The sequence below is a fragment of the Luteimonas sp. RIT-PG2_3 genome (assembly GCF_054902115.1).
Genome location: NZ_JBUBPF010000013.1, coordinates 1 through 57671, shown reverse-complemented (window position 1 = coordinate 57671; position 57671 = coordinate 1). Strand labels below are relative to the sequence as shown.

The 57671-nt window shown below is 68.4% G+C and carries 39 protein-coding genes (1 of these 39 running past the window's edge); 28 read left to right on the top strand and 11 right to left on the bottom strand.

The features are described 5' to 3' along the window. A protein-coding gene (locus tag ACYX7E_RS16595) for a PilZ domain-containing protein (protein ID WP_462081712.1) crosses the window boundary here: on the top strand, positions 1-309 show its 3' portion. The gene continues 51 nt to the left of window position 1, outside the view; the window shows 309 of its 360 coding nt (coding positions 52-360); its start codon lies off the left edge, out of view; its stop codon occupies positions 307-309. Positions 310-1297: 988 nt separating this feature from the next. On the opposite strand, the gene ACYX7E_RS16590 is transcribed toward ACYX7E_RS16595, so the two are convergent. Together ACYX7E_RS16590 and ACYX7E_RS16585 are read right to left on the bottom strand one after the other, a co-directional pair. Then, a complete protein-coding gene (locus ACYX7E_RS16590) occupies positions 1298-3322 on the bottom strand; it encodes an LTA synthase family protein (RefSeq protein ID WP_462081711.1) in 2025 nt (674 codons plus the stop codon). 191 nt (positions 3323-3513) lie between these two features. Next, a complete protein-coding gene (locus tag ACYX7E_RS16585; protein ID WP_462081710.1) occupies positions 3514-4878 on the bottom strand; it encodes a PQQ-dependent sugar dehydrogenase in 1365 nt (454 codons plus the stop codon). Between the two features lie 472 nt (positions 4879-5350). On the opposite strand from ACYX7E_RS16585, the gene ACYX7E_RS16580 reads away from it, so the two are divergent. Beyond that, the gene (locus ACYX7E_RS16580) at positions 5351-7048 is read left to right on the top strand and encodes a hypothetical protein (RefSeq protein WP_462081709.1); all 1698 of its coding nucleotides are present in this window, start codon (positions 5351-5353) and stop codon (positions 7046-7048) included. 27 nt (positions 7049-7075) lie between these two features. Here ACYX7E_RS16580 and ACYX7E_RS16575 read toward each other — a convergent pair whose 3' ends face one another. Next, the gene (locus tag ACYX7E_RS16575; RefSeq protein WP_462081708.1) at positions 7076-9154 is read right to left on the bottom strand and encodes a 3-hydroxyacyl-CoA dehydrogenase NAD-binding domain-containing protein; all 2079 of its coding nucleotides are present in this window, start codon (positions 9152-9154) and stop codon (positions 7076-7078) included. Between the two features lie 499 nt (positions 9155-9653). On the opposite strand from ACYX7E_RS16575, the gene rpoE reads away from it, so the two are divergent. The 9 genes from rpoE (at position 9654) to recO (ending at position 19063) form a co-directional block, all read left to right on the top strand. Next, positions 9654-10268, top strand: a complete 615-nt coding sequence (rpoE, locus tag ACYX7E_RS16570; RefSeq protein ID WP_462081707.1) for an RNA polymerase sigma factor RpoE — start codon at positions 9654-9656, stop codon at positions 10266-10268. Beyond that, a complete protein-coding gene (locus ACYX7E_RS16565) occupies positions 10265-11299 on the top strand; it encodes a sigma-E factor negative regulatory protein (protein WP_462081706.1) in 1035 nt (344 codons plus the stop codon). Before rpoE ends, ACYX7E_RS16565 begins: the two co-directional genes overlap by 4 nt. Positions 11300-11482: 183 nt before the next feature. Further along, positions 11483-13024 (top strand): Do family serine endopeptidase, encoded by a 1542-nt coding sequence (locus ACYX7E_RS16560; protein WP_462081705.1) that lies wholly within the window; start codon positions 11483-11485, stop codon positions 13022-13024. A 159-nt stretch (positions 13025-13183) separates the two neighbouring features. Further along, positions 13184-14977, top strand: a complete 1794-nt coding sequence (lepA, locus tag ACYX7E_RS16555) for a translation elongation factor 4 (protein ID WP_462081755.1) — start codon at positions 13184-13186, stop codon at positions 14975-14977. Between the two features lie 111 nt (positions 14978-15088). Then, complete coding sequence (gene lepB, locus ACYX7E_RS16550) at positions 15089-15883, top strand: signal peptidase I (RefSeq protein ID WP_462081704.1); 795 nt, start codon at positions 15089-15091, stop codon at positions 15881-15883. A gap of 90 nt (positions 15884-15973) precedes the next feature. Further along, positions 15974-16390, top strand: a complete 417-nt coding sequence (locus ACYX7E_RS16545) for a DUF4845 domain-containing protein (RefSeq protein WP_462081703.1) — start codon at positions 15974-15976, stop codon at positions 16388-16390. Then, on the top strand, positions 16374-17066 hold the full coding sequence (gene rnc / locus ACYX7E_RS16540; protein WP_462081702.1) for a ribonuclease III: 693 nt from the start codon (positions 16374-16376) through the stop codon (positions 17064-17066). The genes ACYX7E_RS16545 and rnc overlap by 17 nt, the downstream gene beginning before the upstream one ends. Before the next feature lie 180 nt (positions 17067-17246). Further along, positions 17247-18173, top strand: coding sequence for a GTPase Era (era, locus tag ACYX7E_RS16535; protein ID WP_462081701.1), 927 nt, complete (start codon positions 17247-17249; stop codon positions 18171-18173). A gap of 2 nt (positions 18174-18175) precedes the next feature. Continuing rightward, positions 18176-19063 (top strand): DNA repair protein RecO, encoded by an 888-nt coding sequence (recO, locus tag ACYX7E_RS16530; RefSeq protein ID WP_462081700.1) that lies wholly within the window; start codon positions 18176-18178, stop codon positions 19061-19063. Here recO and ACYX7E_RS16525 read toward each other — a convergent pair. Further along, entirely contained in the window at positions 19039-19809 is a 771-nt protein-coding gene (locus tag ACYX7E_RS16525) for a response regulator transcription factor (protein ID WP_462081699.1), read from the bottom strand. The genes recO and ACYX7E_RS16525 overlap by 25 nt on opposite strands. Before the next feature lie 71 nt (positions 19810-19880). Here ACYX7E_RS16525 and ACYX7E_RS16520 point away from each other — a divergent pair, with 71 nt between their 5' ends. The 10 genes from ACYX7E_RS16520 to ACYX7E_RS16475 all read left to right on the top strand — a co-directional run bounded on the left by ACYX7E_RS16520 (position 19881) and on the right by ACYX7E_RS16475 (position 30052). Further along, positions 19881-22085: a translocation/assembly module TamB domain-containing protein gene (locus ACYX7E_RS16520; RefSeq protein WP_462081698.1), complete on the top strand. Its 2205-nt coding sequence runs from the start codon at positions 19881-19883 to the stop codon at positions 22083-22085. A 133-nt stretch (positions 22086-22218) separates the two neighbouring features. Next, positions 22219-22902, top strand: a complete 684-nt coding sequence (locus ACYX7E_RS16515; RefSeq protein WP_462081697.1) for a YdbL family probable chaperone protein — start codon at positions 22219-22221, stop codon at positions 22900-22902. 191 nt (positions 22903-23093) lie between these two features. Further along, entirely contained in the window at positions 23094-24437 is a 1344-nt protein-coding gene (gene rlmD / locus ACYX7E_RS16510; RefSeq protein WP_462081696.1) for a 23S rRNA (uracil(1939)-C(5))-methyltransferase RlmD, read from the top strand. 132 nt (positions 24438-24569) lie between these two features. Further along, positions 24570-25073, top strand: coding sequence for a CYTH domain-containing protein (locus ACYX7E_RS16505; protein ID WP_462081695.1), 504 nt, complete (start codon positions 24570-24572; stop codon positions 25071-25073). A 37-nt stretch (positions 25074-25110) separates the two neighbouring features. Continuing rightward, positions 25111-25806: a DsbA family oxidoreductase gene (locus ACYX7E_RS16500; protein ID WP_462081694.1), complete on the top strand. Its 696-nt coding sequence runs from the start codon at positions 25111-25113 to the stop codon at positions 25804-25806. 192 nt (positions 25807-25998) lie between these two features. After that, complete coding sequence (nagZ, locus tag ACYX7E_RS16495; protein WP_462081693.1) at positions 25999-27006, top strand: beta-N-acetylhexosaminidase; 1008 nt, start codon at positions 25999-26001, stop codon at positions 27004-27006. Next, positions 27003-27563 (top strand): hypoxanthine-guanine phosphoribosyltransferase, encoded by a 561-nt coding sequence (locus ACYX7E_RS16490; RefSeq protein ID WP_462081692.1) that lies wholly within the window; start codon positions 27003-27005, stop codon positions 27561-27563. Before nagZ ends, ACYX7E_RS16490 begins: the two co-directional genes overlap by 4 nt. Positions 27564-27681: 118 nt before the next feature. Further along, complete coding sequence (locus ACYX7E_RS16485) at positions 27682-28443, top strand: S-methyl-5'-thioinosine phosphorylase (RefSeq protein WP_462081691.1); 762 nt, start codon at positions 27682-27684, stop codon at positions 28441-28443. Between the two features lie 107 nt (positions 28444-28550). Then, a complete protein-coding gene (locus ACYX7E_RS16480; RefSeq protein WP_462081690.1) occupies positions 28551-28757 on the top strand; it encodes a cold-shock protein in 207 nt (68 codons plus the stop codon). 77 nt (positions 28758-28834) lie between these two features. After that, positions 28835-30052 carry an FAD-dependent oxidoreductase gene (locus tag ACYX7E_RS16475; protein ID WP_462081689.1) on the top strand — a complete coding sequence of 406 codons (1218 nt, stop codon included), beginning with the start codon at positions 28835-28837 and terminating at the stop codon, positions 30050-30052. A gap of 67 nt (positions 30053-30119) precedes the next feature. Here ACYX7E_RS16475 and pdeM read toward each other — a convergent pair whose 3' ends face one another. The 4 genes from pdeM to ACYX7E_RS16455 all read right to left on the bottom strand — a co-directional run bounded on the left by pdeM (position 30120) and on the right by ACYX7E_RS16455 (position 36060). Further along, complete coding sequence (gene pdeM / locus ACYX7E_RS16470) at positions 30120-30776, bottom strand: ligase-associated DNA damage response endonuclease PdeM (RefSeq protein ID WP_462081688.1); 657 nt, start codon at positions 30774-30776, stop codon at positions 30120-30122. 25 nt (positions 30777-30801) lie between these two features. Then, the gene (locus ACYX7E_RS16465; RefSeq protein WP_462081754.1) at positions 30802-33252 is read right to left on the bottom strand and encodes a ligase-associated DNA damage response DEXH box helicase; all 2451 of its coding nucleotides are present in this window, start codon (positions 33250-33252) and stop codon (positions 30802-30804) included. Positions 33253-33314: 62 nt separating this feature from the next. Beyond that, positions 33315-34988 (bottom strand): ATP-dependent DNA ligase, encoded by a 1674-nt coding sequence (locus tag ACYX7E_RS16460; protein ID WP_462081687.1) that lies wholly within the window; start codon positions 34986-34988, stop codon positions 33315-33317. Between the two features lie 61 nt (positions 34989-35049). Next, positions 35050-36060 carry a ligase-associated DNA damage response exonuclease gene (locus ACYX7E_RS16455; protein ID WP_462081686.1) on the bottom strand — a complete coding sequence of 337 codons (1011 nt, stop codon included), beginning with the start codon at positions 36058-36060 and terminating at the stop codon, positions 35050-35052. A gap of 144 nt (positions 36061-36204) precedes the next feature. Here ACYX7E_RS16455 and ACYX7E_RS16450 point away from each other — a divergent pair, with 144 nt between their 5' ends. Together ACYX7E_RS16450 and ACYX7E_RS16445 are read left to right on the top strand one after the other, a co-directional pair. Further along, positions 36205-37842 carry an acyl-CoA dehydrogenase family protein gene (locus ACYX7E_RS16450; RefSeq protein ID WP_462081685.1) on the top strand — a complete coding sequence of 546 codons (1638 nt, stop codon included), beginning with the start codon at positions 36205-36207 and terminating at the stop codon, positions 37840-37842. Between the two features lie 242 nt (positions 37843-38084). Continuing rightward, positions 38085-40241 (top strand): catalase, encoded by a 2157-nt coding sequence (locus ACYX7E_RS16445; RefSeq protein WP_462081684.1) that lies wholly within the window; start codon positions 38085-38087, stop codon positions 40239-40241. A gap of 150 nt (positions 40242-40391) precedes the next feature. Here the strand turns inward: ACYX7E_RS16445 and ACYX7E_RS16440 are convergent, their stop codons facing one another. Beyond that, positions 40392-40736 carry a hypothetical protein gene (locus tag ACYX7E_RS16440; RefSeq protein ID WP_462081683.1) on the bottom strand — a complete coding sequence of 115 codons (345 nt, stop codon included), beginning with the start codon at positions 40734-40736 and terminating at the stop codon, positions 40392-40394. Next, positions 40733-49630, bottom strand: coding sequence for a GH36-type glycosyl hydrolase domain-containing protein (locus ACYX7E_RS16435; RefSeq protein WP_462081682.1), 8898 nt, complete (start codon positions 49628-49630; stop codon positions 40733-40735). The genes ACYX7E_RS16440 and ACYX7E_RS16435 overlap by 4 nt, the downstream gene beginning before the upstream one ends. 198 nt (positions 49631-49828) lie before the next feature. Between ACYX7E_RS16435 and lexA the strand changes: the two genes are divergently transcribed. Genes lexA through ACYX7E_RS16410 form a run of 5 tightly spaced genes read left to right on the top strand, consistent with a single transcriptional unit; the run spans position 49829 to position 56532 of the window. After that, entirely contained in the window at positions 49829-50449 is a 621-nt protein-coding gene (lexA, locus tag ACYX7E_RS16430) for a transcriptional repressor LexA (protein ID WP_462081681.1), read from the top strand. A gap of 1 nt (position 50450) precedes the next feature. After that, positions 50451-51077 (top strand): translesion DNA synthesis-associated protein ImuA, encoded by a 627-nt coding sequence (gene imuA / locus ACYX7E_RS16425; RefSeq protein ID WP_462081680.1) that lies wholly within the window; start codon positions 50451-50453, stop codon positions 51075-51077. Between the two features lie 9 nt (positions 51078-51086). After that, positions 51087-52505 (top strand): Y-family DNA polymerase, encoded by a 1419-nt coding sequence (locus ACYX7E_RS16420; protein WP_462081679.1) that lies wholly within the window; start codon positions 51087-51089, stop codon positions 52503-52505. Continuing rightward, complete coding sequence (locus ACYX7E_RS16415; protein WP_462081678.1) at positions 52502-55903, top strand: error-prone DNA polymerase; 3402 nt, start codon at positions 52502-52504, stop codon at positions 55901-55903. Before ACYX7E_RS16420 ends, ACYX7E_RS16415 begins: the two co-directional genes overlap by 4 nt. Before the next feature lie 17 nt (positions 55904-55920). Further along, on the top strand, positions 55921-56532 hold the full coding sequence (locus ACYX7E_RS16410; protein WP_462081677.1) for an alpha-ketoglutarate-dependent dioxygenase AlkB: 612 nt from the start codon (positions 55921-55923) through the stop codon (positions 56530-56532). Here ACYX7E_RS16410 and ACYX7E_RS16405 read toward each other — a convergent pair. Beyond that, on the bottom strand, positions 56522-57671 hold a 1150-nt coding region (locus tag ACYX7E_RS16405; RefSeq protein ID WP_462081676.1), incomplete at its 5' end, for an autotransporter family protein. The genes ACYX7E_RS16410 and ACYX7E_RS16405 overlap by 11 nt on opposite strands.

The window sequence follows — 57671 nt, the reverse complement described above, 5'->3', positions numbered from 1 at the left end:
AAGGACAAGGCCGCGTTGTATAGCGGTTACATGCCGTACCTGAAGAACGGCGGCATCTTCGTGCCGACGCCTAAGCGTTACTTCCTCGGCGACGAGGTCTTCCTGTTGCTGACGCTGCCAGAGTCCAGCGATCGCCTGCCGGTTGCAGGCAAGGTGGTCTGGGCAACGCCGACCGGTGCGCAGGGCAATCGGCCCGCGGGTGTCGGTGTGCAATTCGGCGACACGCCTGAAGGCGATGCGGTCAAGGGCCGGATTGAAACCCTGCTGGCAGGCATGCTGTCGGCGGAGAAGCAGACGCACACGATGTAGTGCGGTGTCGCGGTGTCGCGGTGTTGCGGCGACATGTCGCGTGGCCGCGGTCCCGGGGTTTTTGATTCTTCGCCGGATGGTCGGCATCGCAAGTCTGCCGGAGTGCTGATGTGCATTTGCTGGCTCCGGATTCGCAGTGGCGTGCCGGGCTGCGGTTGCTTTTCCCTCGGTCAGGGCATCCTGCCCTGACTCGGGCGCACGCCATCCATGGCGTGCTCGGCGCAACCTCCGCCCGACCCTCCACTGCCGCGCGCGGCACGATTGCGGTGTCGACAGGTCTAATGCGTCTTCGCCGTCGAAGACATCGGCCCATCCAACATCAGAGCGTCGCCTCGGCCGGGGATTGCGGAGAGCGGGCCATGGATGGCCCGCGGCGGCGAGTCAGCCAAGGATGGCTGACCGAGCCGAGCAGCAAGCCCTGGACGGGGCGATGCGGCATCCGAAGCCGACGAAGCCAAGCCCTTGCTCTTATCTCTTAGAAGAACAGAGCTCAAAAGCAGATTCGTTGCACCCGGATTTGCAGCGGCGTGCCGGGCTGCGGCTGCTCTTCCCTCGGTCAGGGCATCCTGCCCTGACTCGGGCGCACGCCATCTATGGCGTGCTCGACGCAGCCTCCGCTCGACACTGCACCGCCGCGAGCGTCAGGATCTCGGTGTCGCTGGGTTTCTAGCACTTGCCTTCGCCGTCGAAGACATCGGCCCATCCAACATCAGAGCGTCGCCTCGGCCGGGATTGCGGAGAGCGGGCCATGGATGGTCCGCGGCGGCGAGTCAGCCAAGGATGGCTGACCGAGCCGAGCAGCAAACCCTGGACGGGGCGATGCGGCTTCCGAAGCCTAAAGCCTGTCTGCTTTTATGGACGCGCGAGTAAAGGCCTCAAAGCTGTATCACTGATCGCAGCCCGACACACCACCGCCGCGCGCGTCAATATCGCGGCGTTGGGCAAGTTTCCGACGTAGGCCCCTTCGAAGACGTCGACCCATCAGGCATCAGGGCGTTGCCTCGGCCGCGCGTTCGGCAGCCTTGCCGTCGGCGGGGCTGCCCGCTGCCACTGCGGGCAAGGGAGGTAAACGGTACAACCCGTTCTCGTAGGCGTGTGTCGCCCACAGCGATTGCGCCAACGCGCGCCGCGCGAGCTTCGGATCCAGTGTCGCCGGTACCAGGTCCTGCGTCTTTGGTTGGTAGATGAACTGCTGCGCCGACTTCGACGGCTGCAGGATCACCACCTCATTGCCCTGCATCCATGCAAAGTTGGTGTCGTACTGCATCATCGCGCGACCCGGCACCAGCCGCGTCGGATCGGTCAGGTCCTGGCCGGTCATCGGCGTCGGGTCCTGGATGCCGATCAGCGACAGCAGCGTCGGCCCCAGGTCGATCTGGCTGACGATGCGTGGATCACGGCGTGGCGTGACGCCCGGGCCGATGATCAGGCCGGGGATATGGAAGTTGCCGATCGGCACCAGCTCCTGCCCCAGCACGCGCGAGTCGTGGTCGGCCACGACCAGGAACACCGTGTCGTTCCAGTAGCTCGCGCGTTGCGCCTTGTCGAAAAACGTGCCGATCGCATGGTCGGCATATTTCGCGGCATTGTTGCGCGTCTGCTTGGGCTGCTCGTACAACGCGATGCGGCCGTCCGGGAACTCGAACGGATCGTGGTTGCTGGAACTGAAGACCAGCCCGAAGAATGGCTTGCCTTCTGCGTGGAGCTTGTCGAACTCCTCGTCCGCGCGTGCGAACAAGTCTTCATCTGATACCCCCCAGGAACCGGTGAAGACCGGATGGCGATAGTCCTTCTGCTCGATGATGTGCTGGAAGCCGTTGTTGAGGAAGAAGCCACGCATGTTGTCGAAGTGGCTTTCACCGCCGTAGTGGAACGTCGTCGCATAGCCGTGGCGGGCGAGCAGTTGCGCAAGGGTGAAGAAGTCATGCTGGCTCTTGGGCTGCTTGACCACTGCCTGCGCGGGCGTCGGCGTGAAGCCGGTCAGGACCGCCTCGATGCCGCGCACCGAACGCGTACCGGTGGCGTACAGCCGATCGAATGCCCAGCCCTGTTGACTCAGGCGGTCGAAGTGGGGCGACAGCGGGCGGCCGCCTAGGCTGCCGATGAACTGCGCGCCCAGGCTTTCTTCCAGCACGATCACCAGATTCAGCGGCTTGCCCTGATGCAGCACGGGACGCTGCGCGAGCGTTGGCAGTGCCGCATCGACGTACGCGGTGGCGGGCAGGCCGGTTTCGCAGCGGACCTCGGCCACGATGTCGGCCAACGGCATCTCGCCGTAGATTTCCGCCCCGGGCTCGTCCTTCAGCAGGTCGCGCGCGGCGAAGAACACCGTATAGGTCGAATTGAGCGGCAGCGTGTTGACGGTCGCGTCGTCGCTGAAGGCCAGCATCGCCGGGTTCATCGGCCGATGTCCCAGCGACGAGCGCACGCCCATCGCCGACAGCAGCACCAGCGCGATGGCGCCGAACACCTGCAGCACCGGGCCGGGGCGCGCCTCGGCGCCGCGCACGATGTGCGAGCGCAGCCAGCGCCAGGCCAGCAGCGCGGTCACCAGCGTCAGCAGCAACGTGATCGCCGCGCTCAGCGCATGGCCTCCCATCAGGGTGCGGGCCACTTCGCGTGGGTAGATCAGGTACTCGACGAACAGCCGGTTCGGGCGCAGGCCGTACTCGGCCATGAAGTCGCGCGTGGATGCCTCCAGGAATACCAGCAGCGCCAATACCGCCACCAGCCACGCCGTCGCCAGCCAGCGGAACACGGCATGGCGGGCCAGGCGGGAGGGCAGCAGCAGCCACAAGGCCGCGCCCGGCCCCAGCAATCCGCATAGCGTGGCCACGTCGACGCGCAGGCCGCCGAGGAAGACTTCGGCCGCGCCGTCGACCAGGTCGACCTGGTCGAAGGTCCACAACGACAACAGCAGGCGGGACGTGCCCAGGACCAGAAGTCCCACCACGAAGACGATCAGTACGGGACGAAGCCTTGCCAGAAGGCTGTCGATATTGCGTCGGGACATGCAATGCGCCGGAAGGAACGCGGCAACCGGACCCCCCAGTTGCACCGCTTTGTCATTGTGCAGGTAGCCATGTCATAAAAAAGTTGGCTCGGAGGGGCCTGCAACTGCGATTGGCTCGCCGGGATCCATTCCCGTGTGGCAGGACCTGCGCCCGAACGCGCCGCCTGCCAGTGCGGTGGCGCGACTCCTGGCTACGGACTGGGCTTGGCCGTAGCGGCAGGAGCGAGCCGCCAGACGGCATTGCCCACATCGTCCGCCACCAGCACGCCGCCGCGGGCATCGACGGCGATGCCCACCGGGCGCCCCTGTGCATCGCCGTCGTTGTTGACGAAGCCGCCGAGCACGGTCTCGATCGGACCCGAAGGCGCGCCATTGGCGAATGGCACGAACACGACCGAATAGCCGACCTTCGGCTGACGGTTCCAGGACCCGTGCAGGCCGATGAAGGCGCCGTTCGCATAGCGCGCCGGCAAGGCCTTGCCGGAGTGGAACGCCAGGCCCAGCGGCGCCACATGCGAGCCCAGGCCGTAGTCGGGTGCGATCGCCTTCGCGACCAGGGCCGCGTCCTGCGGCTGCACGCGGGTATCCACGTGCTGGCCGTAGTAGCTGTAGGGCCAGCCATAGAAGGCGCCTTCGCGGACCGAGGTCAGATAGTCGGGCACCAGGTCGTTGCCGATCTCGTCGCGTTCGTTGACGACCGCCCACAACGCGCCGCCCTGCGGCTGCAGCGCCAGCGCGGTCGGATTGCGCAGGCCGGAGGCGTAGTTGCGCACGCTGCCGCTGGCCGCATCGATCTCGAGGACGGCGGCGCGATTGGTTTCTTCCTGCATGCCATGTTCGGCGATATTGCTGTTGGAGCCGACGCCGACGTACAGCTTGCTGCCATCCTGGCTGGCGACCAGTGCCTTGGTCCAGTGATGGTTGCGGCCGGCCGGCAGGTCGGCGACTTTTTCCGGCGTCGCGGTGATCGATGTCGCGCCGGCCGCGTAGGGCACCTTGACCAGGGCATCGGCATTGGCGACATACAGGGTGTCGCCGACCAGGGCCATGCCAAACGGAGACGACAGCCCGCTCATGAAGACGTGGCGTTGCTCGGCGATACCGTCGCCATCGCCATCACGCAGCAGGGTGATGCGGTCGGCACTGGGCACGCCGGCACCCGCGCGCTTCTGCACGGCATTCATCGCGATCTGTTTCGGCCCGGGCGTGCCCTTGCTTGCCGGCTTGTTGGCCTCGGCGACGAGCACATCGCCGTTGGGAAGCACGATCACGGTCCGGGGATGGTCCAGTCCCTGGGCGAAGGCGGTGACCGCAAAGCCTTCCGCCGGCACCGGTTGCGCGCCCTCGGGCCAACCGATCGCGGGCGCGATCTCGACGACGGGGATCGCGGAAGAATCGGGCGCAGGCAGTTGCGGGGAAGGTCCCGTGCCGACCGGATAGGCGACGGCTGCCGCAGCAGGATCGTCCGGGTGCTTGGAAGGCGTCGTGCGCGTGCTGTCGTCGACCGGCGGCTCGCTGCCGCTCATGCACGCTGTCAGCATCAAGGTGCAGGTCATGCCGATGCTCAGCAGAGCCGGGTGCATATGCGACGCAGGACGAGGCGGGGTCATGGTGTTCACCGGGTTGGCGAGGGATGACCATTGCAGCAGCGTTGCCGTGACGGGAAAGTCAGTGCTGCGTGAGCTTCAGCGCAATACACCGCCGCAGAGTGGATCTGTTTTCGGTATCGATGGGCGTACTGGACATCCCTCCCTTCGAGCCTGGGGGAAATCGCCGATCACGACCGTAACGGAGGGCCCCTTCGAAGCGCAGGGCGCCGCATCCGGGCGGTTCGTTCGGCCGTCGCAACGCGCGCATCGCGTCGACCCGGATCCCCCTCGGTGACCGCGGGCCGACGTCGGCGACGAATGGCAATGCCTGCGACAGGACGAATGACCGTTTGTCGGATTGCGGAGCTGGAGCAGAAGCGGAGGCGGCCGTTTTGCCTGGTCAGCCGCGTTCGATGTTGGTGTGTGTTCGGAGGCGGCCATGATCACGTTGCGCACTGCTTTCTTTTTGCCCTGCTGGCTCGCCCTGCTGCTCTTCACCGGGTGCCGGCGGTCGCCACCAGCCGATACTGCCGCCGTCCCGTCGCCACCTGAACTGGCGATGGTCGGTGCCAATCTGCTCGAGGGACTGGGCAAGCATCATTTCCCGGTCACCAGCCGCCACGCTGAGGTGCAGCGCTGGTTCGATCAGGGCCTGATGCTGACGTTCGGCTTCAATCACGATGCCGCCGAGCGATCCTTTTTGAAAGCCGCCGCACTGGATCCCGACTGTGCGATGTGCTGGTGGGGAGCGGCGCTGGTGCTGGGGCCGCATGTCAACGCCGCGATGGATCCGGCCGACAATGCCAATGCCTGGCAGCGGCTGCAGCGTGCGCGTCGCCTCGCACCCGGGGCCAGTGCGCGCGAGCAGGCGTTCATCGATGCACTGTCTGCACGCTATGCCGAGGTTCCCCCGGCCGACAGGCGCGTCCTCGACGAAGCCTATGCAGCTGCCATGCGCGAACTCGTGCGAAAACGAACCGACGACCTCGATGCCGCCGTGTTTCTGGCCGAATCACTGATGGACCTGCAACCCTGGGATTACTACGACGCGCAGTTGCAGCCCAAGGGGCATACCGCAGAGGTGGTGGCGACGCTGGAGTCGGTGATGGCGCGCGCTCCAGACCATGCCGGCGCGCTGCACCTGTACGTACATGCTGTCGAGGCCTCTGCCGATCCCCGGCGCGGCGCGGTCGCCGCGGACCGCTTGCGCGAACTGGTACCGGGTTCGGGCCACCTGGTACACATGCCGTCGCACATCTATGCGCGGGTCGGGCGCTGGCACGATGCGGTGATTGCCAACCAGCGTGCGATCGAAGCCGATGACGCCTACCTTGCACTGTGTCGTGGAAATACCGGTGGCGTCTATCCACTCGGGTACGTGCCGCATAACCATCATTTCCTGTGGTTTGCCGCCAGCATGGAGGGGAATGGCGCGGTGGCGCGGGCCGCCGCGCTGAAAACTGCCGAACACACGGCCCTGGCCGAGTTGATGCGCGAACCTGGCTATGCCGGTCTGCAGCACTACTGGATGACCCCATGGTTCGACCGGGTCCGCTTCGGACGTTGGGACGAAATCGTCGGAGTGGCCAATCCCGCCCCTGATCTGCCTTATGTCACCGTGATATGGCACTACGCGCAGGCGTTGGCGGCAATCCGCCAGCAACGGCTCGGAGAAGCCGACGGACATCTGGCTGCATTGCGGCCGCTTGCTGCTGATCCGGCGATGGATGCATTGCTGGTATGGGATCGCTATCCACTGACGCATGCTGCGCGCATCGCCGAACGGACCGTGACCGCGGAACTGGCGATGGTGCATGGGCGCAGCGATGACGCGATCGATGCGTTGCGGGAGGCCGTGGCGATAGAAGACATCATTCCCTACGACGAACCGCTGGCCTGGCACGCGCCGGTGCGGCAGACACTGGGAGCGGTGCTGCTCGAGGCCGGTCATGCGGCAGCGGCCGAGCAAGTCTATCGTCAGGAACTGCAGCGCAATCCGGACAACGGCTGGTCTCTGTTCGGATTGGCGGAAAGCCTCAAAGCGCAAGGGCGTGTGGCAGAGGCGAATGCTGCGACGCAGCGCTTCGCCAAGGCTTGGGCGCACGCCGATCTGGCGCTCACCTCGTCGCGATTCTAGGCCGGCAGCAGAATTCGCCTTTGCCAGTCATTGCAGGGCGTTGCTGTCCCAACCTTGCCTTGGTGCGAAGCGGTCGCCGTAGCGGGCCTGGAGCGTGCGCAGGCGCTCGAGAAGCACGTCCTTGCCGGTTTCGCGCACATACTGGATCGGGCCGCCGCGGAAGGGCGCGAAGCCGGTGCCGAAGATCACGCCGGCATCGAGCAGGTCGCCATCGCTGACCACGCCGTCGTGCAGTGCGGCCACGGCTTCGTTGACCAGCGGCAGGATCAGGCGGTCCTCGAGGTCCTGCGGCGCTTCGTAGCCCTTCGGGACTTCGGGCTTCTTCGGTTTGCTGCCCTTGTCAGTCTGCTCCCAAGTGTACAGACCCTGGCCGTCCTTCTTGCCGCGCTTGCCGGCTTCGGGCGGAGACGACAGCGCGTCGGGGATCTGCAGGCCCAGGAAGGGCGCGAGTTCCTCGCCGACGCCGGCCGCCACATCCAGGCCGACGGTGTCGATCAACTCGATCGGACCCATCGGCATGCCGAAGTTGACGGCAGCCTTGTCGATGACCGCGCCCGGGATGCCTTCCGACCACGCGCGCACGGCTTCCAGCATGTACGGGAACAACAGGCGGTTGACCAGGAAGCCCGGCGTGCCGGACACCGGCACCGGCAGCTTGTCGATGGCCTTGCAGAACGCCGCAAGGCGCTGCTCGGTCGACGGCGCCATGGTGTCGTGGCGGACGATCTCCACCAACGGCATCTGCGCGACCGGGTTGAAGTAGTGCAGGCCCGCGAACTGCGCCGGCTTGCGCAGTTGTCCGCGCAGGTCGCCGAGCGGAATCGACGAGGTATTGGTTGTCAGCAGGGCGTCGGCCTTGAGCTGCGGCTCGACGCTGGCGTAAAGCTCGCGCTTGGCATCGGCGCGTTCGACGATCGCTTCGATGACCAGGTCGGCGCTGGCGATGCCTGCGCCAGCGAGGTCGGAGCGCAGCCGCGCCGCGACTTCGGGACGCTTGGCGTCGTCCTTGACGCGCTTGGCGAACAGGGCCTGGGCGCGCGCCTGCGCCTTGTCGATGAAGCCCTGCTCGCGATCCTGCAGTGTGACGTCGAAGCCCTTGTAGGCCGCCCACGCCGCGATGTCGCCGCCCATGACGCCGGCACCGACGACATGCACGTGCTGGATGCCACCGTTCTTCGCGCCCGCGTCCTTGCCGCCCAGCCCCTTCAGGCGCTCCTGCAGGAAGAACACCCGCGTCAGGTTGCGCGCGGTCGGGGTGCTGGCAAGCTTGACGACCGATCGGCGCTCGGCCTTCAGCAAGGCCTGGGTGCCGCCGCTGCTGCGCCGCCAGGTGTCGATCAGGGCATACGGGGCAGGGTAGTGCGCCTTCCTGGCCTTGCGTGCGACCTGCTTGACCAGCATCGGTGTCAGCAGTTGTCGTGCCGGCCAGGTATTGGTGATCCAGCCGAGCAGGCGCTGCTTGAACGGACGCTGGGTACCCTTGAGCGCAAGCGCTGCTGCGGCTTCGAGCAGGGCGTCGGGTGGCACGACCCTGTCGACCAGGCCCATCGCCTTCGCCGCCGATGCCGACAGCGTGCGTCCGGTCAGCATGACGTCGAAGGCCGCCGGTGCGCCGACCAGGCGCGGCAGGCGCACGCTGCCGCCCCAGCCCGGATAGATGCCCAGCTTGACCTCGGGCAGGCCGATGCGCGTCGACGGATCGTCGCTGGCGATGCGGTAGTCGCAGGCCAGCGAGATCTCGGTGCCGCCGCCCATGCAGAAGCCATGGATGGCCGAGACCGTAGGGCAACGCAGTTCGGCCAGGCGCTGGAAGGTCTGCTGGCCGCGGCGGATGGTGTCGCCGATCGTGCCCTTGCGGTCGAACTCCTGGAACTCGCGGATGTCGGCGCCGGCAATGAAGCCGCGCGACTTGGCCGAGCGCAGCACCAGACCCTTGGGCGGATCCAGCGCCAGCCGTTCCAGCAGTGCGTCCAGCTCCAGCAGGACGTCCTGGGAGAAGGTGTTGACCGACTCGTTGGCGCGGTCGAATGACAGCAGCAGCACGCCATCGGGGCGCTGCTCGACTTGCCAATGGCTGAAACGCAAACCGTCGAGGCCAGCGATCATGGGTACCATCCGTCAGGGTATGGAGTGACCCTCTATGATCCCGATGTTACTTCGGCCACGTCAAATCCGCGTTGCCTGACGCATCGCCGTCGCTGGCCGGGGCGCAGTCGGCAGCCACGCTCTGGCTGCTGCGCAAGGGTGGCCCCGCGCTGCCGGGACCCGATGACCAGGGGACCGAGCCGTCGGACGCGAGCTGGCGCGAGAGGGGCTGGACCACGCGATAGGCTGGGGACGCACTCGTCCGGAGCGGGCGGCTCCTCTACGAGAGGTGGAGGCCCTATGCCCGGAAGCCGGGTTGGCCGTGTTCACGTTGCGGTGGGGCGTGCCGCCGCAAGCTCGGTGGGCGACGCCGGGGCGGCCTTGCCCGGACTTGCGGCACGGGCGGGGAGGCCCCAGATCAACGGAAACTTGTCGAATCGAACAGGCGTGGGAACTTCCACCCCTGCCAAAGGTCACAGTGCCCAGCCAACAGGCCGGGCGACGAAGGAGCGCCGGCCCGATGGCCGAGATAGATACGCAACAACTGGATCTCGAGCTGGTCAAGCGCGTGCAGCGCGGAGACAGCGCCGCCTTCGACCTGCTGGTGCGCAAGTACCAGCACCGGGTGGCTGCGCTGATCGGTCGCTACGTGCACGACTGGAGCGAAGTCCAGGATGTCGCCCAGGAAACCTTCATCCGCGCCTACCGCGCGATCGGGAGTTTCAGGGGCGATGCCCAGTTCTATACCTGGTTGCATCGGATCGCAGTGAATACCGCCAAGAACCATCTCGTCGCCAGCAATCGCCGTCCGCCCGGTGCGGATATCGATATCGAGGACGCCGAACAGTTCGACTCCGGCATCCGCCTGCGCGACTCCGATACGCCCGAACGCGAAATGATGCGCCAGCAGTTGGAACAAACGGTGATGCGTGCGGTCGAAGCATTGCCCGAGGAGCTCAAGCTGGCGATCACCCTGCGTGAAGTCGACGGCCTGAGCTACGAGGAAATCGCCGAACGCATGGATTGCCCGATCGGCACCGTGCGCTCCCGGATCTTCCGGGCGCGAGAGGCGATCGACCAGGAAATGAAACCCCTGCTGGATACGGACACCAAAGTGGAGCGTGCGACACGATGACGGTTGCAGACGACAACGACACGATGCAGATCAGCCCTGATCCCGACAAACTCTATGTCTACCATCGCCAGCAGCTCTCGGCGATGCTCGACGGACAGCTGTCGCCGGATGAAGCGCGATTCATGCTGCGTCGACTGGAGCACGACAGCGAGCTCGCTGCCTGCTGGGAGCGCTGGCAGGTCTGTGGCGATGTCCTGCGTGGACGCGCCGACGACCTGCTGCCGTCGGACTTCGCACAACGTGTCGCGCTGGCGATCCATGCCGGCGGCGACAACGTGGCGCCTGCGCAACAGGCCGCTGCAGGGACACGCCCGCGCTTCGCGCGCTGGGGGGGCGCGGCGATCGCCGCGTCCGTGGCACTGCTGGCGATCTTCGTCGTGCGCCAGCCGCAGGATGCCGTGCAGCCCGGGACGGGCGATGCGCCGTCGAGCATGATCGCGACCCGCGATGCCGCCCCCGCGGCGGACCAGGCGTCGGCCAATGCCAGTGCACCCGATGCGATGGCGCTTGCCGTCGAGACGCCTTCGCCGGCGTCGCCGCTGGTCGATACCGCCGCTGCACTGGCGACGGCCGTTGCCGTGGCCGAAGTGCCGCGTCGCGCGTCGGAACGTCGTTCGCGTGGACAGAGCCAGCGTGCCGCTGCGCGCGTGCAGGCCCGTCGCGCCGATGCCGAACCGGTGTTCGCCGTCGGCCAGTCGTCGCCGGCGTTGCTGGCGTCCGGCCACGACGCCATCGTGCCCGCGCGCGACCTGATGGCACCGGCCACCGTGGTGCCAAGCCGCCCATGGCCGCGTGCCTTGCTGCCCGGTGCCTCGTCGAACGCGTTCGCGGTCGGTTACGGCGCGACGTCCAGCGGCTTCCAGCCCGCGTCGGGTTCCACATTCGAACCGTTCCACCCGCAGGTCGCACCGATGACCTCGTCGCTGCAGGGCATGCAGCCGCCGACCCGTTCGAGCGTCGTGCCCCTCAACAGCGAGGCGCGCGCCACGGTGCCCGCCGGCAACCACAGCGCGGAGCCGATCCGTCCTTGATGTCCGGGGACTGGGCGTTGTCCAGTCCGCGGGCCCAGGGCGCGCGTCGCATCTCCAGCCGTCCGGTGTCCTTCTTTCCCCACCGCCTGTTCTTTCCCAGCCTGTCCCTGCGTGGCTGCGCCCCAAGCTTGCCTGCGCGCTGCCGCGTCGATTCCCCTTTGTGCTGATCGAGGCCGCACCCCCATGAAAAAGCCCCTGCATGTTGCAGTCCTGATGGTCGTCACTGCCGCGGCGACCGCTGCCGTGGTGCTCCCGGCCGCGACCGCGCAATCCGCCGCCGGCGCCCCCGCGTCTGCTGCGCCGGCCGCGATCGCAAGTCCCGTCCCGGTCGCGCCGCTGGTGACCGGTTTGCCCGATTTCACCCGGCTGGTCGACCAGGTCGGCCCCGCGGTGGTCAATGTCCAGGTCACGCTGGGCAACCGCACCGCCCAGCGCGGCTCGCGACAGGCGCCCGGCCAGGACCAGATTCCCGAGATCTTCCGGCGCTTCTTCGGTCCCGGCTTCCAGATGCCGGGTCCGGACGAGGGTGGCGACGAGTTCGAAGGGCCGCGCGGGCGTTCGCTGGGATCGGGCTTCCTGATCAGCGGCGATGGCTACGTGCTGACCAACCACCATGTCGTCGACCGCGCCGACGAGGTCAAGATCACGCTCGACGACCGCCGCGAGTTCACCGCCAAGGTCGTCGGCAGCGATGAGCAGTCCGACGTTGCGTTGCTGAAGATCGAGGCCAAGGACCTGCCGTACCTGCAGATCGGGGATTCGGGCGCGGTCAAGCCGGGCCAGTGGGCGGTCGCGATCGGTTCGCCGTTCGGCCTCGATCAGTCGGTCACCGCCGGCATCGTCAGTGCCGTACAGCGCTCGACCTCGGCCAACCAGCGCTACGTGCCCTTCATCCAGACCGACGTCGCGATCAACCAGGGCAACTCCGGCGGCCCGCTGCTGAACACCAGCGGACAGGTCATCGGCATCAACTCGCAGATCTTCAGCAACTCCGGTGGCTACATGGGCGTCAGCTTCGCGATCCCGATGGATGTCGCGATGAATGTCGTCGAGCAGCTCAAGAGCACCGGTGAAGTACGCCGTGGCGCGGTCGGCGTGGTGGTCGAGCAGATCACCACCGACAAGGCCAGCGGCCTGGGCCTGCCCGATACCCGCGGCGCGCTGGTCAACAACGTGCAGCCCGGCAGCGCCGGCGAGAAAGCCGGCATCGAGCCCGGCGACGTGATCCGTAAGGTCGATGGTGTGCAGATCGTGCAGTCCAGCGACCTGCCGCCGCTGATCGGCAGCAAGCGTCCGGGGACCAAGGTCAAGCTGTCGGTGTTCCGCGAGGGCCGCGAGCGCGAGGTCGAGGTCACGCTGACCCAGCTCGAGGACGCGACTCCGGGCAGCCGCCCGAGCGTCACCGACGATGCGCCCGCCGCCGCCAAGTCGGCCAATGCGCTCGGGCTGATCGGCCAGGAGCTCACCGCTGCGCAGCGCCGCCAGTTGGGCCTGGGCAACGATGAGGGCGTCGGCATCGCCAATGTCGAGGGCAGCGCCGCGCGCCAAGCCGGGATCCGTCCCGGCGATGTGATCCTGCGCGTCGGCCGGGCGCCGGTGGCGACGGTGGCCGCGCTGGACCGCGAGCTGCGTGGGGTCAAGGCCGGGCAGACGGTGATGCTGCTGGTCCGCAGCCGCGCCGGGACCCAGTTCATCGCGGTGACGCCGCGCGCGGACGACAAGTAAGACGTCGCTTGCCGGCCACGCAGGCCGGCAAGCGGCGGTCGCCCATCGGCGACGGCTGACGACGGGGCCCGCCTCTGCAGAGGGGCGGGCCTCATGCTGTGCGATAATCTCCCGTTACCCTGACGACGGCCCCGCCGCCGGCCCATGACCTCTGATCCGATGCGGAACATCCGCAATTTCTCCATCATCGCCCACGTCGACCACGGCAAGTCGACCCTGGCCGATCGCATCATCCAGCTCTGCGGCGGGCTCCAGGCCCGCGAGATGGAGGCGCAGGTGCTCGACTCGAATCCGATCGAGCGCGAGCGCGGCATCACCATCAAGGCGCAGTCGGTATCGCTGCCCTATGTGGCCAAGGATGGGCAGACCTACCACCTGAACTTCATCGACACGCCCGGCCACGTCGACTTCAGCTATGAAGTCAGCCGGTCGCTGGCAGCCTGCGAAGGCGCGCTGCTGGTCGTCGATGCGGCGCAAGGCGTCGAGGCGCAATCGGTCGCCAACTGCTACACCGCGGTCGAGCAGGGTCTCGAAGTGGTACCGGTGCTCAACAAGATCGACCTGCCGACCGCCGACATCGAGCGCGCCAAGGCCGAGATCGAAGCGGTCATCGGCATCGATGCCGAGGACGCGGTGGCGATCAGCGCCAAGACCGGCCTCAATGTCGGCGACGTGCTCGAAGCGATCGTCAAGCGCATCCCGCCGCCGGTGCCGCGCGATACCGACAAGCTGCAGGCGCTGATCATCGATTCGTGGTTCGACAACTACCTCGGCGTGGTCTCGCTGGTGCGCGTCATGCAGGGCGAGATCAAGCCCGGCAGCAAGATCCTGGTGATGTCGACCGGACGCACGCACCAGGTCGACCAAGTCGGCGTGTTCACCCCGAAGCGCAAGGTGCTTGAAGCCCTGCGTGCCGGCGAGGTGGGCTGGATCAACGCCAGCATCAAGGACGTGCACGGCGCTCCGGTCGGCGACACGCTGACGCTGGCGTCCGATCCCGCCAGCAAGCCGCTGCCCGGCTTCCAGGAAATGCAGCCGCGCGTGTTCGCGGGCCTGTTCCCGGTCGATGCCGAGGATTATCCGGACCTGCGCGAGGCATTGGACAAGCTGCGCCTCAACGATGCCGCGCTGCGTTTCGAGCCGGAGAGCTCAGAGGCGATGGGCTTTGGTTTCCGTTGCGGCTTCCTCGGCATGCTGCACATGGAGATCGTGCAGGAGCGGCTGGAGCGCGAGTACAACCTCAACCTCATCAGCACCGCGCCGACGGTGGTCTATGAAGTGCTCAAGACCGACGGCAGCATCCTGACGCTCGACAACCCGGCCAAGCTGCCGCAGTCGAACCTGGTCGAGGAGATCCGCGAACCGATCATCCGCGCCAACATCCTGACCCCGCCCGACTACGTCGGCAACGTCATCACGTTGTGCGAGGAGAAGCGCGGCAGCCAGGTCGGCATCAACTACATGGGGTCGCAGGTCCAGATCAGCTACGAGCTGCCGATGGCCGAAGTGGTGCTCGATTTCTTCGACCGCCTGAAGTCGGTCTCGCGCGGCTACGCCTCGCTGGATTACCACTTCCTGCGCTTCGACGCGGGTCCGTTCGTGCGCATCGACACCCTGATCAACGGCGACAAGGTCGATGCGCTATCACTGATCGTGCACCGCCAGCACGCCGATCGTCGTGGTCGCGAACTGACCGAGAAGATGAAAGAGCTGATCCCGCGCCAGCAGTTCGACGTCGCGATCCAGGCCGCGATCGGCTCGCAGGTCATCGCCCGCACCACGGTCAAGGCGATGCGCAAGAACGTGCTGGCCAAGTGCTACGGCGGCGACATCTCGCGCAAGAAGAAGCTGCTCGAGAAACAGAAGGAAGGCAAGAAGCGGATGAAGCAGGTCGGGCGCGTGGAGATTCCACAGGAAGCCTTCCTTGCCGTCCTGCAGGTGGACAACAAGTAACCGGGCGATGGGGTTGCCGATCCGCGACGGGCAACGGTGGGGATCCCGCCGGCTGCCCGGGAGGCCGCGAACTCCAGCCCCGACCCCCAATCCCGTTTCGAAGGAACGCACATGAAATGGTTTGAAATCGCCCTGGTCGTCCTGACCTTCGTCACCGGCATCACCTGGCTGCTCGACCGGCTGGTATTCGCCAAGAAGCGCGCCCGCTCCGCCGGCCTGCTCGACGATGGCGAGCCGTGGGCGGTCGACTACGCGCGCGCGTTCTTCCCGGTGCTGGCGGTGGTGCTGGTGTTGCGCAGCTTCGTCGCCGAGCCGTTCCGGATCCCGTCGAGCTCGATGATGCCGACGCTGCTGATCGGCGATTTCATCCTGGTCAACAAGTTCGCCTACGGCATCCGCCTGCCGATCAACAACAAGAAGGTCATCGAGCTCGGTGAGCCCGCGCGCGGCGACGTCGTGGTGTTCCGCCCGCCGCACCATCCCGACCAGGACTGGATCAAGCGCGTGATCGGCCTGCCGGGCGACACCGTGGCCTATCGCGACAACCAGGTCTACGTGAACGGCGAGCCCTTCACCTATGTGCCGGTCTCCAACTATGTCGGGCAGGGCCGTGGCCGCGAGATGGACGGCGCGACGCTGATCGAGGAGCAGATGCCCGGACGCAGCCACCAGGTCCTGGAGATCGAGAGCATCGGTGCGCGCGACCCCGGCCAGGGCGAGTGGCAGGTGCCGGAAGGGCATTATTTCGTCATGGGCGACAACCGCGACCGCAGCGACGACGGCCGGTTCTGGGGCGTGCTGCCGGAGACGCAGCTGCGCGGCAAGGCCTTCCTGGTCTGGATGAACTGGGATACCTCGGCCCCGGGCTGGGTCGACTGGCGCCGCATCGGCAGCAGCATCGAGTAGCCGCCCGCATGGCCCACGGGCCCGCGCCGTGCGACCATGCGCGGCAGGGCAGGGTCGGGTCCTGGCCATCACACCGAAGGGGGCTTTGAAATGAGCGTGAACCGTATCGGCAACATGCGCCGGGCAACGCGCCGCGAGCAGCGCGGCCTGACCCTGATCAGTTTCATCATCGTCATGTCGGTGCTGGGCTTCTCGGCCTACATCGTCATGAAGCTGTTCCCGATGTACTCCGAGTTCTACAGCGTGAAGTCGGCGCTGAAGGGACTGGCCAGCGAGCCGGGGATCGCCAATGCCAGCCCCGCGCGCATCCAGGACCTGTTCTTCCGTCGCCTCAACGTGGATTACTCGGACAGCGTCAAGAAGGACAACGTCAAGATCGAGCGCGATGGCGAGGGTTGGCTGATGAAGGTCAGCTACGAAGTCCGCACGCCACTGGTGTTCAACCTGGACGTCGTCGGCAAGTTCGACACCAGCCAGACGCTGACCCGCAGTGGCGACGGCATTTGATCGCCACGGCGATCGTTTCGCCGGTCACCCGTTCTCGCGTCCCGGGCTGCTCGCGCAGGCCCTGACCCATCGCAGCGCGGGCGCCCCGCACAACGAACGCCTGGAATTCCTGGGCGATGCGCTGCTCGGCGTCATCGTCGCCGAGGCGCTGTACGCGCGCTGGCCCAATGCCGACGAAGGTGCGCTGACCCGCGCACGCGCCGAACTTGTGCGCGAATCCTCGCTGGCCGAGGTCGCGCGACGGCTGGAGGTCGGTGATCGCCTGACGCTCGGTCCGGGTGAAATGAAGTCCGGCGGACACCGTCGCGATTCGATCCTGTCGGACGCGCTGGAGGCGATCATCGCCGCGATCTATCTCGATGCCGGTTTCGACACCTGCCGCAGCGTCGTGCTGCCGTGGTTTGCCGAGGCCGTCGAGGCGGTGCCAGCGACCAAGGTCGGCAAGGATGCCAAGACGCGTCTGCAGGAATGGCTGCAGGCCCGCCAGTTCCCGTTGCCGGGTTACGAGTTGCTGTCGGAAAGCGGCGAGGAGCATGCCAAGCAGTTCCTGGTGCGCTGCAGCCTGGCCGAGCCGGTACTGACCGCCGAGGGCGTCGGTGGATCGCGCCGCGCTGCCGAGCAGCAGGCCGCGGACGCGGCGTTGACGCTGATCGCGGAGACGTACGCGGGCCGCTAGACGTCAGGCCGGCCCGAAGAAGGCGAGGCTTTCACCGGGGCGCAGGTCACGCGCGCGATCCAGAGGATGGATCCGCCGGAACGGCCGTGGCAGGCATTGTGCCGGGCCTGGATCCGCTGCTGGTGGGCGCAGGCAGGTCCCGTGCAGGTGCCGGCGCTGCGCAGCGGCTACAATTCCCGCATGTCCGAGACCCCTCACGCGTCAACATCGTTCCGTGCCGGCCACGTCGCCGTCATCGGCCGACCCAACGTCGGCAAGTCCACGCTGGTCAATGCCCTGGTCGGTGCCAAGATCAGCATCGTCTCCAATCGCCCGCAGACCACGCGCCATCGCCTGCTGGGGATCGCGACGTTCCCGGAAGGCCAGCTGCTGCTGGTCGATACCCCGGGACTGCACCGCGAGCAGAAGAAGGCGATGAACCGCATGATGAACCGCGCCGCGCGCGGTGCACTGGAAGGCATCGACGCCGCCGTGCTGGTGGTCGAGGCCGGGCGCTGGGACGACGAGGACGGCTATGCGTTCGAGGCGCTGCGCGAGGCCGGCGTGCCGGTCGTGCTGGCGGTGAACCAGGTCGATCGCATCAAGGACAAGAGCACTCTGCTGCCGTACCTGCAGCAGGTCGCCGAAGGTCGCGATTTCGTGTCGGTGCATCCGGTATCGGCGCTCAAGCGCAAGGGACTGGAAGACCTGGTCGAGACGCTGCTGCCCCTGCTGCCGGCGCAACCGGCGCTGTATGGCGAGGACGAGATCACCGACAAGAGCCAGCGCTTTCTGGCCGGCGAACTGGTGCGCGAGCAGTTGATGCGCCAGCTCGGCGCGGAGTTGCCGTACGCGACCACGGTGGAGATCGAATCGTTCGTCGAGGAGCCGTCGCCGAAGGGTGGCGTGATGCTGCGCATCGGCGCGGTGATCTGGGTCGAGCGCGAAGGCCAGAAGGCGATCGTCATCGGCAAGGGTGGCGTGCGCCTGCGCGATATCGGCAGCAAGGCGCGCATGCAGATGGAGCGCCTGTTCGACAACAAGGTGTTCCTGCAGACCTGGGTGCGCGTGCGCGATGGCTGGTCCGATGACGAATCCGCGTTGCGGACACTGGGCTATTCCGACTGAGCATGCGCTACTCGGGTGAGCACGCGTACGTGCTGCATGCCCGGGCCTGGCGGGAGACCAGCCTGCTGGTCGAGGTGTTGAGCCAGACGCACGGCCGCCTCGGCCTGGTCGCGCGCGGTGTGCAGGGCCCGAAACGCCACGTGCTGCGTGCCGCGCTGCAGCCCTTGCAGCACATCCGTTTCGATGCCGTGCAGCGCGGAGAGCTGGCGCAACTGGGGGCCGCCGAAGCGCTGGATGCGGCGCCGCTGCTGGTCGGGCAGTCGATGCTGGCCGGCTTCTACGTCAATGAACTGCTGACGCGGCTCGCGCCGCGCCAGGACCCCCATCCTGGCCTGTACGACGTCTACGCGCGCGTGCGCGAACGCCTGCGCGCGCAGGCGCCGCTGGCATGGACGTTGCGTCGTTTCGAGCGCGACCTGCTCGAGGAACTGGGGTTCGGTTTCGATTTCAGCATCGATGGCGACGGTCTCGACATCGATCCCGAGGCGCACTATCGGCTCGATCCCGAGCAGGGCGCGCGTCGCCTGCTGGGCGTGCGTGCCGCCGGGCAGCGCAGCGGACGCGGCAGCGACATGGCCAGCGGCCGTGCGTTGCTGGCGCTGGGCGCCGACACCATGCCCGGCGACGAGGACATGGCTGGACTGCGCCGGGCGATGCGCAGCGTGCTGGTCCACCATCTGGGCGGTCGCGGCCTGAAGTCCTGGGAACTGGTCGACGGCCTGAGCCGGCTTTCGACGCCACCATCGCCGCCAGCCGCGCCTCCGCCAGCCATGTCATCTGCTGCGGCACCCTCGGCTGTTGCTGCACCCTCGATCGCCGGGACAGGCGAGGTTTCGCGCACCCTCGCCGCGCAGGATGCCGCGGATCAGGACGGCGACGGCGTGCCCTGAGCGGGCAGGCCTTCGGCAAGGGTGTCGTGTGCTGCGCGCGACAGGGCCTCGCGCGCGCGATCCGAGTCAGGGAAGGCCTGCAAGGCGGGGATGGTCGCGCCGAGCCTGCGTGCACCGACAAAGCCGCAACTGGCCGACAGCTTGTGCAGCGCGCTCCTGGCGACCTCCGGCGGGTGGTGCGCGCCGGCCTGCGTGATCTGCTCGAGCAGCCCCGGCAACTCGGCCAGGAACAGCCCCCGCAGCGCGTCGACGTGGGACGGGTGCCCCTTCAGTGCCAGCAGCGCCGCGGCGTCGTCCCAGACCGGTGGTTCGGATGAGGGGAGTACCTCGGTCATGGGCGCCGGGTCGTCGGCCTGCATTTGTGCGCGGCCCGGGTCGCCAGCCTGCCCCTCCAGCAAGCGGGACACGGCCGCCTGCCAGTCCGTCGCCGACAGCGGCTTGGCGACCGCGGCGTCGAAGCCAGCGTCTCGCAGGCGTTGCAGGTCGGCAGGCTCGCGGGCGGCGGTGTGGGCCAGGGCGGGTGTCGGCAGGCCGAGCGCGCGCAGCCGCTGCAGCAGCGCGATCCCGGAGCCGTCGGGCAGGTGGGCGTCGATCAGCCAGGCGGCGTACCGGCCATCGCCTGCCAGCGCGAGGGCGGCCTGCATCGAGACCGCGCCATCGACGTCGACTGCGAGGGCCTCGGTCGCGGCCTTCAGGAACGCATGGCTGGTCGGATCGTCCTCGACGAGCAGCAGTACGGGCTTCATCCTCGACTCCCTGTCGCGAAGCTATGCTTGCGGTCATGTCCGGCCCGATCTTACTCCCGCCGCCCTGGCGCATGGCCACGCTGGCAGCAGGCCTGCTGACGTCAGGCCTGCCGACGTCGGGTCTGCCGAAGTCCGGCCTGCTGGCGTCGGTACTGTTTGCGTACGGCCTGCTGGTGGCGGGCCCCGCGGATGCGCGCATGAATGCACGCACGGATGCGCATGCGAATGCGCAGCCCCAGGCGCTGCGTCCCGCATCCGCTGCAGCAGGTCTTCCGGTGGCGTCGGCGGCCGATCCACTACCTCGGCGTACAGCGACGGCGCGCATCCGGCGCATCGACATGGCGGTCGCGCGGCTCGACGGGGTGGTCGTGCAACTGGCCTGGCCGGCGGGCGCCGAACATGGCGTGCTGCGGCTGCAGGCGGCGCAGGTGCAGGCACCTTCGCTCGGCTATGCATTCCGCAATCTCGACTGGCAATGTCCGCTGCTGCGGGATGCGCAGGGCGGTTGGCAATGCGACGGTCCGTTGCGCGCGGCCGGTGGCACGCCGATGCGATTGGCCGTGGACATCTCGACGGCGGTCACCCGCGCCGAGTTGCGCCAGGGTGGGGCGACGCTGCAACTGGAGCGGAATGCGGCCGCACCCGACGACACCCGGTTCGACCTGCGCAAGGTGCCGCTGGCATGGACACAGGCGCTGCTGGCCCAGGCCTGGCCGGCCGCGCGCCTGACGGCCGGTACGCTGGACGGCAGCGTCGTCGTTGCCGTGCCGACCCGGCGTCCATTGCAGATCGATGCGGACCTGACGCTCGCGGGCGCGGGGCTTGAAACCAGCGATGGCAGTGTCGCGGTCGGCGATCTCGGAGGCAGTGTGCAGGTGGACCTGCGCATGCCCGGCGACAGCCTGCTGGTCGCCGTCTCGGGCAACCTGCGCGGCGGCGAACTGTTGTTCGGCAATGCCTATGTGGCGTTGCCGCCAACGCCGGTCGCGTTTGCCGTCGACGCACGACAGTCCGGCGACGAGGGCTGGCAGGTGCCGCGACTGCACTGGCGCGATGGCGATGCCCTCGGTGTCGAAGGCAGCGCGGCACTGGATGCAGATGCCGGCCTGCAAGCGCTGTCGGTCTCGGTCCGCAGCGATGCGCTGGCATCGGTGGGCGAGCGCTACCTGTCGGGCTGGCTGGGCCTGGCCGGCCTGACCGGTCTCGACCTCGGCGGTGCGCTGTCGGCCGATGTCGACATCGCGGCGACCGGGCTGCAACGCCTCGATGCCCGCCTGCAGCAGGTGCACCTGCGCGACCCGCAGGCGCGGTTCGCGTTCGACGGCATCGATGGCGACCTGCGCTTCCTGGCTGCCACCGTTGCTGGTACCCGCACTCCGATCGACAGCGCGCTGCGTTGGCGGGGCGGGGCCCTGTACGGACTGGATTTCGGTCCGGCGCAGTGGCTGCTGCGCAGCGAGCAGGGGGTGCTGCGCCTGCGCGAGCCGGTTGCGATCGCGATGCTGGACGGCGAGGTGCGCTTCGATCCGATGACGCTGCGCCCGCCCCATGATGGCGAGGGATTGCAGATGGAGTTCGGCCTGCACCTGGATGAACTCGATGTCGGCGCGCTGGCGAAGGCGCTCGACTGGCCGGCCTTCCGGGGCAGCCTCAGCGGCAGCATCCCGAGCGCGCGTTACGCCAACGACCGGCTGGACTTCGATGGCGGCCTGTCGATGCAGGTGTTCGACGGCCGCGTCGACGTCAGCGCGCTGTCGATGGAGCGTCCTTTCGGTGTCGCGCCGACGCTGTCGTCGGACGTCGTGCTGCATGACCTCGACCTGCTGGCGATCACGGAAGTCTTCGATTTCGGCAGCATCAGTGGGCGTCTCGATGGCCGTATCGACGCGCTGCGGCTGGTCGACTGGAAGGCGACCGCCTTCGATGCGCGCCTGCAGACCGAACGCAGGCGAGGCACCCGCCAGCGCATCAGCCAGCGCGCAGTGCAGAACATCTCCAGCGTCGGCGATGCCTCGTTCGTGACCAGCCTGCAGGGACAGCTGATCGGCCTGTTCGATGACTTCGGCTATCGCCAGATCGGCATCGGTTGCCGGCTGCTCAACGAAGTCTGCCGGATGTCGGGCCTGCATTCAGCGGGCCAGGGCTTTACTATCGTGCATGGTGCCGGGATTCCGCGGCTCAACGTGGTCGGATTCAATCGCGACGTGGATTGGCCGACGTTGCTGGAGCGTCTTGCGGCGGTGGCCGGCGGCGAGGTCGCGCCGGTGATCGATTGACCCGGTCGCTACCCGATGGAACGCCATGCGATGCAATCCAATGCAAGCTGATAGAAAGACCTGCGAAAGACCGTCCAGAGATTCCCGAAAGTTCTCCGATCGAACGAACGTCCCCTCCTGACACAGGATCGCCATGAACACGACCACTTCACGCCACGCCTCGCGTTCACGCCATGCCTCGCGGCCTTCGTTGCGCCGGGGGGTGTCGCGTCACTGGATGGGCATGCCGATCGCCCTGGTGCTGGCGCTCACCGCCTGCGTCACCATCAACGTGTACTTCCCGGCGGCCGAAGCCAAGGAAGCCGCGCGCGAGTTCGTCGAGAACGTCATCGGCGACCAGGCGCAGCCGTCCACGCCGGCACCGGCGACCAAGCCTGCCGACAATCCTTCGCCGGGCGGCATGGCCTCGCTGCGCTTCGATCCGCTGATGCTGCTGGGCATCGGCACCGCGCAGGCGCAGAGCCAGCCCGACATCACCATCAAGACGCCGGCGATCCAGGCGATCCAGTCGCGCATGGAGTCGCGCTTCAACAGCAGCCTGCGCCCGCATTTCGATTCCGGTGCGCTCGGTTTCGGTGGCGACGGACTGGTGGTCGTGCGCGACGCCTCGGTGCTGGCGATCAAGGACCGCGTGGCGGTCAATGCCGCGGTCGCCGACGACAACCGTGACCGCAATGCGGTCTATCGCGAGATCGCGGTCGCCAACGGCCATCCCGAATGGGAAACCCAGATCCGCGACGTCTTCGCGCGCCAGTGGATCGCCAGCGCCCGCGCGGGCTGGTGGTACCAGCAGGGCGGCAGCTGGAAGCAGAAGTAATCGCGCCACGACCCCGCGCCGTCGCCGCAGCGCTGACGGTGCGGGCATGGGGTGGGAGGCCGGCCCGCTCGCCCGTAAGCCCGCGCCGGTCCCATGGTGGCGGCCTGCCATGGCGGACACGGGCCGGGTGGAGCGCCCGGCCCGGCGCATCTGCGACAATAGGCGGCCCCAAAGCACGCAGCCGTCGCCACGTGGCCAGATCCAACCGCATCGACCAGACCCCGTTCGCCCTCGACATCCTCGACATGACCCACGATGGCCGTGGCGTCGGCCGCCGTGAAAGCGGCAAGGCCGTCTTCGTCGCCGGCGCGCTGCCGGGCGAGCAGGTTATGGTCAAGCAGACCGCGCGTTCGCGCAGTTTCGACGAGGGCCTGGCCGTCGAGGTGCTGCGCGCCTCGGAAGACCGCGTCGACGCGCGCTGCATGCATTTCGGCACCTGCGGCGGCTGCGCGCTGCAGCATCTCGAGAATGGCAGGCAGATTGTCGTCAAGCAGCGCGTGCTGATGGAAAACTTCGAGCGCATCGGCCACGTCACGCCGGGCACGGTGCTGCCGGCGCTGACCGATGCCGCGTGGGGTTACCGCCGCAAGGGCCGCTTCTCGGTGCGCCGCGTCGACAAGAAGGACAAGACCCTGGTCGGCTTCCGCGAGCGCGATCCGCGCTTCGTCGCCGATCTCGTCGAATGCCATACCGTGATCCCGCGCATCGGCCATGCGATCCTGGCGCTGTCGGCCCTGGTCGATGGACTGGAGGCACGCAGCCACGTGCCGCAGATCGAATTCATCGCCGGCGACGACACCGTCGCGCTGGTGTTCCGGCACATGCATCCATTGTCGGAGGCCGATCTCGCGGCCCTGAGCGCGTTCGGCCAGCAACAGGATTTCGCGATCTTCCTGCAGCCGGGCGGCGTCGATTCGGTGCATGTGCTGTGGCCTGCGGGCGCCGGCCAGGAGGCGCCGAAGCTGTCGTTCTCGCTGCCGCACTGGAACGTCGAACTCAACTTCCGCCCGCTGGACTTCATCCAGGTCAACGCCGGGCTCAACGACAAGATGATCGCGCTGGCGCTGGACCTGCTGGATGCGCAGCCCGACGACCGCGTGCTCGACCTGTTCTGCGGGCTGGGCAATTTCACGCTGCCGCTGGCGCGGACGGTACGCGAGGTCGTTGGCGTCGAAGGCGATGCCGGGCTGGTGGCGCGCGCGCGCGAAAACGCCGCGCACAACGGGCTCGACAACGCGCAGTTCCATGCCGCCGACCTGGCGCAGGATCTGTCCGGGCATGCCTGGATGCGCGCCGGTTTCGATCGGCTGTTGCTGGACCCGCCGCGCTCGGGCGCGGACGTGGTGCTCAAGCAGCTGCCGTTGAAGGGCCTCAAGCGCATCGTCTATGTCAGCTGCCACCCGGCGTCGCTGGCGCGCGATGCCGGCTACCTGGTCAACGAGCGGGGCTGGAAGCTGGTCAGCGCCGGTGCGATGGACATGTTCCCGCATACGGCGCATGTCGAATCGATCGCGATGTTCGAGCCCGGCAAGTAGATCAAGCACATGTGTCAATCAACCGCATGCGGCGACGTCGACAGCCAGGCGGCCGACGCCACGCATGTCGCGATACCCGCCTGATGGCGCCTGCGTACGTCGCCTTCCTTCTGCCTTCCGATCACTGCCGCCATGCCCATTGAAATCGAACGCAAATTCCTGGTGGTCGGCGAGGCCTGGCGCAAGGCCGCGCATGACGTCGTGCCGATGGCGCAGGGGTATCTGAACGACCTTGCGGTGGTCGACAGCGGCGCGCAGAAGGCCTCGGTGCGCGTGCGCATCGAGGGCGCGCAGGCGTTCCTGAACATCAAGTCGCGCAGCGTCGGCCATACCCGGCAGGAGTTCGAATATCCGATGCCGGTCGACGAGGCGCAGGCACTGTTGACCCTGTGCGTTGGTGGACTGGTCGAGAAGCGCCGGCACCTGGTGCGCCACGGCGCGCACCTGTGGGAGGTCGACGAATTCCTCGGCGACAACGCCGGGCTGGTGGTCGCCGAAATCGAACTGGATGCCGCCGACGAGGCCTTCGAGACGCCGGCATGGCTGGGTCGCGAAGTGACCCAATCCCAGCGTTACTACAACCTCGCGCTGGCCGGCCGGCCGTACGCGCAGTGGAACGCTGCGGAACGCGACTGACGCTGGCGTCGCGTCGCGGCCGGCGCATCATGTGCCGATGAGAATCGATATCTGGTCCGACGTGGTGTGTCCCTGGTGCTGGATCGGCAAGCGCCGTTTCCAGCGTGGCCTTGCCTTGCTGGGCGCCAATGCGCCCGACATCGACGTGCACTGGCATCCTTATCAGCTCGATCCGGAGGCGGGCACGGATCCGGTGCCGCTACGAGAGGCCTATGCGGTCAAGTTCGGCAGTGCCGAGCGGACCGAGCAGATCCTGTCGTCGACGCAGGCGACGGCGCGTGCCGAGGGGCTGCCGTTCGATTTCGATCGCGGCCAGGTCCGCGTCACCACGTTGCCGGCACACCGGCTGATGTGGCTGGCCACGCGCGAGGGCGACGTCGAGGCGGTGGGTGAGGCGCTGTTCCACGCCCATTTCGCCGAGGGCCGCAACCTGGCCGACCCCGAGGTGCTGGTGGTAGCGGGCGCGGCCGGCGGCCTGTCGGCCGAACGCGTGCGCAGGCTGCTGGCGGGCGACGAAGGCCTGGCCGAGGTCCGTGCCGGCATCGCGCAGGCACAGGCCATCGGCATCCGTGCCGTGCCCACCTTCGTCATCGATGGCAAGTACGCGGTGCAGGGCGCGCAGTCTCCCGAAGCCTTTGCCGAGGCGATCACCCAGGCCGCCGGCCTGGCACAGGCGGCCGCGATCGAACCGCCGGCCGCCGACGACTGCGGACCGGACGGCTGCAAGGTCTGAGAGCAGGTTCCGAGGTGCGGGCGTGACAAGGAGCCCTCTGCAAGCGTTCCTCGCAAGCGTTCCCGTTAAAAAGCCGGCCCCGTCGTGCCGCACGCGCCCGGCTGAACCGGTCGCGACGCCTCGACATCGGCCCAACCCAGCATCTGCGACAATATCGGCCTGCGCAATGATGCGCCCGATGGAGATTCCCGGATGCTTGTGATCGGTGTGGCCGGTACCGAACTGACCGCGCAGGAGCGCGATTGGCTGCAGCACGATGCCTGTGCAGGCGTGATCCTGTTCAAGCGCAATTTCAGTTCCCGCCAGCAGGTGTCCGAGCTGTGCGCTGCGATCCGCGAAAGCGCGCGCCTGCCGCAGTTGATCTGTGTCGACCAGGAAGGCGGCCGCGTGCAGCGGTTCCGCGACGGCTTCACCGAGCTGCCCGCGCTGGAGGGCTTCGGCCGCCTGTACGCGCAGGATCCGAAGCAGGCGCTGGCCCTGGCCGAAGAACATGCCTGGTTGATGGCCAGCGAGATCCGCGCGACCGGCGTCGACCTGAGCTTCGCGCCGGTGGTTGATGTCGGCCATGGCAATCTTGCGATCGGCGACCGTGCGTTCTCCGAACACCCGCAGATCGTCGCCGAATTCACCCGCGCCTATGTCCGCGGCATGCACGCGGTCGGCATGGCGGCGACGCTGAAGCATTTCCCCGGCCACGGCACCGTCCGCGAGGACACCCATTTCGACAACGCCGTCGACGACCGCAGCCTAGACGAGATCCGCGCGCATGACCTGGTGCCGTTCGTGGCCGGCATCGAGGCCGGTGCCGATGCCGTGATGCTGGCGCATGTGGTCTATCCGCAGGTCGCGCCGGAGCCGGCCGGCTACTCGCCGCGCTGGATCAACGAGATCCTGCGTCAGGAAATGGGGTTCCGCGGGGTCGTGTTTTCCGACGACATCGGCATGGCGGCGGCGTTCTCCGCCGGCGGCATCAAGGCGCGCATCGACGCGCACCTGGATGCAGGCTGCGATGTCGTGCTGGTCTGCCATCCCGAGCTGGTCGAGGAATCGCTGGCCGCCGTGCAGGGACGCAGCCTCAACACCATGGCGCTCGCAGGCCTGCTCGGTCGCGGCCCGATGGGCTGGGATGGCCTGTTGGCCGATGCGCGCTACGGCGCCGTGCAATCCAGTCTCGATACCCAGTTGGGGAAAACCGCATGAACGTGCCACGCCTGTCCGAAGTGCTCGAAAGCGCCGAGCTGATCCATGACCGCAAGGCGCTGGACAACGCGATCGATGCGATGGCCGCGCAGATCGTCGCCGAGTACAGCGCCGATCCGGTGCCGCCGTTGTTCATCACCGTGCTGCATGGCGGATTGCCGTTCGCGGGTCAGCTGTCGTTCGCGCTCGGCGAGCGTGGGCTCGATGTGGAGTTCGACTACCTGCACGCCACCCGCTATCGCGGCAACACCACCGGTTCGCGACTGGCCTGGCTGCATCGTCCGGCGACGCCGATGCGCGGCCGCCGCGTGCTGCTGGTCGACGACATTCTCGACGAAGGCCACACGCTGAAGGCGATCAAGTACTGGTGCGAGGACGAAGGCGCGTCCGACGTCCGCGTCGCCGTGCTGGCGACCAAGTCGCACGACCGTTGCGTCGACGGCATCGAAGCCGACTACGCCGGCGTCGAAGTCCCGGACCGCTATGTGTTCGGCTACGGCATGGATTTCCATGAGCAGGGCCGCAACCTGCCGGGCATCTACGCGCTCGGCGAGTAAGCCCGGGCTGCGCCGTCGTGGGGCCGTCGTGCGTGGGGGCGTTCGCGCGTTCACGCCGGAAGCCCCGCCGGCGCGCCCACGAGACCGACCGGCCCATCACGTCACGAGGTAACGCCCCATGAGCACCGACATCTCCCTGGCCGTGATCGGCGGCACCGGCCTGTACGCCCTGGCCGAGTTGCAGGACATCGAGACCCACCAGCCGGTGACCCGCTACGGCGCGCCGTCCGGGCCGGTGCGCATCGGTACGCTGGATGGTCGCCGGGTGGCGTTCCTGGCGCGCCACGGTGAGGGCCATTCGGTGCCGCCGCATCGCATCAACTACCGCGCCAACCTGGCCGCGCTGCAGGCACTGGGTGCGACCCGGGTGCTCGCGCTCAATACCGTCGGCGGCATCACCGAGCGCTTCGGTCCGCGCGTGCTGGCCTGTCCGGACCAGTTGATCGATTACACCTGGGGACGGATCTCGACGCTGTGCGAGGAGCCGGGCACCGACGTGCTGCATGTCGATTTCGGTGATCCCTACACGCCGTCGTTGCGTCGCGACGTGGTGGCGGCCGCGCAGCAGGCCGGCGTCGTCCTCGTCGATGGCGGCTGCTATGGCGCGACCCAGGGCCCGCGCCTGGAAACCCGCGCCGAGATCGCGCGCATGCGCCGTGATGGTTGCGATCTGGTCGGCATGACCGGCATGCCCGAAGCGGGCCTGGCGCGCGAGTTCGGGCTCGACTATGCCTGCCTGGCGATCATCGCCAACTGGGCGGCGGGCGCGGGTCCTGACATCGAGGAAGTCATCACGCTGGATGACGTGCTGGCCAATGTGGCGGCGGCGACCTCAGGCGTGCCGGCACTGGTCGCGCGCCTGCTGGCCGGTGCGCGCTGACGCAGGGTTTGCATCGGGAGCCGTTTGCTTTGCATACTCGGGTCGCGACCCGGGCCGCCTTGCATGGCCATGGGCGCACAACGCATCCATACGAGGTTCGACGAGTCATGCAATACGGCACAGTGAAATGGTTCAACGACGCCAAGGGTTTCGGATTCATCGCGCCTGAGGACGGCAGCGCGGATGTCTTCGTGCACTTCTCCGCGATCGAATCCAAGGGCTTTCGCAGCCTGCAGGAAGGTCAGCGCGTCAGTTACGAAGTGACCCAGGGGCCGAAGGGCGCGCAGGCGACGGGGGTCGCACCTGTCGCTTGAGCCATCGGTGATGGTGTGAACGCAGAAACCCCGCGGATGCGGGGTTTTTGCTGTCGAGGGCAAGCATCGGAGGCGACATGAACGCATTGCGTATCGCCATCGTCGGGTATGGCACGGCCGGCCAGTGTGCGGCGGTGCTGCTGTCGCGCGCCGGGCATGCGGTCGAGGTGTTCGAGCGCGTGCCGGTGCCCGGTCCGGTGGGCGCGGGGTTTCTGCTGCAGCCCAGCGGCCTGCAGGTCTTGTGGCGGATGGGATTGCTGCCGCAGGTGTTGCGGCATGGCATGCCGGTGCGCCGCCTGTATGGCGATACACCGTACGGGCGCGCGGTGATGGACATGCGCTATGCAGGCCTGGACGCGCGCCTGTACGGCATCGGCCTGCAGCGCGGCGCGCTGTACTCGATCCTCGACGCGGCCTGGGCGCAGCGCGCACAACAGCTGCATGCGGGACGCGAGATCGTTGATGTGGATCATGCGCGCGGACAGGTGCGCGACCAGCATGGCGAGCAGCACGGGCCCTTCGACCTGATCGTGGTGGCCGATGGTGCGGCATCGCGGCTGCGCGCCGCGGCGGGGCCGGCGAAGATCGACCGACCCTATCCCTGGGGCGCGTTGTGGTGCCTGCTGCCTGCCGGCGACTGGCCTGCGCTCAGCGAACTGCGGCAGCGCTATGTCGCGGCGCGCAAGATGGTCGGCCTGTTGCCGGTGGGGACCTGCCCGGGTGACGACACCCGCCGGCTGAGTTTTTTCTGGAGCCTGCCCGCCGATGGCTTCGACGCCTGGCAGGCCGCAGGCCTGGCGGCCTGGCAATCGGAACTGCACCAGTTGTGGCCGGAGGCGGGCGCTGTCGTCTCCGGCATCACCGACGCCGGACAACTGGCGCGCGCCCGCTATCGCGACGCCACGCAACCGCAATGGCATCGCGACCGCGTGGTGCTGGTCGGCGATTCCGCGCATGCGATGAGCCCGCAGCTGGGGCAGGGCGTCAACATGGCGCTGCTGGATGCCGCGGTGCTGACGCAGGCGCTCGGCGAGCACGGCGCCCTGGGCGACGCGTTGGCGGCGTATCAACGCCAGCGTCGCGCGCACGTGTGGATCTACCAGATGTGGAGTCGCTGGCTGACGCCGTTGTTCCAGTCCGAACGCGACACGATGGCGAAGTTGCGCGATGTCGCCTTCCTGCCGATGGGGAAGTTGCCCGGCGGCCGCGGACAGATGCTGCGCGTGTTGACCGGCACCCAGCACGGCCTGTTCGGCAAGCTCGGCCTGGATCCGGAATTCCTGCAGGCGCTGTAGGCCGGGTCTCGACCCGGCGTGCGGTGTGTTGGGCTGGAGGGATACGTGTGGTGGGTCCAGATCCGCCCTACGCGGGGATCGGTATCAACGATTCTTCGACGCAGGCCATGACGGTGGCGCCGGGCGTCGCGGGCGGGCGCCAGCCGCCGCTGAAACGCGAGAACGCCGGCAGCACCGTCATGCCGGGATGCAGCCAGAACGCGGGCCAGTGCCGGCGCAGGCCGGCCGGTGCCGCGACCGGGTGCAGATGGCCGCACAACACGTGTAGTCGGGGATGCGCCTGCGGCGCATGCCGCAAGGCGAACGGGCCTTCATCGATGGCGTCGCCCAGCAGGTCCAGCGCCAGGCCGGCGCCGGCCAGTGCGCGGTCGTGATTGCCGGTGACGACGCCGATCCGCAGCGATGCATGCGCTGCGCGCCATGCAGTCCAGCTGTCGCGCCAACTGCGTGGCGAGGCCGGTCCGTGCAGGAAGTCGCCGAGCACGCGCAGGCGCGTGGCGCCGGTGTGCTGCAGCAGGCGGGTCAGTCGCGCGAGGTCGAGGTCGCTGCCGCCGCTGGGCAGGGCAATGCCGGCACGACGGAAGACATCGCCCTTGCCCAGGTGCAGGTCGGCGATGTACAGCGTGCGCTGCGCCGGCCAGTAGAGCGCGCGATCGGCGAACAGTTCGACGGCTTCGCCCGCGCAGGACCAGGCGCGCGAACCCGGCGGTGCGGCTCCACTCATGCTGCTCCACCCATGCGCGCTCCACTCATGAGGTTGCGCCATCATGGCGCTCTTCCAGCTGGCCGGCTGCGCGCTTGACCCGGGTACTCCAGTCCTCGCTGCTCAGTTGTCCACGCATGCTCTCGGCCCACAGCGGGAACGACAGCGGCGTGAACGAGGCCGACGCATGCAATGCCAGCGTGCGTCCTGCGCAGTCGTCCAGGACCTGCTGCAGGTGGATGAGATCCAGCTGCTGGGTGAAGACTTCGCGTTCGGCCTGCGCCAGCAGTAGGTGGCCGGGATCGTGCTGGCGCAGGACATCGAACAGCAGGCTGCTCGACGCCTGCAACTGGCGCAGCGAACGCGGCGCGCGGCCTGGCAGCGAAGGCGGCAGCAGTCCGGCGACGCGGGCGACTTCGCGGAACTGGCGGCGGGTCAGCTCCATCAGGTTGACGCCCTCGCGCAGGTCGTCGACCAGGCCCTGCGGCGACAGCAGGTGACGGAGCAGGGCGGCGTCGACGTCGCCCTCCCGCGCGGCCGACAGCACCAGGCCGTAGTCGTTGATGGCGAACGAGAAGGTGTTGGTCGCCAGCCGCGACCAGCGCAGGGCCATCAGCGAGGCCAGGCCTTCATGCAGGGCGCGCCCGGCGAACGGATAGACGAACAGATGGCGGCCGCCGCGCACGCGGATCCATTCGACCAGCAACTGCTCCGGGCGCGGCAGTGCCGACAGCTGCGCCTGAAGGTCCAGCAGCGGCGCGATGGTGCGCAGTTCCGGACAATCGCGCGGGCCGGCGATCACGCGTTCGACCTCGCGCCCGAGTTCGCTCGACAGCGGCATGCGTCCGCCCTGCCATTTCGGCACTGCGCCATCTGCGCCGCGTGCGAGCCGCACATAGGCGGTCATGTCCTGCAGGCGCACCAGGGCCAGCGTGCGGCCGGCGAACTGGAAGCGGTCACCGGGGCGCAGCCGGCCGATGAAGTTCTCTTCCACCGATCCCAGTCCGCCGCCCTTGAGGAACTTCACCGACACGCTGCCGTCGCTGGCGATGGTGCCGATGTTGAGGCGATGGCGGAACGCGATCCTGCGGTCCTCGACCCGGTACCGTTCGTCATCGCCCTGGACCACGCGACAGTAGTCGGGATAGCTCGACAGCGCGGCGCCGCCGCGGACGATGAAGTCCAGCACGGCCTGCCAGTCGCCGTCGGACAGCTGCGCGAAGGCATGGGTGCTGCGGACCTCGCGCAGCAGGCTGTCGGCGTCGAACCCGCCCCCGACGGCGAGGGTCACGCAATGCTGGGACAGCACGTCCAGCGATCCGCGCGGCGGCGGTCGCGATTCGATGCGCTGCGCGCGCAACGCCTGGCGCGCCGCGGCGTACTCGAGCAGTTCCAGCAGATGCGTCGGCACGCACAGGATGTGCCCGGAGGTTCCCGGCCGGTGACGCGCGCGGCCGGCCCGTTGCAGCAGCCGCGCCATGCCCTTGGGGCTACCGATCTGCAGGACCTGGTCGACGGCGGGAAAGTCGACGCCAAGATCGAGGCTGGACGTGGCGACGACGCAGCGCACGCTGCCGTCGCGCAGGCCCTGCTCGGCGCGCGCGCGCAAGGCCGGGTCGAGCGAACCGTGGTGCAGCGCCAGCGTGCCCGGCGCTTCCGGCCAGACCGCTTCGAGGGCGCGGAACCACAGCTCGGCCTGCGCGCGCGTATTGGTGAACAGCAGGCTGGTCCGCACCTGCAGCAGCCGCGCCATCACCGCCTGCAACTGCACCAGTCCGAGGTGGCCGGCCCAGGGGAAGCGCTGGCCGATGTCGGGGATCAGCGTCTCGACGCTGACCCGGCGCGGCGGCACGCCGGAGACGATCGCCGCCTGCGGTGCATGCGGCAACAGCGCGTCGCGTGCCTGGTCGAGGTTGCCCAGCGTTGCCGACAGTCCCCACAGGCGCAGCGCGGGTGCCAGTGCCCGCAGGCGTGCCAGTCCGAGTTGCAGCAGCACGCCGCGCTTGTTGCCCAGCAGTTCATGCCATTCGTCGACGATGACCGCCTGCAAGGATGCGAAATGCGCGGCGCTGTCGGCATACGACAACAGCAGCGCCAGCGACTCGGGCGTGGTCACCAGCACATCGAGGCGACCGGCGCGCGCCAGCCTGCGGTCGCGCGCGCTGGCGTCGCCGGTGCGCATGCCGACCTGCCAGTCGATGCCCAGCGCCGCGATCGGTTCGCGCAATGCGCGCGCGGTGTCGGTAGCCAGTGCACGCAGCGGCGTGATCCAGAGCACGCGAAGGCTCGGCTTGCGCGTCTTGCCGGTCGCGACCTGTGGCTGCTGCAGGGCCTGCAGCAGCGGGCCCCCGAACGCGGCCAGCGTCTTGCCGCTGCCGGTGGGGGTCTGCAGCAGTCCGGATTCGCCGGCGAGGTAGCGCTTCCAGACCTGGCGCTGGAACGGCAGCGGCGTCCAGCCGCGGGTCGCGAGCCAGGCCGACAGCGGGGCATCGAACATGCGCCGTGGCTGGGGCGCGGCTGCCTCGTCGGCGGCCTGGCGGTTGTCGCGGCGCGCGGCCGTCATCGCGCCAATGCCCGCAGTGTCTCCAGCTGGTCGGCATCGTGCGCGGTCTTGTCGTGGCGCCAGCGCAGGATGCGCGGGAACCGGACCGCGATGCCGGACTTGTGTCGCGCCGACCGGTTGACCGCCTCGAAGCCGATCTCGAACACGTGGTGGGCGTCGACCGAGCGCACCGGGCCGAAGCGCTCCAGCGTGTGCGCGCGGATCCACTTGTCGAGCGCCAGGATCTCGCTGTCGTCGAGCCCGGAGTAGGCCTTGGCGACCGGGACCAGCGCGTCGCCATCCCACAGCGCGAAGGTGTAGTCGGTGTACAGCGTGCTGCGTCGGCCGTGACCGGACTGCGCATAGATCAGCACGGCGTCGACGGTCAGCGGATCGAGCTTCCATTTCCACCAGTCGCCGCGACGACGGCCGGACTGGTAGCGCGAATCCAGGCGCTTGAGCATCAGGCCTTCGACGCCGCGCTCGCGGGCTTGGCTGCGCCATTGCGCAGCCTGCGTCCAGTCGCCTGCGGACAGCACCGGCGACAGCGCGATGCGCGCTGCCTGCGACGGTTGCGCGGGGCCGGACTCGTGCTCGCGCCCGTGCCCGAGCATGGTCGTCTGGTCCTGCAGGCCCTGCAGCAGTTCAGCCAGCAAGGCGCGACGTTGCGTCAGTGCAAGCGCGCGCAGGTCGCGGCCATCGAGTTCGAGCAGGTCGTAGGCCAGCACGCGCGCGGGCGTTTGTGCCAGCACCTTGCTGCCCGGCTTGCGGCGCTGGATCCGCGTCTGCAGGGCGGTGAACGGCAGCGGCAGCGCATCGCGCCAGGCCAGCAGTTCGCCATCGATGACGCAGTCGCGCGGCAACCGCGCCGCGGCGTCCTCGATCTCCGGGAAGCGGCCGTCCAGGCGTTCTTCGCCGCGCGACCACAACGCGACCTCGCCATGGCGGCGGATCAGCTGCAGGCGGATGCCATCCCACTTCCATTCCAGCTGCCAGTCGGCGATGGGGCCGAGGACGTCCGGCCCGCTGCTGTCCGGTCCATTCTCGAGCGGCGAGGCGAGGAAGAACGGATAGGGTTGCTGGCGGTCGCCGGGCAATGCCTCGGCCGACAGCAGGTCGCGCATGAAGGCCGGCGAGGGATCCCAGCGGCCGAGCATGCGCTGTGCGATCAGGGCGATGTCGACGCCGCTCATCTCGGCCAGCGCCTGCTGCGCGGTGCGCTGCGAGACGCCGACGCGCAGCGCGCCGGTCAGCAGCTTGTTGAACACCAGGCGCTGGTCGTCGTCGAGCCGCGACCAGGCATCGACGATGACGGTCCGGCGCAGCTCCGCGTCCTGGCCGGCGATCGGCAACAGTCGCTGTTCGATCCAGACATGCAACGGGGTGTCGTCGCTGTCGGGGGGGGCGTCCAGCAGCAGGGTCAGGGTTTCGGCCAGGTCGCCGACCTGGTCGTAGCAGTCGTCGACCAGCCAGTCCGCGAGCCCGCTCGCCTGCGCGACCCAGCTGCGCAGCTCGGCGTTGCCGGCGATCCTGGTCTTCGCCCCGCTGATGCGGCCGCCGCTGAGCAGCCAGAGCGCCCAGGCCGCGTCGCGTGGATCGGCATCGCGGAAGTAGTCGACCAGCGCCGCGCGCTTGTCCAGGGTGGCGGTGCTGCGGTCGAGCCTGCGGTACAACGCTGCGAAACGTTTCATCGCGATGACGCCTGCGACACCCGTAGTGCCTCCGCGCGCCGATGCACGTCTGCGGCGATGCTCATTCGTCGCCGCCGAAATCGGTGCGGAACACGCCGGTGGCGATGCCGTCCTCGTTGAGGGCGCGCACCAGTGCATCGGTATTGCCATGCGTCGCGATGACGCGGCGCGCACCTGTCTGGCGGACGCTGCGGATCAGGTCGGGCCAGTCGGCATGGTCGGAGATCACGAAGCCGCGATCGTGGTTCTGCCGGCGGCGGTTGCCACGGATGCGCATCCAGCCCGATGCGAAGCCCGTCTGCGCGCGCCGGAAGCGGCGCATCCAGGCGCTGCCGGCCGCGGACGGCGGCGCCAGGACCAGGCGACCCGCGGTATCGACGCCTCGCGCCTGCTCGGAGACCGGCTCGGTCGCCAGCAGCGCGATGCCGGCGTCGCGATAGACCTGCACGCCGGTGGCGATCGCGCCGTGCACCAGCGCCGGCTGGTCGGTGAATGCCGCCAGCTCGGCCAGCACCCGTTGCGCCTTGCCCAGGGCGTAGCACAGCAGCACCGCGGTCTCGCCGTTGGCCGCGCAGTCGTCGCGCCACTGCACGATCTCGCGCGCCACGCTGGCGGTGTCCGGCCAGCGGTAGATCGGCAGGCCGAACGTGGCTTCGGTGATGAAGGTGTCGCAGGGTACGACCTCGAACGGCGCACAGGTCGGGTCGGGCTGGCGCTTGTAGTCGCCCGAGGCGACCCAGACCTGGCCGAGGGCTTCGATGCGGACCTGCGCCGAGCCCAGCACATGGCCCGCAGGATGCAGCGAGACCCGTGCTTTGCCGAGCGTGAACGCCTCGCCGTGCGCATGCGGGTGGTAGCGCTGGTCGCCCAGGCGCCATTGCAGGATCGGCAGGCTGGCCTCCGTGCAGTGGTACTCGCCCATGCCGGCGCGGGCATGGTCGCCATGGCCATGGGTGATGACGGCGCGCGGGACCGGCCGCCAGGGATCGATATGGAAATCGCCGGCAGGGCAGTACATGCCTTCCCGCCGCATCACGACCAGATCGCCCGGCAGATCGTTGGACATCGACATGCGCCGAGTCTGCTGGCGCGCATGTGCAGGGCGCGGCAAGGGCAGGGCGTCTGCACGGGCAAGGCGTCTGCAAGGCGCGAACGGGGGCCACCGGGCCTGTCGGCCGCCACGTCGGATCGACGCCGGCTGGCGCACAATCCGGGCATGGACAGATCTCCCGACCCGGTCGCCTCCGACGACAACCAGCCGCCCGAGTTCGCGCCGCGCGACCTCTGGGCCGACGACACCGCGCTGCGCGAGGCGACCCTGCGCGAGGGCGCCGGGGGCTTCGTGGAGGCGCTGTCCGAATATGCCCGCCAGGCCGGCAGCGAACTGTACGCGCTGGGCTTCGACGCGCATCGCGACAAACCCCGGTTGCGTACGCACGATCGTTTCGGCCATCGCATCGATACCGTCGAGTTCCATCCCAATTACCACCGGCTGATGCAGGCCGCGATCGGCCACGGCGTGGCCGGCCTGTCCTGGCGCGAGGATCGGCCCGGCGCGCATGTCGCGCGGGCGGTGCTGAGCTACCTGCACCATCAGGTCGAACCGGGCACCAGTTGCCCGTTGACGATGACCCACGCGGCGGTGCCGGTGCTGCAGCGCGAGCGTTCGCTGCACGAATGGGCGGACAAGGTCGCGGCCTGCCACTACGACCCGCGCGACGTGCCGATCGCCGGCAAGTCGGGCGTGACCCTGGGCATGGGCATGACCGAACGCCAGGGCGGCAGCGACGTGCGCAGCAACCGTACGGTCGCGACCCCGCTGGCAGAGGACGGTCAGTACGCGCTGCAGGGCCACAAGTGGTTCTTCTCCGCGCCGATGTCGGATGGCTTCCTGGTGCTGGCGCAGGCACCGGGCGGGCTGACCTGTCTGCTGCTGCCGCGACGCCTGCCCGATGGGGCGCTGAACCACATCCGCCTGATGCGGCTCAAGGACAAGCTGGGCGACTGGAGCAATGCGTCTTCCGAGGTCGAGTTCGATGGCGCCCATGCGCAGCGGATCGGCGACGAGGGCCGAGGCATCGCGACGATCCTGGAGATGGTGGTGCTGACGCGCCTGGACTGCATGCTCGGCTCGGCTGCGGAAATGCGCATGGCGCTGTCGCAGGCACTGCATCACACCGCGCACCGCCGTGCGTTCGGAAAGCGCCTGATCGAACAGCCCTTGATGACCAACGTGCTGGCCGACCTGGCGCTGGAATCCGAGGCCGCGCTGACCCTGGCGATGCGGGTGGCGCGGGCCGTGGATGCACGGCATCGCGATGCGCGCGAAGCCGCGTTCGCACGGCTGGCGACCGCGATCGGGAAGTACTGGGTCTGCAAGCGTGCACCGGCCTTCGTCAACGAGGCGCAGGAATGCCTGGGCGGCGCAGGTTATGTCGAGGAGTCGATGTTGCCCCGGCTGTACAGGCAGGCGCCGCTGAATTCGATCTGGGAAGGCAGCGGCAACATCCAGTGCCTGGATGTACTGCGTGCCTTGCAGCGCGAACCGGCAAGCGTGGAGGCGTATATCGCCGAGCTGGCACCTGCGCGCGGCCTGCATGCGGATTTCGATCGCGTCTTCGCATCGCTGACCGCGACGCTGCATGGCGGTGGGATCGAGGAGTCGGCGGCGCGATGGCTGGTCGAACGCATGGCGCTGGCCCTGCAGGGTGCGCTGCTGCTGCGCGTGGCATCGCCAGTGGCGGAACTGTTCTGCCGCAGCCGGCTGGGCGGGCAGCATGGCCTGGGCTTCGGTACGCTGGGCGGCGGACAGGATCTGGCTGGCATCGTGCAGCGCGCGACGGGTGGAGCGTGATGGGGCGAAACTGCTCGATTGAGCACGCTGGACTGAGCGCGCTGGACTGAGCGTGCTGGGCTGAGCATGATGAGTTGGACGTAGCGCGCGTTCATGGTCGTGATGGTGGCTGCATGGCGGCCACCCGGGTGGACGACGTCGATAATGCTGCGCGATGTTTCGTTCGTCGCACGCTGAAGACAAGCGATTCACATCGGAGCGAGGAGGATGGTCACGATCCCTCACTCCCCAGGAATGCCGACATGGCTACCCAGAAGCGCGCCGCCAAGACCTCGCCCCCTCCCGCGAAGACCGCCGCATCGACGAAGGCCAGCGAGCCCGGCAACGCGAAAAGCAGCGCGACCGGCAAGGACGTTTCGACGCGGGGTGCGGGCGACGAGTTGCACCAGCACGCCGGTGGCAGCCATCCGGTGCTGACGACCAACCAGGGCATTCCGGTCAGCGACAACCAGAACTCCCTGCGCGCGACGCCGCGCGGGCCCACGTTGCTGGAAGATTTCGTGCTGCGCGAGAAGATCACCCATTTCGATCACGAGCGCATCCCGGAGCGCATCGTGCACGCACGTGGTTCGGCCGCCCACGGTTATTTCGAGTTGACCAGGTCGCTGGGCAAGTACACAACGGCCAAGCTGCTGACCGAGACCGGCGTGCGTACGCCGGTGTTCACGCGCTTCTCGACGGTGGCGGGCGGTGCCGGCTCGGTGGACACGCCGCGCGACGTGCGCGGCTTTGCGGTGAAGTTCTACACCAGCGAAGGCAACTGGGACCTGGTCGGCAACAACATCCCGGTGTTCTTCATCCAGGACGCGATGAAGTTCCCGGACGTCGTGCATTCGGTGAAGATGGAGCCCGATCGCGCCTATCCGCAGGCGGGTAGTGCGCACGATACGTTCTGGGATTTCATTTCGCTGACGCCAGAAGCGATGCACATGATCATGTGGGCGATGAGCGACCGTACGATCCCGCGCTCGCTGCGCACGATCGAGGGCTTTGGCGTGCATTCGTTCCGGCTGCTCGATGGCGAAGGACATTCCACATTCGTCAAGTTCCACTGGCGTCCGAAGCTGGGCCTGCAGTCGACGGTCTGGGACGAGGCGGTCAAGCTGCAGGCGGCCGACAACGACTTCCATCGGCGCGACCTGTTCGAGGCGATCCAGTCAGGCGCATTCCCCGAATGGGAGTTCGCGGTTCAGCTGTTCACGCAGGAGCAGGCGGATGGATTCCCCTTCGATCACCTCGATCCGACCAAGCTGATCCCCGAGGAGCTGGTGCCGCTGACGGTGATCGGCCGCATGGTGCTCGATCGCTGGCCGGACAACTTTTTCGCCGAGACCGAGCAGGTGGCGTACTGCCCCGCGAACATCGTGCCCGGCATCGACTTCAGCAACGACCCGCTGCTGCAGGGCCGCCTGTTCTCGTACCTGGACACGCAGCTGTCGCGGCTGGGCGGTCCCAACTTCCACCAGATTCCGATCAATGCGCCCAAGTGCCCGTTCGCGAACCTGCAGCGCGACGGCCACATGCAGATGCACGTGCCCAAGGGACGGGTGAACTACGAACCCAGTTCGCTGCAGGCCGATTCCCCGCGCGAGACCCCCGCCGGCTTCCGCAGCCATGCCACGCCAGCCGACGATGCCGCCAAGGGCCGTCTGCGCGCGGAGAGCTTTGCCGATCACTACAGCCAGGCGCGGATGTTCTTCCACAGCCAGACCCGGCACGAGCAGGCGCACATGGCCTCGTCGCTGGTGTTCGAACTGTCGAAGGTGGAGACGCCGCATGTCCGCGAGGCGATCGTCGGGCACCTGCGGCATATCGATGCCGGGCTGGCACAGCGCGTCGCCGATGGCCTGGGCATGGACACGTTGCCCCCGGCGCCTGACACCGCGACCGTGCCGCAGGACATGGCACCGTCGCCGGCGCTGCAGATCATCGGCAAGATGAAGGACACGCTGGAAGGGCGCTGCGTCGGCATCCTGGTCCACGACGGTTCCGATGCGGCCACGATCCATGCGCTGCGCAAGGCGGTCGAGGCGGCGAAGGCGACCGTCAAGATCGTCGCGCCCAAGCTGGGCGGCGCCACGCTGAGCGACGGCCGCAAGCTGCCGGCGGACGGGCAGTTGGCGGGTACGCCCTCGGTGGTGTTCGATGCGGTGGCGATCGTGCTGTCGGAGGACGGCGGCAAGGCGTTGGCCAGGGAGGCGGCCGCGGTCGACTTCGTTCGCGATGCCTTCGGTCACCTGAAGGCGATCGCCGCCGATGCCGGTGCGCGCACGCTGTTGAAGGCCGGCAACGTCGGCAAGGACAAGGGCGTGGTCGAGGCCAGCGACACCAAGGGGTTCATCGCTGCCGCCAAGACCCGGCAGTGGGATCGCGAAGCCAAGGTGCGCACGCTGGCCTAGACGGCAATCGCGTCGCAGTGAGTCGCGACGTGATGCGTGCTCGGATGTGAGGCCTGCTCCCGTGAGGGGCGCTTCCATGAGGGCGCTCCCATGAGGTATGCGCCCGTGCGATGTGCCCCCATAAATGCATGAGCGCCCCTGCGGGGCGCCTCAATGTTGGCGCGTTCGAGGGGCCTGTCCGTGGATCGCCCTGGGCGGCAGCGCATGCGCTGCCAGCATCGCGTCCAGCCGTTGTTGCACATGCGCGCGGTCGCCGGTATCGGCCAGGTCGAGGATCTGTTGCGCCAGCGCGTCGAACTGTGGCCAGAACTGCGCCGGGTGACGCAGCTTCTCCAGCCACGGCGACAGCATTCCGGCGAGACAGTCGAGCCTTGCATCCAGCTGTACGCGGCTGCTCAACGACGCAGGCGCATCCGCATTCGCGGGCACGCGTGCCGGCAGTCCTGCCTGCGTATCCAGCGGGATCCGGGCACACCAGGATGTCCGCTTGCTCATGTCCTGTCCCTCGGCCATTGCGCGTCGACCGTGTGCCAGGCGCCATCGTCGACCAGCGGGAAGGCGAAGCCGGCTTGCTCGACGCCATCGAGTTGCAGCTGCGCCGGACCGTCGTCGTGCTGGGTCACCTGGATGACATAGCGACTGCCGCCATGGCGGTACTGCAGTTCGTAGCCGTCCCAGTCCGCCGGCAGGCAGGGTTTCAGCGACAGCATCGCGCCCTCGCGGTGCAGGCCGAGCAGGGACTCGGTCAGCAGCCGGTACATCCAGCCTGCGGAGCCGGTGTACCAGGTCCAGCCGCCACGACCGACGTGTGGGGCAACGCCGTAGACATCGGCGGCCAGCACATAGGGCTCGACCTTGTAGATCGCCACCGCGTCGGCATCCTGCGCATGGTGGATCGGGTTGATCATGCCGGCCAGCTCCCAGGCGCGCCGCGTGTCGCCCTGTGCGGCGAAGGCCATCGCGGCCCAGACCGCGGCATGCGTGTACTGGCCGCCGTTCTCGCGCACGCCCGGCACGTAGCCGCGGATGTAGCCGGGGTCCTTCGGCGTCCGGTCGAACGGCGGATCCAGCAACTGGATCAGGCCGGCATCGCGCTTGACCAGGTACTGGTCCAGCGAGGCCATTGCCTGCGTGGCGCGGATGGGATCGGCCGCACCCGACAGCACCGACCAGCTCTGCGAGATCGAGTCGATGCGGCATTCGTCGCTCTGCGTCGAACCCAGCGGCGTGCCGTCGTCGAACCAGGCCCGGCGATACCAGCGGCCGTCCCAGGCATGCGTTTCCAGATGACTGCGCAGCTGCTGCGACTGCTCGCGGCAATAGCTTGCAAAAACGGTGTCGCCGCGCGCCTGCGCGACATCGATGAAACGCTGCAGGGCGTCATACAGGAAGAAGCCCAGCCAGACGCTCTCGCCGCGGCCGCCTTCGCCGACGCGGTTCATGCCGTCGTTCCAGTCGCCGGTGCCGATCAGCGGCAGCCCGCTTTCGCCGAGCAGGCTGCACCCGCGCTGCAATGCGATGACGCAGTGCTGGTAGAAGGGCTTCTGCAGGTAGGACGCGACCGGCATGTCGTAATACGATTCCTCGTCGGGATTGACCAGCCGTCCCTCGATGAAGCGCACGGGCTCGTCCAGTACGCCGAGGTCGCCGGTCACCGCGATGTAGCGGCACGCCGCCAGCGGCAGCCAGAGGTAGTCGTCGGAACAGCGCGTGCGTACGCCACGGCCCTGCGGCGGATGCCACCAGTGCAGCACGTCGCCCTGCGGGAACTGGTGGGCCGCGCACAGCAGCAGGTGTTCGCGGGTCAGTGCCGGCTGCGCGTGCACGGTCGCCATCGTGTCCTGCAACTGGTCGCGGAAGCCGAACGCGCCCCCGGACTGGTAGTAGCCGCTGCGCGCGACATAGCGGCAGGCCAGTGTCTGGTACAGCAGCCAGCCGTTGACGAGGGCATCGACGCTGCTGTCGGGCGTCTTCACCTGCACCGTCGACAGCCGTTCGCGCCAGTGGATGCGGATACTGTCGAGGGCATCGTGCGCACGCTCGGCACCGCGCACGCGCAAGGCCAGCTGCAAGGCGTCGGGATGGTCCTTGCCGATGCCCAGGCGGAACACGGTTTCCAGCGATTGGCCGTCGGCCAGTGCCACCGGCACTTGGATCGCCGCGCACGGATCCATGCCGACGCCGACGCGGCCGGACAGACGTTCGCGATGCAGGGCGGCGGGATCGGCGAGGCTGCCGTTGCGACCGATGAACTCGGTGCGGTCGGCGGTATAGGTGCAGCCGCTGGCGTCGGTGTCGAAGAACGCAACGCGGCCGTTGAACTCGGTGTTGTACGGATTGCGCGCGGTCAGCAGGCCGCTGTCGGCATCGAGCTCGCTGACGATGTGCATCTGCGATTTGACCCGCAGGTCGCCGAGCACCCACTCCACGTAGCCGGTGGCCGACAGCCGGCGCGGGCGCCCCGACAGGTTGCGCAGCCTGAGCACCGAGAACTTCACCGCATCCTCGACCGCGACGTAGATCCACAGCTCGCTGGCGATGCCGTCCTCGATGTGCTCGTAGACGCTGTAGCCGAAGCCATGGCGGGTGCGATAGGCGCCACGGCCCCGGCAGGGCAGCGGCATCGGCGACCAGACATGGCCGCTGTCCTCGTCGCGCAGGTAGAAGGCCTCGCCGCCGCTGTCGGCGACCGGATCGTTATGCCACGGCGTCAGCCGGAACTCATGGGCATTCTCGAACCAGGTGTAGCCGGGCGTGCTTTCGCTGACCACCGTGCCCAGGCGGGCATTGGCCATGACGTTGGACCATGGCGCGGGCGTCGGTGCGCCCTCGCGCGAGACGATGACGTATTCGCGGCCATCGGCCGAGAAGGCGCCGGTGCCGTTGTCGTGCACGAAGGCCTCGGCGACCGCATCGAACGGCCAAGCGTCGTCCTCACGCTGCGGTTCTGGCATGGACTCGCCCAAGGCACCGACGAGCGTGGGCCCGTCGTGCCCATCCGCCTGCAGCGCCGCGCGCGACGGCGGCAGTCCATCCGGGGCCTCCGCATCGTCATCGTTGCGCTGCTGCAGCGGTTCGGACGGGACGAGGGTGGTTGGGACCAGAGCGGCGATCGTGCGCTCCGGCGCGACATGGCGGCCGACCTGTGCGGCCAGCGTGCCCTGCTGGTCGCTGACGATGACGCGCGCGACCGACTGCAGCAGGATGCGGTCCTCCTGCGAGATGTGCTGCGCGGGACGCACGAAGATGCCGCCCGGGCGATCGAGCACGTTGGCCTCCGGGTCGATCGAGACCATGCCCAGGATCTGGTCCTGCAACTGCTGCCGGTAGCCGGCCTGGCTTTCGTTCCAGATCACCAGGTCCGCGCGCAGGCCCTTCAGGCGCCAGTACGCATGCGCCTGCACCATCTGGCGCACCAGTTCGATGTTGTCGGCATCGGCGATCTGCAGCAGCACGATCGGCAGGTCGCCGGAGATCGCATGGCCCCACAAACCGGACTGCCCGCGCTGGTTCTGCAGCAGCACGTCCTGTCCGGCGCGCAGCAGCGGATGCGCGAAGACCATCAGCGAGGCAAGCCGCTCGTAGAGCTGGGCATCGGCCTGCGATGCGTTGATCTGGCGACGGACAACCTGGCTGTGCGTCCAGGCCAGGTCGAAGACGCGGTCGGCCAGCCTGCGATCGCGATACTTGTCGACCAGGCCCAGGCAGGCGTCGCGGTCCAGGCCGACGCCGTAGACCATGTCGATCATCGCGGTCTGTCCCGGCGCCAGCCGGATCCTGCAGCGGATCGCGACGATCGGGTCCAGCACCGAGCCTTCGGTGTCGGACAGGGCGTCGTCGTGGGACAGGGCGCGCGGGTTGCGCGGGGTGTTGCCGCGGCCCAGGAAGCGCGCACGATCGGTCTCGTAGGAAATCGAATTGATGTCGGCGTCGTGCACGGCCACCAGATGGAACATCCACGGCGGGACTTCGTCATGCGCGCGCGGTCGCCGCGTGCACAGCACCGCCTGCTTGTTGCGCACGATCTGCGACTGCACGAACAGGTTGCTGAAGGCCGGATGCAGTTCGTCGGCGATCGCCGGCGCCAGCACGACTTCGGCATAGGTCGTGACTTCGATCGTACGCATCCGGCGGCTGCGGTTGGTCACGCGCAGGCGCCTGAGCTCGATATCGTCCTCGGCCGAGATCGCGATCTCCAGATGGGTCTCGTAGCCGAGCTTGCGGCCGCGGAACTCGGCCTTGGCGTCGGAGAAGATCGCCTCGTACTGCTCGACCGGCACGCAGGTCGGCTGCAGCGCCGCCGACCAGTAGTCGCCGCTGTCGGCATCGCGCAGGTAGCAGAAGTTGCCCCAGTGGTCGCGGGTGCCGTCTTCGCGCCAGCGCGTGACGGCCATGTCGCGCTGCCGGCTGTAGCCGCCGCCGGCACTGGTCAGCAGGCCGTGGTAGCGGCCGTTGGACAGCAGCTGCACCGCCGGGCGCGCATTGTTGGGTTCGCGGAAGATCCGCAGCGGGGTGTCGGCTTCGGTCTGCGCGGGCCCGGTGCCGAGCGTCTCGGCCTCGTGCGGATGGAACACACCGGCATGCGGGATGCGCTCCTGCAACAGCAGCAGGGTGGCCTGGAATTCCGCGTCGGCGACGAAGCGGCGTTGCATCGGCTGCTGCTGCAGCACATAGTCCAGCGACAACAGGCCCATGCCCTGGTGATGGGCCATGAACGAGCGCACGACCGCATGCGTCTGTCCGTGCGGCACGCGTCCGGGCGTGTAGTCGATGGCCTCGTACAGGCCGTAATGGCCGGTGAAGCCGAGCGCGCTGAGCTGCTGCAGGTTCTCGCAGGCGGCTTCCGGCGCGACCATCAGCGCCATCATGCTGGCGTAGGGGGCGATGACCAGGTCCTGGCCCAGGCCGCGCTTGAGGCCCAGCCCGGGCACGCCGAACGCGCGGTACTGGTAGTTCATGCGCGCGTCGACGGTGTTGTAGCCCGACTCTGACACGCCCCAGGGCACGTCGCGCTGCGCGCCATAGGCGATCTGCGCGTCGACCGCGTGCCGCGAGGTCTGCTCGAGCAGGGTGTCGGGATAGTTCGGCATCACCAGCTGTGGCATCAGGTACTCGAACATCGAGCCGCTCCACGACAGCAGCGTGGCATCGCCGTTGACTTCGGTCAGCAGCCGGCCGAGCGCGAACCAGCTTTCCTGCGGCAGCTGGCCCTGTGCGATCGCGACGAAGCTGCACAGCCGGGCCTCCGACGCCAGCAGGTCGTAGTAGCCGGCATCGAGGCGATGCTCGTCGAGGTTGTAGCCGATCGCCAGCAGGTGGCGTGCGCTGTCGTAGAGGAAGCTGTAGTCCATCAGCGAGAACTGGCCGGCGACGTGCGCCAGCCGTTCGAGCTGGTGGATGCGCTCGCGCGCACGCGCCTGGCTGCCGTGGTGGACCGGGTGCTCCGACAGCTCGCGCAGCGTCGGCACATGGGGGAGGCCAACCTCCTCGCCGGGATGCCCGAGCAGCGTCGTTGCCGGGAACAGGTGCTGCAGGTCCTGCAGGGCCGCCTGGCAGCCGCTCGCGAGCAGGGCAGGCCAGTGCGGCCCGGCGTCTTCCGCGCCGGCGTCCGGCCACAGGGCGGCGATGCTGTCGGCACCGGTCAACACTTGTTGCAGCAGCAGGCGCGCTGCGGACACGCTTTGTGGCGCTTGCACCAGCGCTGGCGTGAGCAGGCTGCGCAGCTGCGCCACGACCTGCTGCACGGCCTGCTGCGGCACGATCTGCATGGACGCGTTCTGCGCAGACTCGTTCCTGTCCGTCGGCAGTGCGGCGCAGGCTTCCTCGAGCACGCCCAGGGTATCGGCGATGCCCTGGAAGGTTGTCGGTGCCAGGACCGGCGCATCGATCAGTGCCAGCAGGCCCTGGCGCAACGTCAGCAGGTGGCCGGCGAGGTTGCCGCTGTCGACGGTCGAAATGTAGGCCGGCGGCAGTGCCTGCAGGGTCTGGGTGTCGTACCAGTTGTAGAAATGCCCGCGATGGCGTGGCAGCAGCTCCAGCGTGGCGAACACCAGGCGCGTGCGCTCCATGACGCCGGCCACCTGCAGGTAGCCGAAGTCGTAGGCCGACAGGTTGGCCAGCAGCGACAGGCCGATGTTGGTGGGTGAGGTGCGGCGTGCGACCACCAGTGATGGATGTTCCTGCACGTTGTCAGGCGGCAGCCAGTGATCCTCGGCGCGCACCCAGGTTTCGAAGAACGCCCAGGTGCGGCGCGCAAGCCGCCCGAGGAAGGCCTGCTGCTGTACCGACAGGTCGGCGCCGCGATAGGCCGGGGGGCGGCCCAGCCAGGCCATGATGGCCGGCGCGACGAACCACAGTGCGAGCAGGGGGGCGGCGACCCATAGCGAACTCGGCCGCAGGATCGCCAGCACGGCGGTGGCGGCCAACGCGAACAGCGGCGATGCCAGCATGCCACGCAGCTCCGCGCCGACGCCGCTGCCGAGGCTGCGCTCGATCTCGCTGGAGGGATTCCACTGCAGCAGGTGTCGCCGGCTGACCAGCAGGCGCCACAGCGTCCGCGCGATCGCAGCGAGGCTGATCGAGGCCTCGTACGGCAGGCAGGCCAGGGTGACGGCGGCGCGCAGCAACTGGCGCAGCGCCGACTTGCCGGTCTGCAGCAGGTGTGTTTCCAGCGGCACGTCCAGCGGCGCGGCGAACAGTTCCCGCAAGGCGGGCACCATCACCGGCAACCACCACAGGCACAGCAGCCAGGCTGTCCAGGCCAGCGGGTTGGGCGAGAACAGCCAGCCCAGCAGCAGCAAGGTCGTGGCCGCCGCCGGCACCAGGCTGCGACGCAGGTTGTCCAGCAACTTGCCGCGCGACAGCCAAGACAGCGGGTTGCGCTCGTGGCCGCGCTTGTCGCCGCCGCGCGGCACCCATGGCAGCAGCCAGGGCAGCAACTGCCAGTCGCCCCGGATCCAGCGATAGCGACGCTTCATGTCGGCGGCATAGCGCGACGGGTATTCCTCGAACAGGCGCACGTCGCTGACCAGCCCGGCGCGGGCGTAGCAGCCTTCCAGCAGGTCATGGCTGAGGATGCGGTTGTCGGGGAAGCGCCCGGCCAGCGCATGCTCGAAGGCATCGACGTCGTAGATGCCCTTGCCGACGAACGAGCCTTCGCCAAACAGGTCCTGGTAGACGTCGGACACGGTACGCGTATACGGATCGATGCCGGGCTCGCTGCCGAACATGCGGGCGTAGCGCGACCCGCGACGCGCGCTGAGGCTGGTGCCGACGCTGGGTTGCAGGATGCCGTATCCGCGAATCACGCGACGCTGTAGTGGGTCGAAGCGGGCCTGGTTCAGCGGATGCGCCAGCGTGCCGACGAACTCGCGTGCGGCGTCGCGTGGCAGCTGTGTATCGGTATCCAGGGTGATGACGTAGCGGACCTGTTGCAGCACCGCCAGTTTGCCGGTGGTCAGCAGGAAGTCGTCGGCTGCGGCGTTGTGGCGTGCGCCGCTGCGCAGCAGCCGGTTCAACGCCGCAAGCTTGCCGCGCTTGCGCTCATGGCCCATCCAGCGACGCTCGCTGGCGTTCCAGGTGCGTGGGCGATGCAGCAGGAAGAACAGGTCGCCGCTCTCGGGGGCGTAGCGCGTGTTCAACAGTTCCATCTGGCGTGCCGCGCGGGCCAGCAAGGCCTCGTCGGTCGCCAGCGTGGGCTGGTCGGCGTCGAGGAAGTCGGTCAGCAACGCAAAGTGCAGGTGGCGGTCGCGGTTGGCCAGGAACCTGACCTCCAGCCCCTCGACCAGCGCATCGATGCCTTCGGCGCTCGACAGCATGCTCGGCACGACCACGAGGCTGCGCGCGTCGGCCGGAATGCCGCGGGAAAAATCCATGCGCGGCAACGGTCGCGGCGCTACCAGCAGCGTGGCCGCCCAGTTGACCAGCACGATGCCCAGTTCGCTGAAGGCCAACACCGCCAACGCGACGGTCAACCACAACCAGGCCGCCTGCGGGAACGGGAATGCGCCCGTCGACAGCAGGCCCCAGGTGAACAGCGCGGTGACGATCAGGATCGGCGCCAGGTAGCCCGGCAGCGGAATCCTGCGCGGCCACAGCCGTGCCGGTTGCCGTGCCTGCCCGGAGGCGGCCACGGCGGCCTGCGTCTGCGCGACGCCATCGTCGACGAGGTAGTAGCCGATGTGGGCCGGATGCGCGCTGGCCGCCGACGTGCCCGCTTGCGTCACGCCCGCCTGCGCCATGCCTGCTTGAGCCAGCGACAGTGCGATGCCCGCCACCTGCTGCTCACTGGCACCGCTGAGCCGCGCGATCTTTTCCACCACGTGCCGATAACCGTCGCGGGTCGCGAAATCCATCAACGCATAGGTGCCTGCGGGATCCTCGCGCAGCGTGTGTTCGACCACGCTCATGTCTTCGACGAAGTCGCGCCAGTCCATGTTGGCCAGGAAACGCAGGCTGGCGATGCTGTTGCTGACCGAGACCTGGTCGGCCGCCTGCTGCTGGCTTTCCAGGTGCACCAGTTCCTCGATGCGCTGGCCGCCGGCCGCCGCCCATTGCTCGACCCAAGTGGTCGGCATCGACACCGTCCCCCCGCGTCCCTGCAGGCCGCGCGTCAGTTCGGACACGAAGGCGCCCGACAGCGGTGGGTTGGATCGCGCCATGTCGGCGATCACCAGCACCACGTCCTTGGGGCTTTCGGCCGCGGTCAGGTTCAGGCGCGCGGACCATTCGCTGGCCAGGCGGTGGTCGACACCATCGCGCATCACGCGGACCGCCATGCGCCGGAGGTTCTCGATCAGGGCCAGCCGCAGCATGATCGGGATCGCCCACAGCTCGCCGAGCTTCAAGGGCGTGATCGACTGGTAGGCGGCGATGAAGCGGGTGATGGTCTCGGTGTCGATGCGGCCATCGCCATGCGCGATCGCTTCCATCGACAGGTCGTAGACGCGCGGCAGGCCGGCCGACGGTCCCAGGCTCAACGAAGGCAACTGGCGGCTGTAGCCCTTCGGAAGATGCCGGCGCGCGGTGTGGATCTGTTCTTCGAGCAGGTAGGAGTTGTCCAGCAACCACTCGCCGGCCGGGGTGATGCGCATGTCGTCCTGCACCATCCTCACCAGCAGGCTGCAGGCATCGTCGAGCAGGCCTTCGTTGTCGTGCAGGCGGCCCAGCAGCCGTTCCGGTCCGGGCTGGTCATGCACGCGATGGGCGCGCGCCAGCGCCATGCCGTGCAGTTCCATCTGCTCGACGTTGAACAGTTGCGAGCGCAGCGGGGCTTCGGCCTTGAGCGCTTTGGGGGTGGCTGCGCGTCGCCAGCGCCACAGGCGCCGGCGCAGGCGCAACCAACTGCTGAACATCCGCCACACGCGTGGCGTTGGGGATCCTGGGGGCATGGTGGATCCTGGGCGAGGCGCCGTGACCTCATGCTGGCATGGCCTTGCGTACAGGCGCGTGAGGGATCCGGGCCTATCGTTCCCGTCTGCGGGCCGTTGGGCCTGCGCCCGATGGCCCTCGGCTTTCTTGCGATGCACGATCGCGAGCGCTTGTGAAGTCTCGCCTTGTGCGACGGGAGGGTGTACAAATGTACACCTATGAGACCCCTCGACACCCTGCCGCCCCAACGTGCCGCCGTGCTGGCCTTCCTTCGCCGGGAACTGGTCTCCGGGCGCGCGCCGAGCCTGGCCGACATCGCCGCCGCGTTCGGGTTCTCGTCGCGCAATGCCGCGCAGAAACACGTGCAGGCGCTGCTCGCCGATGGCCTGCTGGAGCAGGCCGCGGGACAGAAGCGCGGCCTGCGCCTGCCGGGCGGCGGCGCCGACCTGCTGCCGTTGCCGGTGCTGGGACGGGTGGCCGCCGGCCAGCCGATCGGCGCGGATATCGGGGCCGAACCGGGGCTGGACCCGCCGTTGTGGCTGGACCGGCGGCTGTTCTCGCCGGCGCCGGATTACCTGCTCAAGGTGCAGGGCGATTCGATGATCGACGACGGCATCCTCGATGGCGACCTGGTGGGCGTGCACCGCACTGCCGATGCGCGCGATGGCCAGACCGTGGTCGCACGCATCGATGGCGAGCTGACCATCAAGCGCCTGCAGCGCGGCCCCCGCCGCATCCGCCTGCTGCCACGCAATCCCGCGCATGCGCCGATCGACGTGGCGCCGGGCCAGGACTTCGCGATCGAAGGCGTCTACTGCGGCCTGGTGCGGCAGGGCTGACATGGGTGCCGTCGTGGCCATCGAGAGCATGCTCGCCGCGCAGACGCTGTGGCGCGCCGGTCGCAATGCCGTCATCGTCGCCGATGGCGAACCCACCGGGCATGCCGCACTCGATGCGCTGTTGCCGCAGCGCGGCTGGCCGCGACGTTCGCTGACCGAACTGCTGTTACCGGCCGATGGCGTCGGCGAGCTTGCCCTGCTGCTGCCCACGCTGATCCGCTTCGCGCAGGCCGGCAGCACGGTCGCGGTGATCGCACCGCCGTACGTGCCGTATGCGCCGGCCTGGCAGGCCGCGGGCATGGATCTGTCGCAGTTGGAGATCATCGAGGCCGCGCCGCGCGATGCGCTGTGGGCCTTCGAGCAATGCCTGCGCAGTGGCGCCTGCGCGGCGGTGGTCGGTTGGCCGGCAACCGCCGATGCGCCGGCGCTGCGGCGCTTGCAGGTGGCGGCCGATAGCGGCGATTGCCTGGGTTTTGCGCTGCGCGACCGCAAGCACGCAGGCAATCCTTCGCCGGCGGCATTGCGCGTGGAATACGTCGGCGATGCCGCGGGCCGGCAGGGCTGGCATGTGCGCAAGTGCCGGGGCGGTCCCGCGCCTGCACAGGCATTCGCGCTGGGTGCGAGTTGAGGCACGCCGATGCTGTGGGCCTGTGTACTGCTGCCGCAACTGGCGCTGGATGCCGTCCTCCGGCGTTTGCCTGACCCCGATGCGCCGCTGGCGCTGGTCGGCGGTTCGGCGCAACTGCGCACGCTGCATGCGGTGAATGCCGCCGCGGCGCAGGCCGGCCTGAAAGCGGGCATGCGCCTGACGGCCGCACTGGCCTTGCTGCCGGAGTTCGCGATGGTCGAACACGATGCCGACGCCGAAGCGCGTGCGCAGCGTTTCCTGGCGGCATGGGCGTATCGCCACAGTTCGCTGGTCAGCGCGCAATGGCCGGGTTGCATCGTGCTGGAAGTGCGCGCCAGCTTCAGCCTGCTCGGGCCATGGCCGCGCATCGAGGCACGGCTGCGTGGCGAACTCGATGCGCTGGGCTTCTCGCACCGCATCGCAATGGCGCCGACGCCGCGTGCCGCGCGCGTGCTGGCCGGCCTGCACGATGGCCTGTCGGTCCCGCATGCCGGGGCGATGCAGGCCCTGCTCGACAAGGTGCCGGTCCGCCGCGCGGTATTGCCCGATGGCGCCGGCGAACGCCTGCATCGCATGGGCATCCGCGACCTGCGCGCGCTGCGCACGCTGCCGCGCGACAGCCTGCGCAGGCGCTTCGGCCTGGACCTGCTGGAGCATGTGGACCGCCTGTACGGCGCCACCGACGATGCGCTGGCGTACTACGCGCCGCCGGATCATTTCGATGCGCGCGTGGAACTGGGCTATGAAGTCGAAAGCCATATGGCGCTGCTGTTCCCGCTGCGGCGGCTGATCGGCGATCTGTGTACCTACTTGTCGATCCGCGATGGCGGCGTGCAGCAGTTCGTGTTGCGGCTGGAACATGAGGGCCAGCACACCGATGTCGAGGTCGGCCTGCTGGCCGCCGAACGCGAACCGGCGATGCTGTTCGAACTGACCCGCAACCGTCTCGAGCGCGTGCAGATCCCGAAGCCGGTGGTCGCGTTGCGCCTGCTGGCGCGGCAGTTGCCGCCGTTCGTGCCGGCCACGCGCGACCTGTTCGACCTGCGGGCGCAGCAGGCGCTGCCATGGCCGCAACTGCGCGAGCGCCTGCGCGCCAGGCTCGGCGACGATGCGGTGTACCGGGTGGCGCCCGCGGGTGATCCGCGCCCGGAGCGGGCCTGGCGGCGCGTGCAGGGCGACGACGCGCGCATCGGCGACGCACCGGTGCGGCCGCCGCGACCGTTATGGCTGTTGCCCAGGCCGGTGCCGCTGCGCGATCCCCGGCTGCGCATCGTGTCCGGGCCGGAGCGGCTGGAGAGCGGCTGGTGGGATGGCGACGATGCGCGGCGCGACTACTACGTGCTTGAAACCGCGCAAGGCAAGCGCGCCTGGGCCTTCGCGCCGCCCGGCGAACGCGACGGCTGGATGCTGCACGGATGGTTCGCATGAGCGGCCGAGACCGCAACGGAGGCGTCGACCGCGATACCCCGGGCGGGCGCCCGCCGCGTGCCTGGGAAGTGGCGCAGCGGCTGGCGCTGCGCGCGGCCAACGACGATTTGAGGCGCGATGATTTGAGGCGGGATGCAAGCCAGGGCGACCTGCTGGCCGATGACGGCCTGCCGGCCTATGCCGAACTGCATTGCCTGTCGGATTTCTCGTTCCTGCGCGGCGCGGCCAGTGCCGAGGAACTGTTCGCACGTGCGCAGCGTTGCGGTTACGAGGCGCTGGCGATCACCGACGAATGCTCGCTGGCAGGCATCGTGCGTGGCTACGAAGCCGCGCGCGGCAGCGGCGTCAAGTTGATCGTCGGCAGCGAGTTCACGCTGGAATGCGGCCTGAAATGCGTGCTGCTGGTCGAGACCCAGGAGGGCTACGTCAAACTGTGCGAAATCATCACCCTCGCGCGCCTCGCCGCCGCCAAGGGGCACTACCGCCTGACGCGGGAGGACATGGCGCGGGTGCTGTACGGCGAGGGGACTGATGTCGATAAAGCTGAAGCTACTGAAGCTGACACCGCTGGAACTGGCGTGGCTGAAGCTGGCGCGGATGACCGGCGCGCTCCGGCACCGCAGGCTGCGGCCAGGCATGCGGCGACAGGCCTGTTCGCATTGTGGCTGCCGGCACGCATCCCCGATCCGCGCGAAGGCCTGTGGCTGCGCGAACTGTTGGGCGCGCGCGCCTACCTGGCCGTGGAACTGCACCGAGAACAGGACGACGATGCGCGCCTGCATCTGCTGCTCGCGATCGCCGATGGGCTTGGCCTGCAGCCGCTGGCGGCCGGCGACGTGCACATGGACGTCCGTCGCCAGCGCGTGCTGCAGGACACGATGACTGCGATCCGGCATGGCCTGCCGCTGGCCGACTGCGGCGAGCACCTGTTCCGCAATGGCGAGCGCCACCTGCGCACGCGTCGCGCGCTGGGCAACATCCATGGCGCCGAGCTTCTGGAGAACGCGGTGCAGCTCGCGCGCCGCTGCCGTTTCAGCATGGACCAGGTGCGTTACGACTACCCGGCCGAACTGGTGCCGGACGGGCATACGCCGACGACCTGGCTGCGCAGCTTGACCGAGAAGGGCATGCGCAGGCGCTGGCCGCAGGGCGCGCCGGTCGATGTGGCCCGGCAGATCGACGCCGAGCTGGCGCTGATCGCCGAGCTGAAATACGAGGCCTTCTTCCTGACGGTCGAGGACATCGTCCGTTTCGCGACGTCGCGCGGGATCCTGTGCCAGGGGCGCGGATCGTCGGCGAATTCGGCGGTGTGCTTCGCGCTCGGCATCACCGTGGTCAATCCGACCGAAAGCCGCCTGCTGATGGCGCGCTTCCTGTCGAAGGAGCGCAACGAACCGCCGGACATCGACGTCGACTTCGAGCATGAGCGGCGAGAGGAAGTCCTGCAGTACGTCTACGGCAAGTACGGGCGCGAGCGCGCCGCGCTGGCGGCGACGGTGATCCGTTATCGCGGCAAGAGCGCGGTGCGCGATGTCGCCAAGGCCTTCGGTCTGCCGACCGACCAGGTGGCCTTGCTGGCCGAATGCTATGGCTGGGGCAATGGCGAGACGCCGATGGTGCAGCGCCTGAGCGAGGCCGGCTTCGATCCCGACAATCCGCTGGTCGCACGCGTGCTGGCGGTGACCGACCAGTTGCGCGGTCATCCGCGGCACCTGTCGCAGCATGTCGGTGGCTTCGTCATCAGCGATGCACCGCTGAGCCGCGTGGTGCCGGTCGAGAACGCGGCGATGGACGATCGCACGATCATCCAGTGGGACAAGGACGACCTGGAAACCATGAAGCTGCTGAAGGTCGACTGCCTGGCCCTGGGCATGCTGACCTGCATCCGCAAGGCCGTGGCCATGATCGAACGCCATCGCGGTTACGCGCTCGACATTGCCGCGATTCCGGCCGGCGACGTGCCGACCTACGCGATGATCCAGGCCGCCGATACCGTCGGCGTGTTCCAGATCGAATCGCGCGCGCAGATGAGCATGCTGCCGCGACTGAAACCGGAGAATTTCTACGACCTGGTCGTGGAGGTCGCGATCGTACGACCAGGTCCGATCCAGGGCGGCATGGTGCATCCCTACCTGCGGCGGCGGCGGGACAAGGAGCGGGTGACGTATCCGTCCGAAGGTGTGAAGGACATCCTCGGGCCCACGCTGGGCATCCCCTTGTTCCAGGAACAGGTCATGGAACTGGTGATCCACGCCGGCTATGCGCCGCACGAGGCCGACAATCTTCGCCGCTCGATGGCGGCCTGGAAGCAGGGCGGCGACATGGAGCCGCACCGGGCGCGCATCCGCGAGCTGATGGAAAAAAAAGGCTATACCTCCGAATTCATCGACCAGATCTTCGAGCAGATCAAGGGCTTCGGTTCCTATGGCTTTCCGCAGAGCCACGCCGCCTCGTTCGCCAAGCTCGTCTACATCAGTTGCTGGATGAAGCGCCACGAGCCGGCGGCATTCGCCTGCGCGCTGCTCAATGCGCAGCCGATGGGCTTCTATTCGGCCAGCCAGATCGTGCAGGACGCGCGCCGTGGCAAGGACGGGCGCGTTGGCGTGGAGGTGTTGCCGGTCGACGTCACCTGCAGCGACTGGGACAACACGCTCGAAGGCGGGCATCTGCGCCGCGGCGTGGACGATGGCGGCCAGCCGGCGCTGCGACTGGGCCTGCGACAGGTGACCGGGCTGTCGGCGACGATGGCGCAGGCGATCATCGATGCGCGCAGGCAGCGCGCCTTCGCCGATGTGCGCGACCTGTCATTGCGGGCCGGGCTCGACGACAAAGCACGCACGGTGCTGGCCGAGGCGGGTGCGTTGCAGGCGCTGGCGGGGCATCGCCACGCCGCGCGCTGGGCCGTGGCCGGCATCGAACGCCAGCATCCTCTATTGCCGGGCAGTCCCGACGAGGACCAGATCCTGCTGCCGTCACCGAGCACCGGCGAGGACGTGCTGTCCGATTACCGCGCCGTCGGCCTGACCCTGAAGGCGCACCCGTTGGCGCTGCTGCGCGCATCGTTGCAGCGGCAGTGGATCATGGACTCGCAACAGCTGCGCGGCGTGGCACATGGGCGCGGCGTGCATGCGGCCGGCATCGTCACCCAGCGCCAGCGGCCGGCGACCGCCAGCGGCACCATCTTCGTGACGCTGGAGGACGAGCACGGCATGGTCAATGTCGTGGTCTGGCCGCACGTGGCGTTGCGACGGCGCAAGGCGTTGCTGGGCGCGCGCCTGCTGGCCGTGCGTGGCCGCTGGGAGCAGGTCGATGGCGTGCAGCACCTGATCGCGCGCGACCTGCAGGACATCAGCCATCTGCTCGGCGAGCTGCAGACCAGCTCGCGCGATTTCCACTGAGCCCGGCCGACGTCCGCATGCGCGTCCTGGCCGCCCTCAGCGATGACCTGTTCGCCCCGGATTGCGTGAGCCTGGTCGACGATGTCGAGGGTGGTGTGCGCTACTGGCCGCGCTTCATCGATCCGGCTACCGCGCAGCACTGGTTCGAGGCCCTGCATGCGCGTTCGGCGTGGACGCAGCTGCAACGGCCGATGTACGACCGCATCGTCGACATTCCGCGCCTGCTGGCGAACTACGCGACCGACGCGCTTCCCGCCGACCTGCCGCTGGCCGAGCTGCTGCAATGCGTGCAGACACGTGCGCCAGCGCCGTATACCCGCATCGGCATGAACCTCTACCGCGATGGCAACGACAGCGTCGCGATGCACAGCGACAAGCTGCATACCCTGCGCAGCGGCCATCCGATCACCCTGGTCTCGCTGGGCGCGCCTCGGCGCATGCTGATCCGTGCCAAGGACGGCCAACACGATACCGTCGTCGTCGAGCTCGCGCCCGGCAGCCTGCTCAGCATGAGCCATGCCTCGCAGATCACCCACGAGCACGGCATCCCGAAGACGCGCCAGGCGCAGGCGCCACGGATCAGCGTGGTGCTGCGGGTGCGTCCGACGGATCGTCCCGCTACCAGTTGATGCGCACGCCGACGTTGCCTTCCAGCGTCTTGCGATCGCGCCCCTGCTCGCCGGTGTCGGTGGTGTAGTCGACGGTGAGGTAGACGCCGGTGCGTGCGTTGAGCCTGGCGACGATGCCGCCGCCGAACTCGATGGCGTTGTAGGCCTGCCCGGTCACGACCACGTCGTTGTTGAAGCGCACCACGTCGTCGCCGCCGAAACCGCGCCAGTAGTTGAGTTTGAGGTAGGGCTGCCACAGGCCGCGCGTGGTCTGCAGGTCGGTGGACAGGCGCAGGCCGACGCGGGCGGTGATCGCATCGTCGGCGTCGAACGAGACCTCGGCAAAACGGTCCTGCGCGCGGTCCAGCCGCGTGCGCTGGTAGATTACCTGCGCCTGCGGTTCCAGCGACCAGCGTGCGTCGCTGCCCCAGCGCAGAGGACGTCCGGCTTCCAGCGATGCACTGACGCCGCTGCCGTCGAGGTCGATGCCGAGCGCGCGCGTGGACGTGGCGCGACCGTCGTAACGATGGGCGATGACGACCGCATCCCAATAGCCCTTGTGCTCGCCGATGTGCGACCAGTACAGGCCAAGATGGGTATCGTCGAGTCGCGTATTGCCGACCGCGAGGTCGTCCCAGCCGATCGCCGAGCCGCGGACATCGCCATCGGCGCGCGTCCGGCCCAGCAATACGCCGACATGGTGGCGCCCCTCGTCCTGCTGCTCGCTGGCATAGAGGTCCACGCCGGCCTGCAGGCCGGTGATCGAGCCATCGAAGGTTGGCGCGACCGTGCCTTGCCAGCGCTGTTCGGTGTTCTGGCCGAAGATACGACCCCATGCCGCGCGCATGCGGCCGGTTCCACCGAGCAGCGCCTGTTCGCCCTGGCGTTCGTGGAAGGTGCCCAGCGTGGCCAGCGACAGTTGATGCACGACCGGCGGCAGCACCGCATAGGTCGCGGTCTCGATGCGATACAGCGGAATCACGCCCAGCGCATTCGCGGCGGCGGGCGTCGCGCCCGGCGTCGGCGGCGGTGTCGCCGTGGGATTGCCCGGGGTCGGCACAGGCGCTGGTGTCGCAGACACTGGCGGCACGGCGGGTGGCGGCGATGGCGGTGCCACCGGCGGAGGTTCGGCCGGTGGTGGCGGCGGCTCCGGCGTCGGT

Excerpts from the sequence above, each read along its gene's own strand:
- ACYX7E_RS16590 (WP_462081711.1), bottom strand. The coding sequence starts at position 3,322 with ATGTCCCGACGCAATATCGACAGCCTTCTGGCAAGGCTTCGTCCCGTA.
- ACYX7E_RS16585 (WP_462081710.1), bottom strand. The coding sequence starts at position 4,878 with ATGACCTGCACCTTGATGCTGACAGCGTGCATGAGCGGCAGCGAGCCG.
- ACYX7E_RS16580 (WP_462081709.1), top strand. The coding sequence starts at position 5,351 with ATGATCACGTTGCGCACTGCTTTCTTTTTGCCCTGCTGGCTCGCCCTG.
- ACYX7E_RS16575 (WP_462081708.1), bottom strand. The coding sequence starts at position 9,154 with ATGATCGCTGGCCTCGACGGTTTGCGTTTCAGCCATTGGCAAGTCGAG.
- rpoE (WP_462081707.1), top strand. The coding sequence starts at position 9,654 with ATGGCCGAGATAGATACGCAACAACTGGATCTCGAGCTGGTCAAGCGC.
- ACYX7E_RS16565 (WP_462081706.1), top strand. The coding sequence starts at position 10,265 with ATGACGGTTGCAGACGACAACGACACGATGCAGATCAGCCCTGATCCC.
- ACYX7E_RS16560 (WP_462081705.1), top strand. The coding sequence starts at position 11,483 with ATGAAAAAGCCCCTGCATGTTGCAGTCCTGATGGTCGTCACTGCCGCG.
- lepA (WP_462081755.1), top strand. The coding sequence starts at position 13,184 with ATGCGGAACATCCGCAATTTCTCCATCATCGCCCACGTCGACCACGGC.
- lepB (WP_462081704.1), top strand. The coding sequence starts at position 15,089 with ATGAAATGGTTTGAAATCGCCCTGGTCGTCCTGACCTTCGTCACCGGC.
- ACYX7E_RS16545 (WP_462081703.1), top strand. The coding sequence starts at position 15,974 with ATGAGCGTGAACCGTATCGGCAACATGCGCCGGGCAACGCGCCGCGAG.
- era (WP_462081701.1), top strand. The coding sequence starts at position 17,247 with ATGTCCGAGACCCCTCACGCGTCAACATCGTTCCGTGCCGGCCACGTC.
- recO (WP_462081700.1), top strand. The coding sequence starts at position 18,176 with ATGCGCTACTCGGGTGAGCACGCGTACGTGCTGCATGCCCGGGCCTGG.
- ACYX7E_RS16525 (WP_462081699.1), bottom strand. The coding sequence starts at position 19,809 with ATGAAGCCCGTACTGCTGCTCGTCGAGGACGATCCGACCAGCCATGCG.
- ACYX7E_RS16520 (WP_462081698.1), top strand. The coding sequence starts at position 19,881 with ATGGCCACGCTGGCAGCAGGCCTGCTGACGTCAGGCCTGCCGACGTCG.
- ACYX7E_RS16515 (WP_462081697.1), top strand. The coding sequence starts at position 22,219 with ATGAACACGACCACTTCACGCCACGCCTCGCGTTCACGCCATGCCTCG.
- ACYX7E_RS16505 (WP_462081695.1), top strand. The coding sequence starts at position 24,570 with ATGCCCATTGAAATCGAACGCAAATTCCTGGTGGTCGGCGAGGCCTGG.
- ACYX7E_RS16500 (WP_462081694.1), top strand. The coding sequence starts at position 25,111 with ATGAGAATCGATATCTGGTCCGACGTGGTGTGTCCCTGGTGCTGGATC.
- nagZ (WP_462081693.1), top strand. The coding sequence starts at position 25,999 with ATGCTTGTGATCGGTGTGGCCGGTACCGAACTGACCGCGCAGGAGCGC.
- ACYX7E_RS16490 (WP_462081692.1), top strand. The coding sequence starts at position 27,003 with ATGAACGTGCCACGCCTGTCCGAAGTGCTCGAAAGCGCCGAGCTGATC.
- ACYX7E_RS16485 (WP_462081691.1), top strand. The coding sequence starts at position 27,682 with ATGAGCACCGACATCTCCCTGGCCGTGATCGGCGGCACCGGCCTGTAC.
- ACYX7E_RS16480 (WP_462081690.1), top strand. The coding sequence starts at position 28,551 with ATGCAATACGGCACAGTGAAATGGTTCAACGACGCCAAGGGTTTCGGA.
- ACYX7E_RS16475 (WP_462081689.1), top strand. The coding sequence starts at position 28,835 with ATGAACGCATTGCGTATCGCCATCGTCGGGTATGGCACGGCCGGCCAG.
- pdeM (WP_462081688.1), bottom strand. The coding sequence starts at position 30,776 with ATGAGTGGAGCCGCACCGCCGGGTTCGCGCGCCTGGTCCTGCGCGGGC.
- ACYX7E_RS16465 (WP_462081754.1), bottom strand. The coding sequence starts at position 33,252 with ATGTTCGATGCCCCGCTGTCGGCCTGGCTCGCGACCCGCGGCTGGACG.
- ACYX7E_RS16460 (WP_462081687.1), bottom strand. The coding sequence starts at position 34,988 with ATGAAACGTTTCGCAGCGTTGTACCGCAGGCTCGACCGCAGCACCGCC.
- ACYX7E_RS16455 (WP_462081686.1), bottom strand. The coding sequence starts at position 36,060 with ATGTCGATGTCCAACGATCTGCCGGGCGATCTGGTCGTGATGCGGCGG.
- ACYX7E_RS16450 (WP_462081685.1), top strand. The coding sequence starts at position 36,205 with ATGGACAGATCTCCCGACCCGGTCGCCTCCGACGACAACCAGCCGCCC.
- ACYX7E_RS16445 (WP_462081684.1), top strand. The coding sequence starts at position 38,085 with ATGGCTACCCAGAAGCGCGCCGCCAAGACCTCGCCCCCTCCCGCGAAG.
- ACYX7E_RS16440 (WP_462081683.1), bottom strand. The coding sequence starts at position 40,736 with ATGAGCAAGCGGACATCCTGGTGTGCCCGGATCCCGCTGGATACGCAG.
- ACYX7E_RS16435 (WP_462081682.1), bottom strand. The coding sequence starts at position 49,630 with ATGCCCCCAGGATCCCCAACGCCACGCGTGTGGCGGATGTTCAGCAGT.
- lexA (WP_462081681.1), top strand. The coding sequence starts at position 49,829 with ATGAGACCCCTCGACACCCTGCCGCCCCAACGTGCCGCCGTGCTGGCC.
- imuA (WP_462081680.1), top strand. The coding sequence starts at position 50,451 with ATGGGTGCCGTCGTGGCCATCGAGAGCATGCTCGCCGCGCAGACGCTG.
- ACYX7E_RS16420 (WP_462081679.1), top strand. The coding sequence starts at position 51,087 with ATGCTGTGGGCCTGTGTACTGCTGCCGCAACTGGCGCTGGATGCCGTC.
- ACYX7E_RS16415 (WP_462081678.1), top strand. The coding sequence starts at position 52,502 with ATGAGCGGCCGAGACCGCAACGGAGGCGTCGACCGCGATACCCCGGGC.
- ACYX7E_RS16410 (WP_462081677.1), top strand. The coding sequence starts at position 55,921 with ATGCGCGTCCTGGCCGCCCTCAGCGATGACCTGTTCGCCCCGGATTGC.